The sequence below is a fragment of the Streptomyces hygroscopicus subsp. hygroscopicus genome (assembly GCF_030269125.1).
In the GTDB taxonomy this organism is placed as follows: domain Bacteria; phylum Actinomycetota; class Actinomycetes; order Streptomycetales; family Streptomycetaceae; genus Streptomyces; species Streptomyces hygroscopicus_C.
This window is the reverse complement of record NZ_BSSM01000001.1, coordinates 574,664-631,945: the sequence shown is the minus strand read 5'-3', so window position 1 is coordinate 631,945 and position 57,282 is coordinate 574,664. Positions and strand designations below refer to the sequence as shown.

Below are 57,282 nucleotides of genomic sequence, written 5' to 3'. Positions count from 1 at the left end.
CCCGATGCCGTTCGCGGGCCGCTGGTCGGCGCGGCGGACGTCGCCGAACCCGAGCCAGCGCAGGTACAGCGCGGCGGCGGTGACGGCGTCCCGGGCGGTACGGACGGCGTGCGGCTGGAAGGCACGGCGCCGCGGGGCGGGGACGGGAGGTTCCGGCTCGGCGGCGGAAGCCGCGACGGGGGCGCGGGCCGGGTCCGCCACCGGGATGGCCGGGTCCGCCACCGGGATGCGCAGCACCGTCCCGCAGGGACAGCCCAGTTCGGGGCGCGGCCAGGTGCCGAGGCGCCCGCAGACGGCGCACGTGGTGGTGATCCACTCGTCGTCCCAGGACCGCTGCCCGGCCGCGACCGGCGCCGCGAGGGGATCGAGCCGCGGGGCGACCGGGGTGCCGCAGGCGCAGGGGTACGCCGGGGCGGTGTAGACGTGCTCGCGCCGACAGGCCGGACAGCGCACCGGCACGCTCTCGGGCATGGCCCACTCACTCTCGCACGACGCCTCGGACAGCGCTCCCATGGTGCGCCCGCCGGAGCGCGTTTGTCCGGCGTTTCCGCGCCCCTTGCCGGTGTCTTTGCGCCCCTTTCCCGGAGGGCCCCCGGCACCCCGAAGGCGTCGGTCACGCCCTCTCGCGTGAGGATCCCGACCGCGCGGGCGCGACGGGAGTACGCATCCGACCGAGGCAGGAGTAGTCGGCCCTCGCCCGCCATGCCGAGGGCGCCCCGCACACGGCCGAGGGCTACGCCCGCGCCCGGCCGGGCAGCACACGTCGGGGCCGGCCCGCACCGGCATGCTCACCGGTCTGTCCTCGGCCTCCGGCGACTCGATCACGATCCTGTGCGTCACCGGGCAGGCGCCCACACACGTGCTGGTCGACAACGCCTGCCTCGGCCTGATCCGCCAGGCACAGCCCGGCCCGGACATCGATTTCGAGGCCGATCCGCGATTCGGGAACATCAACGCGCCCGAGACCGGCGGTTACGGCGTGGACCACGTCAGGGCCGCCGACATCACCGGGGCACCTGAAGCTCTGCCCCCGGCACCGGCAAGGGGCGGCCCCTCCCGTGAGCGGGCCGCCCCTTCGTCGTCCGTCCCTACACCTCGTGCTCCGAGAGCCCCGGCCAGTCCTCGGGTCCGCCCCCCTGCCACTCGATGAGGTCGTCCTCCTCCACCTCGACCCGATCCAGATCGGCCAACCTCAATATCTCCACCACGTCGTCCAGATGCGACGCCAACCCCAGCGTCACGTCCCCTTCGGTGACGCGCCGCGAACCGTCCAGGGCGGGCGGGTGGACGACGATGTGCCGATGCTGCGTCGGATGTCCCATGGGTTCAGGGTGCGGCGGCCCCGGCATGAACGCACATCGGAACGGCCGCCTTCCCGCGGATCCCGGAGGACCGGCCGGGGTGCTGTGCGGCCGCGCACGGCGGACATCCCGCCGATACGCGCCGCCGGCGCCCCGCGCGTCGTCGGGCCGGAGCGGCCCGCGGGGCTCAAGGGGCCCGCGGCCGGGCGGCACGGGGACGCGTGGCCGCCGGCCGACGGGGTCCACGCGGCGCCGGTCGAGCTGTCGAAGGGAACTCCTCGTCGACGCCGAACGCTCCCTGGCCGCGGGCGTCGGCTCTGCGCGGGGAGCGGGGCTGGTGCCGTCCGGCGGTCCGCCGGCGCCGCGCCTCGGCACCGGGGACCACCCGCTACGCGGAGGCGGCGACCCCGCCCGCGTCCAGCGTGAGCAGCAGCAGCGCCGCCTGCTTGGCCTGGCGGGCCGGTGCGGGTGTGCCGGAGATGGCGGCGGTGGTCATGGCTCCCTCGGCCAGCAGGGCGATCTGGGTGCCGGTGTCCGCCGATGCTCCCGCGGCGGTCGCCAGTTCTCGCAGGTAGGCGTGGAACGCGTCCTTGTGCCGGCGGGCGGCGGCGGTGACCTGCGGTGAGGTGCCGCCCAGTTCGCCGAAGGAGTTGATGAAGGCGCACCCGTGGAAGTCGGGCCGGGCGAACCAGTCCTCCAGCCAGTCGAAGACGGCGAGCAGCCCGGCCCGAGGGCTGTGCGCGGCCGAGTCCACGTGGGCGGCCAGGCCCCGGAGCCAGCGGGCGTCCCTGCGGGCCAGGTATGCCTCGACGAGGTCGCCCTTGGAGGGGAACAGCTGGTACAGGCGCCGCAGCGTCACGCCCGCGGCGTCACGGACCGCGTCCATGCCGACGCGTTGGATGCCTCGCGCGTAGAACAGCTCTTCCGCGGAGTCGAGGATGCGCTCGCGTGTCGGATCGGTGCTCAAGGGCCGGGCCTCCTTGCATGAGAACCATCGTTCTCATAATATCAGCGGCACGGGTGAGAACGCTCGTTCTCGCCGTCTTGGGCTTCCCCCGGAGGAGTACGCCATGTCCGAGCAGCGACCGCCGTTCCCGCCGTTCACCCGGGAAACGGCGATCAGCAAGGTCCGCCAGGCCGAAGACGGCTGGAACACCCGCGACCCCGAGAAGGTCGCCCTCGCCTACACGCCCGACTCGCGCTGGCGCAACCGCGCGGAGTTCGTCACCGGCCGGGAGGAGATCAGGAAGTTCCTGACCCGCAAGTGGGACCGGGAACTGGACTACCGCCTCGTCAAGGAGCTGTGGGCGTTCGACGGGAACCGCATCGCGGTCCGGTTCGCCTACGAGTACCACGACGACTCCGGCCAGTGGTTCCGGGCCTACGGCAACGAGAACTGGGAGTTCGACGACGACGGCCTCATGCGTGTGCGCCACGCGAGCATCAACGACCTGCCCATCGCGGAGGAGGAGCGCATGTACCACTGGCCGCTGGGCCGTCGGCCCGACGACCACCCCGGACTGTCCGACCTCGGGCTGTGACGGCCGGCCGGTGACGTCCGGGCCGGAGGCCGCCGGGGCGCGAGGACGGGCACGCCGCGGTGCGGGCCGCGCGGTGACCGCGGCCCGACGCGGTCGTGACGGACGTCCGGAAGCGCCTGCCCGGCGGCATCGCGGCGACTCGGCCGTCGGCCACGGGCTCGCCCCGCCGCGCGACGGGGGCGATCCGATCACCGGCTCCGGCTTCCTCACCCGCGACCTCGCCGCCCCGCGCCACACCGGCGGCGGCGACCCCGGCCGGTCCGCCGAGTCCGACGGGTGGGGACAGCGTGCCCGCCGGGACCGCGACGGGGACGCCCTCCCCGACGTCCCGGGCAAGGCCCCGGCCGGTCGCTGCGCCCACCCGCGCACCGAGCGCCGCGCCCCGCTCTTCGTTCACCATGGGCGCGGCGGAGCCCGCGGGCGAGCCGGACGTGCGGAAGCCGGTGACCGACGGATTTCCGGAACCCGCCGACCGGCCGGCCCGACGCCGTGGCACCGCCGGAGGTGCCGGTCGTCGCCACGTCCACGACGCGTTCACCCCGGGCCGGAGCGAGCGTCTTCCCGGGCTTCCTCATCGAGGACTCGCCCCGGCCGCGACGCCGGCGGACACCTTCCGGCGGGCCGTTCTCCTCGCCCCGCCGGTTCGGCCCGGTGTCCGCCGCGTCCCGAGCCGTCGCGGCCTCAGGAGACCGTCACGACGATCTTCTTCCCGGCGTGCAGCCCCTTTTCGAGGTGCCGGTGTGCCTCGACGACGTCGTCGAGGGAGAACGCCTTGTCGTCGACGGCGGGCCGCAGTGCGCCGAGGCGCAGGCCCGCGTTCAGGAAGGCCGCCATGCGCTTCACCGCGACGGCGTCGAGGGTGTGCTCGAAGCTTCGGTAGCCGAAGACCGTGAGCGGCGGGCCTCCCGGGAACGGCGCGGGCCGAGGATCCAGGAAGCCCGCGGCGACCAGGGTCCCGCCGGGACGGGCCGCCTTCAGGAGATCCTGCTGACCGGGGCCCATGACGAGGTCGAGGACGATGTCCGCGCCGGCCCCGCCGGTGTGGCGGCCCACGGCTTCGGCGATGTCCGCGTGATCGGTGGCGACGACCGCGGCGGCACCGGCGGCGAGCAGTTCGTCCCTCCTCGCGGTGTGCCGAGTGACGGCGATGGGCACGGCGCCGATCTGACGGGCGATCTGCATCGCCGCCCGGCCGACGCCGCCGGACGCGGCGGTGATGAGGACGTGGTCGCCGGGCCGCATCCCCGCCTTCTCGACGAGCGCGCCGTAGGCGGTGGAGTAGGCGACCCAGACAGCCGCCGCCTCCGTGATCCCGAGACCGGCCGGCCGGGCGACGACCCGGCTCGCGGGGACCGTGGTGTATTCGGCGTAGCTGCCCCGGGCGCTCGGGTCCGGAACGGCCGTGAGGACGACCGGGTCGCCGATCTTCAGCCCGGTGGTCCCGGGGCCCAGCGCGTCGAGGACGCCGGTCCCCTCGACACCGAGGCGAGCGTGCGGCAGGGGCACGGGTGCGGGCGAGGTGCCGGAACGCATCATCCGGTCGATCGGGTTGACGGCGAACGCCTCCATCCTGACCCGGACCTCGCCGGCCGCTGGTTCGACGACGGGTTCCTCCACGACGCGCATGACCTCCGGCCCGCCGAACTCGTCGAACACGACGACTCGTGGCATGGTGACTCCTTCGCATCCGGTGCTGGTGAGTGGTTCGGGAAAAGACGCTACGGAGCCGTGCGTTACCTCCTGGTACCTTCGACCTTCATGCAGAACGTGAACGGAGCGACCTCCCTCGCCGACTGCCCCACGCGTCTGGCGGTCGAGATCATCTCCGACAAATGGGCCGTGCTCGCGCTCTTCGGACTCAGCCGGGAGCCTCGCAGGCACGGCGAGCTGGTCGACCTCATCGGCGGTGTCTCGCGCAAGGTCCTCACCCAGACGCTGCGCAGGCTCCAGCGGTACGGGCTGGTCGACCGTCATGCCGAGGGGCCGAGGCGGGTCGAGTACCGCCTCACCGACCTCGGCCGGACCCTCGTCGAGCCCATCGAGGTCCTGACGGACTGGGCGAGGGAGTACGGCGGAGACATCGCCGACTTCCAGGAGGCGGCGGAAGGCGCTCCTTCCGCTCGGGTCCGCCCGGCGGACTGATCCCGGCGAGGTCGTCCGCGTGGGGCTGGCCCAGGGATGCGCACGGCGTCCCGTCCTCCTGGTCGGTTAGGGTCGCCTCGTGGCGGACGAACCGGCTCCGCCGCGTGGAATCGGCCGGCCTGCGGTACGCCGCGACTGTGGCGCAGCCGGTCGCCGTGGCCTCGGTGCGCCCTGATGTGCCCTCTCGTGAGTGCTCGGGACGGAGCGCGGGCCGGAAGGATGTCTGGGGGCGCAGTGCGACTGAGGGTGGAGTTCACGACCGAACCCTTCGACCTGGAGGAGGCCCCCGCGCACGCCCTGGCGGCGCGGGAGGTCATAGAGACGGCGAGCCTGGACGCCGTGGACGTCGGCCCGTTCGGCAACACCGCGGAGGGTGGCGCCGAGCGCGTGCTCACCACGGTGGACGCGCTGCTGCGCAGGAGCCTCGCGGCCGGGGCCACCCGGATCTCGCTCCAGGTCAACGTGCTGGGCGACGAGGCCGGGGAGGACGGCAGATGAGCGGGGAGGAGCGCTTCATCGCGGCCGTGAAACCACTGGTCGACGCGATGGGTGGCGCGATGCTGCCGCCCGACGAGGCGGGCCCCGAGGACGTCGTGCTCGCCTGGGAGGGCGTCGACGCCGTCGCCGTACGCCTGCCCCAGCTCGCCGATTCCCTCGATCACATCCTCGCCGCGATGGAGCGCAGGGAGGGGCGGCCGCTGTCCGAGCTGGACCGCAGGGCCAAGCAGGAGGTCGTGCGGATACTGGAGGCGCGGGGCGCCTTCGCGGTGCGGCACGGCGTGGAGACCGTGGCGGGCGCGCTGGGCGTCAGCCGCTTCACCGTCTACAACTACCTCAACCGGGAAAAGGGCGCCTGAGGCCCCTGCGGAGGGTGTCCGCGCTTGTAACGCGGAATTTTCAACAAAGTGTTGACGCGGTCTTTCCGGGGGGCGTTAGCTAGCGGCAGCCCGTTCAGCACGAAGGCCGGACACGGCCACGGAGGCTCCCGTGACGTCGACTTCCACGCCCCCGGGCCTGGCCCGGTTCAACGATCTGGAGGAGCGGGCGGCCTTCGCCGTCCTCCACGAGGCGTGCGCCTCCACGACGTGGGTGCGACGGCTGATCGCCGCCCGCCCCTACGCCACCGCCGAGCAGCTCTACGACACGGGCGACGCCGCCCTGGCCGAGCTGACCGCCGCCGATCTGGCGGAGGCGATGGCCGGGCACCCGCCGATAGGGCGGCCCCGGCCGGGCGATCCGGCCTCGGCCCGCGAACAGCGCGGCATGGCCGGCGCCTCGGACGAACTCAAGGCCGAGATGCTCGAACTCAACCTGGCCTATCAGGAGCGGTTCGGCCACGTCTTCCTCATCTGCGCCACCGGCCTGACCGGCGAGCGGATGCGCGACGCGGTCAAGGAGCGGATCGGGAACGCGCCGGAGCGCGAGCGGGAGATCGTCCGCGCCGAACTGGGGAAGATCAACCGCATCCGACTGGCCCGACTCGTCGAAGAGGACGCCTGACCCATGAGCACCGGCACCACCGCCTCCGTGTCCACGCACATCCTGGACACCTCCGTCGGCCGCCCCGCCGAGGGCGTCGCCGTCCGCCTCTCCGCCCGTCCGGACCGGGACGCGGACTGGCGCGCGCTCGGCGGCTCCGCGACCGACGCCGACGGCCGGTGCGGGGACCTGCCGGCGCTCCCGGTGGGTACCACTCAGGTACGGCTCGACTTCGCCGTGGAGCCGTATTTCCGAGAGCGATCAGCGAACCAGCAAGCCGATGCGCAGCAGGACGCCCCCGCGAATCGGGACAGCGGACCGGCGGTGTTCTTCCCGGAGGTGGCGGTCACCTTCGCCGTCGTACCGGGCGAGCACTACCACGTACCGCTGCTGCTCAGCCCGTTCGGCTACTCCGTTTACCGAGGGAGCTAGCTACATGACCGTCAATTCCCGCCCTGTGATCCTGGGCCAGAACCAGTACGGCAAGGCCGAGAACCGAGTCGTCAGGATCACGCGGGACGGCGCCACCCACCACATCAAGGATCTCGATGTCTCGGTGTCGCTCAGCGGCGACATGGACGAGGTCCACTACTCGGGCTCCAACGCCCATGTGCTGCCGACCGACACCACGAAGAACACGGTGTTCGCGTTCGCCAAGGAGTACGGCATCGAGTCGGCCGAGCAGTTCGGCATCCATCTCGCCCGGCACTTCGTCACCTCGCAGGAGCCCATCCGGCGCGCCCGGATCCGGATCGAGGAGTACGAGTGGGAGCGGATCGCGACCTCCGGCGCCGACGAGGCCAAGCACTCCTTCGTCCGCAAGGGCCAGGAGACCCGGCTGACCCAGATCACCTACGACGGCTCGTCCTGGGAGGTCGTCTCCGGCCTCAAGGACCTGACGGTCATGAACTCGACCGACTCCGAGTTCTGGGGCTACGCCAAGGACAAGTACACGACCCTCCAGGAGTCCCACGACCGCATCCTGGCGACCTCGGTCTCCGGCCGCTGGCGGTTCAACTGGACCGACGACGAGCAGAAGATGCCGCACTGGGAGACGTCGTACGAGCAGGTCAGGAAGCACATGCTCCAGGCCTTCGCGGAGACCTACTCCCTCTCCTTGCAGCAGACGATGTACCAGATGGGCGCGCGCGTCATCGACAACCGCAGCGAGATCGACGAGGTCCGCTTCTCGCTGCCCAACAAGCACCACTTCCTGGTCGACCTGGAGCCGTTCGGACTGGAGAACGACAACGAGGTCTACTTCGCCGCCGACCGGCCCTACGGCCTGATCGAGGCGACCATCCTCCGGGACGGCTGCGAACCGCGGATCCCGGTGGACCTCACCAACCTCTGATCCGCCCCCTTCTCGGCACCCGCGGCCGGGGCGACCCCCACCCCGCCCCCGGCCGCGGCACTCGAATCCCCCCGGGGTCCTGCCGTGCCCTCCCCACAGAAGTCCGCTGAGCGAAAAGGACGAAACATGGCAGCAGCCCAGCGCATCGTCATCGAGAACTGTTCGATCGCGACCGTCGACGCCGACGACACCGAGTACGCCTCCGGGTACCTGGTCCTCGCCGGCAACCGCATCGAGGCGCTCGGCGCGGGGCCGGCACCCGAGGGCCTGGCGAACGTGGTCCGCCGTATCGACGCCACCGGACACCTCGCGACCCCCGGCCTGGTCAACACCCACCACCACTTCTACCAGTGGATCACCCGGGGCCTGGCCACCGACCACAACCTGTTCGACTGGCTGGTCGCCCTGTACCCGATCTGGGCGCGCATCGACGAGCCCATGGCCTACACGGCGGCCCGCGGCTCGCTCGCGATGATGGCCCGCGGCGGTGTCACCACCGCGATGGACCACCACTACGTCTACCCGCGCGGCACCGGCGACCTGTCCGGCGCGATCATCCGCGCCGCCCGCGAGACGGGCGTCCGCTTCACGCTCGCCCGCGGCTCCATGGACCGCGGCGAGAAGGACGGCGGACTGCCCCCGGACTTCGCCGTCGAGAGCCTGGAGGGCGCGCTCGCCGCGACGGAGGCGACCGTCAAGGAGCACCACGACCCCTCCTTCGACGCCATGACCCAGGTCGCCGTGGCCCCGTGCTCCCCCTTCTCCGTCTCCACCGAACTCCTGCGGGACGCCGCCGGGCTCGCCCGCCGCCTCGGCGTGCGGCTGCACACGCACGGCTCGGAGACCGTGGAGGAGGAGCGGTTCTGCCACGAGCTGTTCGGCATGGGCCCGACCGACTACTTCGAGTCCACGGGCTGGCTCGGCGAGGACGTGTGGATGGCGCACTGCGTCCACATGAACGACTCCGACATCGCCGCCTTCGCCCGCACCGGCACCGGGGTCGCCCACTGCCCCTCGTCCAACGCCCGTCTCGCCGCGGGCATCGCACGGGTCCCGGACATGCTCGCCGCGGGCGTCCCGGTCGGCCTCGGCGTCGACGGCACCGCCTCCAACGAGTCCGGCGAACTCCACACCGAGCTGCGCAACGCCCTGCTCATCAACCGGCTCGGCGCCCACAAGGAGGCCGCGCTGAACGCCCGGCAGGTTCTGCGGCTCGGCACCCATGGCGGCGCCCGGGTGCTCGGCCGCGCCGCCGAGACCGGCTCGCTGGAGGCCGGGAAGCTCGCCGACGTGGTGCTCTGGAAGATGGACACGCTGGCCCACGCCTCCATCGCCGACCCGGTGACCGCCCTGGTCTTCGGCGCGGCCGCCCCGGTCACGGCGTCCTTCGTGAACGGCCGTCAGATCGTCGCGGACGGCCGCCTGCTGACCGTCGACGAGGACGCCGTCGCCCGTGCCACCCGCGACGAGGCCCGCCGCCTGGCGCGGATCGCCGCCCAGGGCTGAGCCCACCCGACTCCGGCCGGGAGGGACGGCTCCCGGCCGGTAGCCGTGGACCCGAGCGGGGTCCGCGGCGGCCGGCTCCGGGACGCGCGTGCGAGCGTGCGCCCCGGAACGGTCCCGTCCTCGGCCCCTCACGCGGCCACCGGTCCCTCCCCGCTCCCGACTCCGCCCGAGCGGGAGGTCCCCCCATGACCGCCGCGCACCACCTCCCTGAAACCCGCGTCCGCAGCCGACGTGTCCAACCGACCGGAGGAGCCCGCCGTGTCCGCCCAACCCGTCGACGTAGCGCCAGTCCACCCGGTGGACGGGAAACTCCCCGTCCTGAAGACGGCGACCAGCGGTCTGCAGCACGTGGCCGCCATGTACGCGGGGGTCGTCGCCCCGCCCCTGATCGTCGGCGCGGCCGCCGGCCTGTCCGGTACCGACCTCACCTTCCTCACCGGCGCCTGTCTGTTCACCGCCGGCCTCGCCACCTTCCTCCAGACCCTGGGCTTCTGGAAGGTCGGCGCCCGGCTGCCCTTCGTCAATGGCGTCACCTTCGCCGGGGTCGCCCCCATGACGGCGATCATCGCCTCCGCCAAGGACAAGTCCGAGGCGCTGCCGGTGATCTTCGGCGCGGTGATGGTCGCCGGACTCCTCGGCTTCCTCGCCGCGCCGGTGTTCTGCAAGGCCGTCCGCTTCTTCCCGCCGGTCGTCACCGGCACGGTCATCACCCTGATCGGTGTCTCCCTGCTCCCGGTCGCCTTCGGCTGGGCCCAGGGTCCCGACCCTTCGGCCCACGACCACGGCTCCACGACCAACCTCGCCCTGGCGGGCACCACCCTCCTGATCGTCCTGCTCCTGCGCCGCTTCACCCGTGGTTTCGTCAAGCAGATCGCGGTGCTGCTGGGCCTGGTCGCCGGCACGCTGATCGCGATCCCGTCCGGCGCCACCGACTTCTCCCCGGTCGCGGCGGCGGACCTGGTCGGCTTCCCGACCCCCTTCCACTTCGGCGCGCCGCGGTTCCACATCGCCGCGATCCTGTCGATGTGCGTGGTGATGGTGGTCTCGATGACCGAGTCCACCGCCGACATGCTGGCCCTCGGCGAGATCGTCGAACGCCCCTGCGACGAGCGGACCATCGCGGCGGGCCTGCGCGCGGACACCCTGGGCTCCGCCCTCAGCCCCCTGTTCAACGGCTTCATGTGCAGCGCCTTCGCCCAGAACATCGGCCTGGTCGCCATGACCCGCGTCCGCAGCCGCTTCGTCGTCGCCTTCGGTGGCGGCTTCCTCGTCCTGATGGGCCTGTGCCCGGCGGCCGCCTCCCTGATCGCCGCCGTCCCGAGGCCGGTGCTCGGCGGCGCGGGCGTCGTCCTGTTCGGCTCGGTCGCCGCGAGCGGCATCCAGACCCTGGTCCGCGCGGGCCTGGACAAGGACGACAACGTCCTCATCGTCGCCGTGTCCCTGGCCGTCGGCATCGTGCCGATCACCGCGCCGGACTTCTACCACGCCTTCCCCGGTACCGCGAGGATCGTACTGGACTCGGGCATCTCCACGGGGTGCGTCACGGCGGTCCTGCTCAACCTGGTCTTCAACCACCTGGGCCGGGGCGGGGACGCGCGGGACGCGACGCATCCGAGGGAGGCGGGGGAGGAGTTGGCGTCGGCGCGCTGAAGCAGGCGGGGCCGGGGCCGGAGTTCGGCCCGGCCCCGCCTGCCGGCACGGGACCACTCCCCGGCCGGGCACTCCCGCCTCGGACAACGCAGCCCGATCGCCTACTGCCGGTCCACCACCTGGCGCTGCGACCGTCACCGGCGGTCAGGGCTTCTCGCGGACCGGGCGGGGTGGGGAGGGGACGTGGGGGAGATGACCGAGGGGACCGGATGGCCGAGGGGTCCGAGGACCGAGGCGCCCGGAGGCGTCGTACGACACGCCCGCGCCTCAACGCGCCCCCCCACGGCTCATGCCGGGGCGGAGCCGATATTCTCATTACCGAGGCAAAAGGTTAGCCTTCCCTAAGTTGATTAGGTGATCCTTGTGCGAGGGTGTCGATGGTCTCAGTGCAGTGGGGTGCGCGCCGCAAGAGCGGTTCGTCCGTGCCGGTGGACTCCGGAGCGGACGTACGGCTTTCGGACCTGCGCCCCGGAATGAGCGGCGAGGTCTCCGGCATCGACGAGTCCGTCGAGCCGAGCACCGCGCGACGCCTGTTCGATCTGGGGTTCGCCCCCGGCACCGAGGTCACCGTGCTGCGCCGGGCGCCGCTCGGCGACCCCGTCGTCTTCCAGGTCGTGGAGTACGAGATCGCCCTGCGCGGGGAACAGGCCGCGGGCATCCGGGTACGGCGCACCGCATGAGCGCGCACTGCGGCCCGACCGGCGCGACGACCGGGACGGTCACCGGCGGTACCCGGCTGGCCCTGGTCGGCAGCCCGAACTCGGGCAAGAGCACCTTGTTCAACGCCCTGACCGGCCTGCGCACCAAGACCGGCAACTACCCCGGCGTCACCGTCGCGCGCTACGAGGGAACGGCGCGCGTCGGCAAGCAGGAAGTGGTCATCGAGGACCTGCCCGGCACCTACAGCCTCGACCCGATCAGCCCGGACGAGCAGGTCGTCGCCGACGTCCTCGACCCGGACAACGCGGACCTCGGCACACCCGACGGCATCCTCGTCACCCTGGACGCGACCACGCTGCGCCGTTCCCTCGGGCTGCTCGCCCAGGTCATGCGGACCGGCCTGCCGATCTGCGTGGTGCTCACCTTCCGCGACGAGCTGGCCCGCCGCGGCGGCACCCTCGACGTCGCCGCCCTCCGCCGCGCCCTCGGCGTGCCGGTCGTCGCGGTGACGAGCGGTTCGCGCAACGACCTCGCCGAGCTGCAGGCCACCCTGCCCGACCCGGCTTCCTGGCAACGACCGGTCCTCCCGCCGCCCACCGAGCCGGCGCAGCGCCGGGCCTGGGTGGAGTCGCTGCTGCGGAGCGCCGGCTACGAGGTGCCGGAGGTCGACCAGCGCACCCGGCGCATCGACGCCGTACTGCTGCACCCGCTGTGGGGCACGCTGATCTTCTTCGCGACCATGTTCGCGTTCTTCCAGATCATCTTCACCGTGGCGACACCGCTCCAGGACGCGGTGCAGAGCGTCTTCGACCGGCTCGGCACCCTGGTCACCGAATACGTCTCGAACCCCCTGCTCGCCGGCTTCCTCGGCAACGCCCTGATCGGCGGCCTGGGCAGCGTAGTGGTCTTCCTGCCGCAGATCGCCCTGCTGTTCCTCATGATCTCGCTGCTCGAAGGCAGCGGCTATCTCTCCCGCGCGGCCTTCCTGATGGACCGGCTCATGGCGAGGGCCGGACTGGAGGGCCGGGCGTTCGTCGCCCTGCTCTCCTCCCTCGCCTGCGCCATCCCGGGCATCATGGCCACCCGCTCCCTCCCGTCCGCCAAGGACCGGTTCGCGACCATGATGGGCGCGCCGCTGATGACCTGCTCGGCGCGGCTGACGGTCTACGTCCTGCTCACCGGCCTGCTGGTGAGCCCCGGCACCAGGGTCGGTCCGTTCGGCGCCCAGGGCGTCGTCATGTTCGCCCTGTACCTGGTCGGCGCGCTCTCGGCCATGGCGACGGCCTGGGTCTTCAAACGGTTCAGCAGCCGGGGCGGCCCGGTGCTGCCGTTCTACATGGAGATGCCGTCCTACCGCCTGCCGCGGCCGCGCTCGGTGGCCGACGCCATCTGGAGCGCGTGCAAGGGCTTCCTCGCCAAGGTCGGCCGCATCATCCTCGTCGTCACCGTCGGCCTGTGGCTCCTCCTCAGCCTGCCCATGCACAGCGACGCGCAACTGCGCTCCGCCGGCGTCGACCCGGCCGACCGGACCGCGGTCTCGGCCTACGAGGTCGACCACAGCTACGCCGCGGACATCGGCCACGCCATCGAACCCGTCTTCGAACCCCTCGGCTTCGACTGGCGCATCAACGTCGGCGTCCTGGGTTCGCTGTCCGCCCGTGAGGTCTTCGTCGCCACCCTCGGCCAGGTCGCCGCGGCCCAGAACCCCGACCAGCCGGCCGAGGCCCTGACCCAGATGACCTACACGGACGGCCCCCACCAGGGACAGAGACTGTTCACCCCGGCCACGACGGCCGCGCTGCTGGTCTTCTTCCTCTACGCGCTGCAGTGCATGTCGACCATCGGCGTCATGCGCCGTGAGACCGGCTCCTGGAAATGGCCGGCGGTCGCCTTCGGCTACATGTTCGTCCTGGCCTGGACGATGGCCTTCGTGACCCACACCGTCGTGGGGGCCCTGACATGACCGCCGTCCCCATGCACCCCGAGCCCACGACCGATCCCCAGACGGTCCGCTGGGTCATCCCCGCCGGCACCCTCCCCCTCGTCGGCCCGATCACCGGCGCCCCGTCCGCTCTCGGCACCATGCTCCACTCCGGCCCCATCGCCGCCATCGAGGTGGAGCCCCAGGCCGTCCTGATCCGCCTCGCCCCCGACCACACCTGGGCCACCACCGGCCCCCGCGTCCGCGACGCGCTCGGCACGGCACTGGGCCACCCCCACCAGTGGCGGCCGGCCACCGCCCCGACCGAGGACGACCTCCTCCGCGCCGCCCTCCAGGACGTCCTGAACGGCCCGGCCGGCGACTACATCCGCTCCCACGGAGGCGAGGCCACGATCGTCTCCGCCCACGACCGCAGGGCCGAGGTACGCCTGTCGGGCGCCTGCACCCACTGCCCGGCCGCGGACTTCACCCTGCACTCCCGCCTGGACTCGGAACTGCGAAAGCGCTTCCCCGCCCTCCTCGAACTCCGTGCCACCAAAGAGCCGGGACGACGGAGGTCGGGGCCTGCTTGGCTGCCGCTGCGGCGGCGGGGGACGTGAGCGGGGGGCGTGCACCCCGGTCCCGGGCCTGAGCTGATGGGACGGCGGCCTCGTATGGACGCCAACCGCCTGGCCGCGCCGGTGTCCGGGCGATCGGGTGCGCGGCCTGCCGGGCCTCGGCCGCCCGCGCGGTCTCAGGGCAGGCGGGGAGGTGCGGGGCGGGCGTCGTCCGGGGTGTCGTAGTCGCTGGAGACCAGGAGGAGGACGGTGGCGCGCCGGGTTCCCAGTGAGCGGAGCTTGTGGGGTGTGGTGGCCTTGAAGTAGGCGCAGTCGCCCGGGTCGAGCGTGATCGTGCGCGAGGGGAGGATCAGTTCGGCCCGCCCCTGGTGGACGAAGACGAACTCCTCGCCGGGGTGGTCGCGGAACGGGACCGGGTTCGCGTCGAGCGGCGGGTAGAGCATGAACGGGGTCATGCCCTTGGTGCCGGCGTCGAGCGCCATGCCCTCGTAGCGGGTGCCGGGCTCGTCCGGGGAGGTCAGGGCCTGGCGTTCCGCGGCCCGGGTCACGGTGACCTCGCCGAGCTCGTCGGCCTCGGCGAAGAGGCTGTCCAGGGGCACTTCGAGGGCCTTGGCGAGCGAGGCGCACACGGCGATGGAGGGGACGCTCTGCCCGCGTTCGACCTTCGACAGGTAGCTCTTGGTGACGCCGGATCGCTCGGCCAGCACCTCCAGGGTCATCAGCCGTTCCTTGCGCAGCCGGCGTACCCGATTGATCACTGGCGTCTTCCTCTCTCGTGCCCCTCGACCGGCCGGGCCCCCGGTGCGGCGTGTGCCGGCCGCCGTCGATGACACCGCGTGTCCTATAGCGAACAATGCTACGCCGCTTCGCCGCGGGCGGGCCCCGGAAGGAGCACGCTCCGCCGAAGCCGCCCTTGGTTCAGGAAACTTTGTGTCCTATAGTGAACTCAGTTTCCTCGGGGCTGCGGCTCCGGGCGCACGCCTGGCCACCGGGGCCGGGCCGGAACTGGAGCAGACACATGGCGAAAACGCTGCAGGACCCGAAGGACGTCCTCGTCGACCGCGCCGCGCGGCAGATGGACCGGCACTTCGGGGACCTCGAACTGACCACGCGCCAGAAGCTGGCGCTCACCTGCCGGATCGCCTTCGACGGCGGCCACGACTCGGGGCTCGCCGGGCAGATCAGCTCCCGCGGGCGGGAGCCGGGCACCTACTACACCCAGCGTCTGGGGCTGGGATTCGACGAGATCACCGAGGACAACCTCCTGCTGGTGAACGAGGATCTGGACGTCCTGGAGGGGGAGGGAATGCCCAACCCCGCCAACCGCTTCCACTCCTGGATCTACCGGGCGCGCGAGGACGTCAACTGCATCATCCACACGCACTCGCTGCACACGGCCGCGCTCGCCATGCTGGAAGTGCCGCTGGTGGTCTCCCAGATGGACACGACCCCGCTGTACGACGACTGCGCGTTCCTGAAGGACTGGCCGGGTGTGCCGGTGGGCAACGAGGAGGGCGAGATCATCTCGGCCGCGCTCGGTGACAAGCGGGCCATCCTGCTGGCCCACCACGGCCAGCTGGTGACGGGCCGCACGATCGAGGAGGCGTGCACCCTGGCGCTGCTGATCGAGCGAGCGGCCCGCCTCCAGCTGCTGGCGATGGCGGCGGGGACCATCCAGCCCCTGGACCCGGCCCTGGCCCGCGAGGCCCACGACTGGACCTCCACCGACCGGCGCAGCCGGGCGAACTTCGCCTACTACGCGCGCAAGGCCCTGCGCAACCACCCCGACTGTCTGACGGGACAGGTGGACCTGTGATGACGACACCGCCGCTCAAGGGGATCATCTCCTACCCGGTCACCCCGTTCGACGCCGTCACCGGCGAGGTCGACCTGTCCGCGCTGCGGACCCTGACCGGCGACCTCGTCGACGCCGGCAGTCACGCCGTCGCCCCCCTCGGCAGCACCGGAGAGAGTGCCTACCTGACCGAGAGGGAATGGGACGCGGTCTGCGAGACCACGCTGGACACGGTCGCCGGGCGGGTGCCGACCCTCGTCGGCGTCTCGCACTGGAGCACCGAGGGCACGGTCCGCCGCGCCCGTGTGGCCGCCCGCCACGGCGCCACCGCGATCATGGTGCTGCCCCTGGTGTACTGGAAGCTGACCGAGGCCGAACTCGTCGAGCACTACAGCGCGGTGGCCCGTGCCACAGACCTGCCGATGATGCTCTACAACAACCCCGGCACCAGCGGCGTGGACCTGCGCCCGGAGACCGTGGTCGCGCTCGCCCGGAAGATCCCCAACCTCACCATGGTCAAGGAGAGTTCGGGCGAGGTCTCGCGCTTCCGCGCCCTGCGGGAGCTGTCCGACGGGGAGCTTTCGGTCTACAACGGCAACAACCCGGTCGCCCTGGACGCCTTCCGTGCCGGGGCGGCGGGCTGGTGCACGGCCGCCCCCTGCCTCGTGCCGCAGTGGGTGCTGGAACTCCACCGCGCGGTCACCCGCGGACAGGACGACCACGCGGACCGGCTCCTGGACGAGCTGCTGCCGTTCCTGCGGTTCATCGTCCACCACGGCCTGCCCCGAGCCGTCAAGGCGGGTCTGGAGATCCAGAACCGCCCGGCCGGGCCGCCGCGGCCGCCGCTGCTGCCCCTGCCGCCGCACGAGACGCGGCAGCTGCGGGAGATGCTCACCCGCCTCCTCGCCGACCGGCTCCCGCCGTCCGCCGCGTAGAGGCCGCGGACCAGCCCCGCCCCCCCCCGCACCGCCGCCCTCCGTGACCGGAGCACGGTGCGGGCGGGGTGTCGACCGCGAAGCGGCGGCCGGCACCCGATGGGCCGGTGCCCCCGCGCGAGGACACCCGTCCCGCGCGGGGGCCCGTCCCCGACACCCCCGTCGAGCGAAGGAAGAAGCCCCATGCCCCCGACCGGCGCGCCGTCCCGACCGACCGGAGAACCGGGCCAGGCCGCCCTGCTGCGCCGCACCCTGCGCAGGCACGCCGCCGGAGTCACCGTCATCACGGTGCCGGGGCCGGCCGGCTTCACGGCCACCTCCTTCACCTCGGTCTCCCTCAGCCCCGCCCTCGTGTCCTTCTGCGTGGCGCGCGACTCCTCGGCCGCGGACGCCGTCCGACGGGCGGACCGGTTCGCCGTCCACCTGCTGGGCGTCGCCGACGCGGACCTGGCGGACCGGTTCGCCCGCAGCGGCGGAGACCGGTTCGCCGGAGCGCGCCTCGAACTGCACGACGGGCTGCCCGTCCTGTGCGACGCCCCGGCCTGGCTCGGCGCCCGCGTCGCCACACGGCACCGGGCCGGAGACCACCTCCTGGTCGTCGGCGAGGTCCTGGCGGGCGGCGTGCGCCGCCACAGTCCCGCGCTCGTCCGCCACGACGGCGCCTACGCCCGCCCCGTCCGCCTGCGCCCCCGGTTGCGCGCGACGAGTGAGCGGGTTCCGCGGCCCCGGAGGACGGCCCCGACCGGCCGGACAGGTCCTGGCGGACGGCGGCGCCCCGCCCGTTCCTCACAGACCGAACAGGGCCGGGTCGGTGGAGAGTTCCTCGAAGACCTTGGCCGGGTCGGCGACCAGCTTGCGTTCCTTGAGGTCCAACAGGCCGCCCACGCCCTTGAGTTGCGCGGCGAGGGTGCCGTCGGCCCTGCGGATCTCCTGGCGGACCGTGAAGGTCTTGCCGCCGGACCACTCGAAGGCGCAGGTCACGTCCACCTCGTCGCCCGCGAGCAGTTCGCGCAGGTAGCGGATCGTCGTCTCCAGGACCACCGGTCCCACGCCGGTGCGCACCAGGCCGGTCTGGCTCACACCGGCGGCCTGGAGGAGGGCCCAGCGGGCGTGCTCGGCGTAGTTGAGGTACACGGCCTGGTTCAGGTGGCCCTGCACATCGGTCTCGTAACCGCGGACGGTGACGCGGACGGAAAACGGTTCGCTCACGGCATTCCCCTCTTGCTCCGGTACGGCTGCGCCGCCTGCCGGTGATCCTTCCACGCGCGGTCGGCGGGGCGGCCACGGGTCAGGCGCGGCGGGGGGAGGCCAGCAGGTAGCGGACCTGGGTCCGTGGCTCGGTGTACTCGCCCGCCTGCCAGCCGGCCCGCTCCAGCGTGGCCGCGCAGGCGGACCGGGCCGCCGCGTCCGGTGCGTACACGGCGACGGCCTCCGGCTGCGGGGTCGCGCGGACCCGGTAACCGTCCGCGCCCGCCGTCCTCGGGTGGTGCCCGGCTGCCTCCAGGGCGAGGGCGGCGGCCCGGACCAGATGGCCGCGCTCCCAGGCGCACGGACGGTCCACCGCGCCGTCGGGGTTGGTCATCCGGCGCAGCTCCAGCAGGCCCTGCCAGGCGTCGCGCACCTCGCGCAGGCGTACGGCGGCCGAGGGCGGGACCTCCTCCCCGGCTCCGCCGACGCGCGCCGCGAACACCCCCGTGGAGGGCGTCGGCCGTTCCGGTGCCCCGGCCGGCGCCTCCCGCAGGCGCCGGCCCGCCGGGGTCAGGAAGTGGTCGTGCGGCGGGCGCGGGTGCCGGAACGCGAGGCCCCCGCGCACCAGCGCGGTGAGCTGCGCCTCCGTGCCGCGCAGCCGGCCGGTGACCGGATCGGCGGCGTCGATCACGCGCCGCTGGGCGGCGGTCGGTTCCCGGCTCACGGTGCGGCTCCCCTCCGGGGCGGTGCGGCGGCTGGTACGGGCGCCGGTCGGACGGCTTGAGGGAAGAGTACGGGTGGGGTCCGACAGCGGGGCCCGACGCGGGGAGAGGGGAAGCGCGGGTGGCCGGGCCGGCGCGCGTGTCGTACCGCCCGTCCGGCACGGCCGCACCCGCGGGCGCGGACCGTCGTGCGGCGGGGCACCGACCGTCGTACCGCCGGGTCGGGCCGGTCGTACCGCCGGGGCGCCCCGCCCCGTCCCCTCAGCTCGGCCGGATGTTCCAGCCCGCGATCACCGGCCGCGCATGCTCCGTGCCCAGGCGGCACAGCGTGCCCGTGGCCAGTTGGAAGAGGGCGCCGTGGCGGGCGGACAGGCCGAGGCGGCGGGCGGTGAGGACGCGGAGGAAGTGGCCGTGGGCGACGAGGACCACGACGCCCTCCGTGTTGGCGAGGGCCGCGTCGACCTTGGCCAGCATGCGGTCGGCACGCTCGCCGACCTGTTCCGGTGACTCGCCGGGGTGGCCGGGCGGCCCCGGGGCGACGCCGTCGGTGAACAGGAACCACCCCGGGCGGGTGCGCTGGATCTCCGGCGTGGTGATGCCCTCGTAGCCGCCGTAGTCCCATTCACGCAGGTCGGCGTCGACCCGGGCGTCAGGGATACCGATCAGCTCGGCGGTCTCCCGGGCCCGTTGCAGGGGGCTGACGAAGGCGGCGCCGATGCGGTGCGAGCGGATCAGCGGCACCAGCCGGCGCGCCTCCTCCCGGCCGTGTTCGGTCAGCGGCACGTCGGTCCAGCCGGTGTGCCGTCCGGACCGCGACCACTCGGTCTCACCGTGCCGGACGAGAAAGAGGTCACCCATTCCCGCGCCTTCCCGCTCGTGTGCCAGCACCGTGTCACGGGGTCCGGCCGGCGCGGGGCGGACCGCGCCGGATGACCCTCGTTCAGATGATCAGCTGCTCATCGTACAGTCCGCCACCAGGTCGTGCCCCGGCCCGTGCCCCGCCCCGCGGACCCCTCGGTCATGCCGCCGGCCTCCAGTCCCCGATCATGCCGCGGAACAGCCCGTCGATCCCGGGCTCCAGGTCCCCCCTGCGCCGGACCGACAGCGGCACCGGCGCGGGCTCCAGCGCGCCGACCGGCGTGGTGAGGTCAGCGGTCGCGGCCGCCAGCAGGCCGAAGAAGGCGCGGGCCAGCTCGATCGCCGTGTCCTGCCCGACGAGCCGCGGCCGGTTCTCCAGTTCCAGGGCCAGCTCGCCGTGCCTGCGGCCCAGGGAGAAGGTGACGTCGTAGCGCGCGGAGCCGGTCACCAGCTTGTTCGTGGCGAGGGTCCCGGACCCGAAACTCCGGGTGGGGGACGGGGTGTTCTGGAGGATGAACATGGTCTGGAAGTACGGCGTGCGCTCCGGCTCGACCGGCGGCGCCAGTTCGTCGAGCAGGACGCCGTAGGGGAGGTCCTGGTTCTCGTGGGCCGCCATGACCAGGCGGTGCGTGTCCTCCACCAGCCGGCCCACGGGCACGTCGGGCCGGAAGACGTACGGCATCACCAGCGTGTTCACGAAGAAGCCGACCACGTCCGCCCAGCGCGGGTCGGTGCGGCCCGCGAAGGGAGTGCCGACGGCCAGGTGGTCGCACCCGGTCAGTCGCCGCAGCGCCAGCTGGTAGACGGCGAGCCCGAGCACGAAGAAGGACGTGCCGCAGGCGCGCGCCGCCTGCTGGGCGTCCTGGACCAGGCTCTGCGGCAGCCCGAGCCAGGCCATGTCACCGGCCCACCAGGGAGCCCCGGGATCCCGGCCGTCGGGGGGCCAGGGCAGCGGCGGGGGCGGGTCGGCCAGCACCTGGCGCCAGTGGTCGAGCTGGGCGTCGTGGCGGCCGCGGGCGATCCGGCGGCGCTGCCACACCGCGAAGTCGACGTACCGGTGGGCGGGGACCGGGCCGCCGGGCGCCCCGGCGAGCAGCGCGCCGTACCGGTCCGCCAGGTCCTCGAAGAAGACGGGCGAGGACCAGCCGTCGAAGGCGATGTGGTGGAAGTTCACGACCACCACGGTCTCCTCCGCCGCGAGGCTCACCAGGTGGGCCCGGGTGGTGGGTTCCGTCCGCAGGTCGAAGGGGCGCGCGGCCTCCTGCGAGCCGATCTCCCGCAGCGACCTGATCCGTTCGGCCTCGGCCAGGGGGCGCAGGTCGTGGCGGAGGACGGGGATGTCCCCGGGGTCGTGCAGCCGGGCGGTGAGCCGTCCCGCCGACTCCCCGAAGGAGGCCCGCAGGGACTCGTGCCGGCTCACCACCGCCCGCAGCGCCCGCTCCAGCGTGTCGAGGTCCACCGGGCCGCGCAGCAGCACCGCGATCGGCACGTTGAACGCGGCCGACTCCGGGAACCGCGCCTGGTACGCCCAGTGCCGCTCCTGCCCGAGCGAGGCCCGCCACGCCGATCCGGCGCCCACGGCCCGCGCGTGCTCGCCGTACGGCGTCGCCGCGGTCCCGCTCGCCACCGTGCCCGTGCTCCCGCTTCCCGCCGCGCTCATGCTCCGGCCTCCCGCTGTCGGGCCACGACGACCTCGGCGAGCGCCGCCGGGGTGGGGGCGTCGAAGAGGTCGGCGACGCTCACGGACACCCGGAACCGGTCCTGGAGCCGGGACGCCAGCTGGACCGCGGTGAGCGAGTCGCCGCCCAGGGCGAAGAAGTCGTCGTCGGGCTTGATCTCGCCCGCGCCGAGGGTCTCGCCGAGGAGGCGTACGACGGCGGAGACGGGGTCGTCGGAGCCGGGGTCGTCGGGTGCGGGGCCGGGGTCGTCGGGCTCGGGGGCCGGCCGCGGCTCGCCGGGCGCCCGCACCTCCTCACGGACGGCCGGCTGTTCGGGACGCACGGGCGCGGCAGCGACGGTCTCCCGGACCGGGGGAGCCGGTGCCCACTCCTCCGCCGGCACCACCGCCACCTGCGCCGGGACGTGCTCGGTCAGCAGCCGCATCAGCGCGTCGATGCCCTCGTCCGGCGTGATCCCCGAGGTCAGCCCGATCGGCGGCTCCTGCGGGGCCGCACGCTCCGCACGGGCGACCGCCGACTCGCCGCCGAGCGCGATCTTGGTGTACCCGCTCACCGTGACGACCGCCCGGCCCAGGTCGTCGTACAGCTCGGCGTCCACGGTGGAGCGGCCGGTCCGCTCCGGGCGGCGCACCATACGGGCCGTCACCTGCCCGGGAACCTCGCCGTGGACGACCGCCCGGCGGCAGGTGAACGGCACGAAGTCGCCGGCCGGCAGGTTCAGCGCCAGCGCCCGGTCGAGCAGGACCGGGTGGACGGGGTGGGTGTCGAGGTCGGCGAGGTGTTCGGGGGCCAGTTCCAGGCGGCCCACCGTCACGTCGGTCTCCCGGAACGCCGCGCGGACGCAGCCGAACCGCTCCCCGAAGACGAACTCCGTGGCCGCGCCCTCGGGCGCCCCGGGCGTGACGGCCGGCCAGCCCCGGCCGAGCGCGGCCGCGTCGACGGTCGGCCGGTCGGCGGTCAGGGAGCGGTCCACGCGGACCCGGGCCCGTGCGTGCACGGTCGCCGGTGCCCCGCCGGCCGCGGCCCGGACCGTCGCCTGCCAGTCGCCCTCGGCCGTCTCCGCCAGGGTGACGGTGACCTCCGTCGGCTCCGGGACGAACAGCGGCTCGGACAGCATGAGGTCCTCGATGACGACGGGGTCGAGATCGTCCGCGCCGCCCACCTCCCGCACGGCCCGCACCAGGAGGTCGAAGTAGGCGGCCCCGGGCAGCAACGCCCGGCCCTGGAGGCGGTGTTCGGCCACGAGCCAGTCGCCGGGGGCGAGGACGGTGCTCCAGTGCGCCGCGTCGTCCTCCGCCGGGTGGTCCGGGGCGGTGCCGGCCATTCCGACGCCGTGCCAGGCGGGCCAGTTGACGCTCACGGTCACCGGGGCGCCGGGCGGCGCACCGAGCGCGACCGCGTCCATGAAGGCGTTGCCCGCCGCGTAATCCGCGCTGCCCAGAAGGCCGTTGAGGGCGGCCCGGCTGGAGAACAGCGTGAGGAACCGGACGCCGGGCGTGTCGGCGACGATCTCCCGCAGCACCAGGGTGCCGGTCACCTTGGCGGCGAGGACCGCCTCCATGTCCGCCCGGGACCGGGTGCGCAGCAGCCCGCCGCCCGCGACGCCCGCGGTGTGCAGGACGCCGTGCACGGCGCCGTGGCGCGCGCGCAGCCGGTCGAAGACGCCGCGCACGGCCTCCGCGTCGCAGACGTCGGCCGCGTGCAGGGTGACCTCGGCGCCGGCCGCCTCCATGGCGGCGAGCGCCGGGGCGATCCGCTCGTACTCCTCGGGCCGGTCGGCCCTGCGGCCCAGCAGGGCGAGGCGCGGGCGCAGCCCGGTGTGGGCGAGCGCCTGGGCCACCGCGAGACCGATGGCGCCGAGTCCGCCGGTGACGACGTAGACGCCGCGCTCCTCCAGCAGGGTGCCGACCGGTCCGTCGGCCGTGTACTCGGTGCGGTCCGGCAGCCAGCGGCGGGCGCCGCGCAGGGCCACGGCCGCGTCGGGGGAGGCGGGCGCGGCGAGTTCGGCGGCGAGCACCGCGGTCGGTACGTTGCCGACGTCGATCAGCCGCACCTGCCCCGCGCCCGCCTCCAGCGCCGCGGACCGCGCCAGGGCGCACGCGGCGGCGTGGGCCGGGCTCAGCCCCTCGGCGCCGGTCACGTCCACCGCGGAGCGGATGACGACCGCGAGGGGCAGCGGGCGGTTGTCCGCGTCCCGGCGTCCGGCGCCCGCCTGGAACAGCTCCACGAGGGACCACAGGGCCTCGTGCAGCGCCTCGGGAACGTCCGGGAGCGGCTCGGCGAAGGCGCGGCCGTGCACCAACAGGCGTACGTCCACGCCGCGTCGGGCCAGATGGTCCAGGTAGGCGGTGACGTCGTCGGGGTGTCCGCGCCGTACCGTGCCCCGGTAGTCGGCGGCCTCGTACGCGCCGCCCTCGGCGACCGGGAGGGTCCGGTAGCCCGCGAGCTGGACGGCGGTCAGCAGTTCCCGGGCGGCGTCCGGGTCGGCGGGAGTGAGCACCACGGCGTGCCCGCGGCTGCCCGGGGTGCGGCGCGCCGCGGCCGGTACATGGCGGTCGGGGCGCCAGCCGGGCAGGGCGAGGACGGGACGCGCGGGAGCCGTCGAGTCCCGGGGGCCGGGCGCCGTCGAGTCCTGGCGGGGCGGTTCCGGTACGGCCCTTCGCGCGTCCTCGGCCGTCGGCGTGGCGGGTCCCCCGACCGCCGGCGCCGGGCGTCCCCCCGCTGCGTACGGCAGCCAGAACTCCCTTCGCCGGTACGGATACGCGGGCAGCGCCACCCGTCGCGTGTCCCGCGGGCGCGGCAGCGCCTCCCACTCCACGTCCGCCCCGTCGCACCAGGCGTGGGCCAGCGCCTCCAGGAACGCGGGCCAGTCGCCGTCGGCCGCGTCACGGGGCCGGGGCAGGCAGCCCACGGCCCGGTGACCCGCGTCGCGCAGCCCGGGGTGGCGGCGGATCAGGCTGGACAGGGCCTGTCCCGGGCCCACTTCCAGGACGCGGGCCGGGTCCTGTCCCGCCAGCGTGTCCAGGGCGTGCCCGAACAGCACCGGTTCCACCAGCTGTTCGGCCCAGAAGCGCGGCGAGGTGGCCTGCGCGTCATCGAGGGGCCGACCGGTGGCGGCGGAGATCACCGGTATCTCCGGGGCGCGCAGCGCGCAGCCCGCCAGCAGGTCGGTCAGCTCCGCCACCGCCGGGGCCATCATCGGGGTGTGGAAGGCGTGCGAGGTGGACAGCAGCCTGCCCTGTACCCCGCGCCCGGCGAGGATCTCCCGGAATGCCTCGACGGCCTCGGCCGGGCCCCCGACCACCACCTGTCCGGGGCCGTTGACCGCGGACACCGCGACCTCGGGGACCAGCAGGTCGCGCACCAGGTCCTCGGCGGCGGCCACGGCGAGCATCCGGCCGGGCGGCATGCCCTGCATCAGCTCCGCCCGGCGGGCGACGAACCGCACCGCGTCGGCGAGCGGCACGACCCCGGCCAGCGTGGCGGCCACGACCTCGCCCACGCTGTGCCCGACGAGCGCGGCGGGTTCCACGCCGAGCAGACCGAGGGACCGGGCGAGGGCGAACTCCACACTGAACAGCAGCGGTTGGGCGTGCACGGTCCGGGCCACGGCCGCGGGATCGGTCTCCTCCTGCCACATCTTCGTCAGGTCGGTGCCGAGGGCGTCGGAGAACAGCGCGAGGCACTCGCGCACCCGGGCGTCGAAGTCGGGCAGGTGGGCGGCGAGGCCCGCCGCGGCCCGCGGATGCTGCGAGCCCTGCCCCGGGAGGGCGAACACCAGGCGGCGGCGCGTGCCGTCCGACATGGCCGTGGGCGCCGTGTCCGGGTCGGCGAGGAGCCGGGCCGCCTCGGCCGGGCGGGTGAAGGCCAGCGCGGCGCGCGCGGGCAGCGCCCGGCGTCCCGTCTGCGCGGTGAGGGCGACGTCGGCCGCGGCCGTGTCCGGCAGCGCGGCCAGGGACGTGGCGAGCCGGGCGCGCACCGCGCCCTCGGCCTCCCGGTCCGTGCCGCTCCACACCAGCAGCTCGGTACGTTCGGGACGCTCGGGCACCGGGGCCGGGTTCGGGGCCTCCTCCAGGACCACATGGGCGTTGGTGCCGCCGAAGCCGAAGGAGCTGACGCCCGCGCGGCGCGGGGCGCCCGCCGTGCGCGGCCAGGGCAGCACGGCGTCCGCGATCTTGAACGGGGTCTGCTCCAGGCGAAGTTGTGGATTGGGTACCCGCACGTTGATGGTGGGCGGGATGCTCTCGCGGTGCAGCGCCAGCACCGTCTTGATCAGGCCGACGATGCCGGAGGCCGGGCCGAGGTGGCCCAGGTTCGACTTCACCGAGCCGATCGCGCAGCTGCCCGGCCGCAGATCGCCGGTGGCGACCGCGAGCATGGCCTGGTGCAGCCCGTGCACCTCGACGGGGTCGCCCATCTGGGTTCCGGTGCCGTGCAGTTCGACGTACGACACGGTGTCCGGGTCCACGTCGGCGACGGCCAGGGCCTCCGCGATGACGCGGCTCTGCCCCTCGGAGCTCGGCGCGGTGAAACCGGGGCGCGCGGCACCGTCGTTGTTGACCGCGGAGCCCCTGATCACGGCGTAGACCGGGTCCCCGTCGGCGAGCGCGTCGGCGAGCCGCTTGAGGACCACCACACCGCCGCCGCTGCCGAAGACCGTGCCGCTCGCCTCGGAGTCGAGCGGCCGGCAGTACCCGTCGGCGGAGTCGATGCCGCCGGCCACATGGCGGTAGCCGCGGCCGTACGGCGTCTCGATCTCCACGCCGCCCGCCAGCGCCATGTCGCAGTCGCCGAGCCGTAGCGCCTGGCAGGCCAGGTGGGTGGCGACCAGGGAGGTGGAGCAGGCGGTGCGCACGTTCAGACTGGGGCCGTCGAGGCCGAGCCGGTAGGACGTGTACGTGGCCAGGTAGTCGATGTTGTTGGAGACCAGCGCGACCATGTCGCCGACCTGGGCGATGAGTTCGGGGTCGGCGCGGATGTGGTCGTCCACGTAGGTGTCGCTGGCGCAGCCGCCGTAGACACCGATCTCGCCGTCGTAGCGGGAGGGTTCGTACCCGGCGTGCTGGAGTGCGGTCGAGCACAGTTCGAGGAAGAGGCGGTGCTGCGGGTTGCGCAGCTCGCTCTCGCGCGGGGAGATCCCGAAGAAGGTGTTGTCGAACCCGCCCACGTCGTCCAGGAGGGGGCGGGCGGGGATGTAGTGCGGGTCCTTGATCAGCTCCGGGTCCTCGCCCGCGGCCAGCAGTTGATCGTCGCTGAGCCGGTGGATGCTGTTGCGTCCCGCCAGGAGGTTGCGCCAGAACTCGTCGGCGTCGGCCGCGTCGGGGGCCCGCACGGACAGTCCGATGACCGCGATGGCGTCAGTGCTCACTGCTCCGGTGCCTTTCTCGCTGGGGTAGGGGGGCCGTGGGGTCAGCGCCTGCTCTGGCGCCCTCGGCGCAGAGCGGTGCGGACCGCGCGGCGGGCGTCGCGCTCGTCGGCCGCCGAGTGCGGCGTCGCTTCGCGGCGTGGCGTGGGGACGGCCGGGGCGGCGGGAGCGCCCGTGCCGAGGTGTGCGGCGAGGGCGCGGGGCGTGGGGAAGCGGAAGACGTCCGCCAGGGTGAGCCCGAGCCCGTCCGCCGAGACCAGCCGGTGGTACAGCTGGAGCAGGTTCATCGACACCATGCCCGCGTCGAAGTAGACGGTGTCGGGGGTGAGACGGGCACCGGGCGGGCACAGCTCCCGGGCGCGTTCGGTGATCAGCCGGGCGAGGTCGCCGACGGCCGGGCGGTCGGCCGCACCGGTGGGGCGTTCGCCGCGTCGGTCGCCCAACTGCCGCAGCAGCGCCGGGACGTCGGCCTTGCCGTTGCGGTTCAGCGGCAGGTCCGGCAGCCGTATCCAGTGTGCGGGCTGCTGCCAGCGGGGCAGGGTCCGGGCCAGTTCGGCGGCCAGTTCGTCGGTGCTGCCGAGACCGGTGCCGGCGACCCAGGCGAGCAGGCTGCCGGGGTGGTCCGGGTCGGTGGCCACGGCACAGTTCTCGACGCCGGGCAGCCGGGACACGGCGCTTTCCACCGCGTCCAGTTCGACCCGGTAGCCGCCGAGGGAGACCTGCCGGTCGGCGCGGCCCACCAGGGTGACGGCACCGTGCCGGTCGCGGCGGGCCAGGTCGCCGGTCGGATAGCGGCGCACACCTTCGGTGAGGGCCGTACTCGCGCGCCGGCCGGGCGCGTTCAGGTAGCCGGTGGACAACCCGCGTCCCACCACGGTGAGTTCGCCCGTCTCCCCGGTGAGCGCCGGGCGCCCCGCCGCCGTGACGATCTCCAGGCGGCGGTACGGGGTGCCCCGTCCGATCGGCACGGTGGCACGCGGTTCGTCCGGCCGGGCCCAGTGGTGCAGGCTGCTCGCCTGGGGGGTCTCGGTGGTGCCGTAGAGGTTGTACAGCGCGGCACCGGGGGCGAGCCGGGCGGCCTCCTCGGCGCGGGTGTCGTGCAGGGGCTCGCCGTGGAAGACCACGGCCCGCACCGAGGGCAGGACGCGGTCGGCGCGGACGGCGGCGAGGATGCCCGCCTGCGAGGGCGTGAGGTGCAGCACGGTCGCCCCGGACTCCGCCAGCAACTCCAGGTGCAGGTCGGGCCGTTCCGCCTGACCGGGGCCGGGCAGGCGGACCCGGGCGCCGAGGGTCAGCGGCAGCAGCAGGGTGCGCAGTACGGGGTCGTGGGCGGGCGGTGTCGTCAGGCAGAAGACGTCGTCGGCCCCCAGGCCCAGCTCGGCCGCGTACCAGTCCAGCGGCTCGGGCAGCGCGTCGGCGGGCAGCACCACGAGCGCCGGGCTCCCCGAGGTCCCGGAGGTGACGATGAGGTGACCGGGCGCGTCGGGGCCGAACTCCCGCTGCCCGGCGTCCGGTTCCCCCGGCGCCGGGAGACCGTGCCGCTCCCCGGGCGCCGACCGGTCGACGCTCTCGTACGGCACCCCGGGCACCGTCTGCGGACCGGTCCCCAGCACCAGGGCGACGTCGGCCGCGCCGAGCACCTCCCGGCGCCACGGCGCCGGGGCCTCGGCGTCCACGAGCAGCACCGGCCGCCCGGCGTACCAGGCGCCGAGCAGCGCCGCGGCGAGCCCCGCGGTACGGCGGGCCAGCACCGCGACGGTCCGGCCCGGCTCGGTCCGCTCATCCACCAGGGAGCCGATCCGGCGCACCCAGGCGGCCAGTTCGGCGTACGTGACCGTGTCGTCCGCGCCGACCAGCGCGGGCCGCTCCGGTCCCCGCTCGGCCTGCTCCAGCACGGCGCGGACCACGTCGGCGCACGTGCGGCGCGGTTCGGGTGACGGCGGGACCGCCGGCTCCGCCGGATCGCCGAGCACCGACACGAGGGCCTCCCGGCAGGCCCGCAGGAAGTCCGCCGCGGTACCCGCGTCCCAGAGGTCCGCCGCGTGGACCAGCCGCAGCCGGTAGCCCCCGTCGGGCCGCCGGGACAGATAGAGCCCGAGGTCGAACAGGGACCAGCGGGTCTCGGGGTCCTCGGGAACGGCCTGGTGGCCGCCGAAGGCGCTGGGCGCGGCGGCCTGTGTCAGATCGTTGAACCACGCCTGGAACAACGGGTTCTCGTGCGGGGAGCGCTCGGCGCCGACCGCCGCCACGATCTCGTCGAAGGTCACCGCCATGTGCTCCGCCGCCGTGAGCACCGCCTCCGCCACCGGCCCCAGCACCTCGCGCGTGCCGGCGCCCTCGGGCACGTCCACGCGCACGGGCACGGTGCGCATGAAGAAGCCGACCGCCTCGTGCTGCTCCTCCGTCTCGCGCCCCGACATGGGCACGCCCACGAGCACGCTGCGCCGCCCCGTCCAGGCGGTGAGGGCCCGCGCGTAGGCGCCGAGGACGAGGGTGGCCACGGTGACCCGCTCGGCCCGGCAGACCTCGTCCAGCCGGCGGCTGGTCCCCACGTCGAGGTCGGCCAGCGCCTGCGCGCCACGGTGGTCCGGCAGCCCGGCGCGCGGCCGGGCGTGCGGCAGCCCCAGCCGCTGGGGCACGCCGTCCAGCCAGGTACGCCAGAACTCCAGGTCGCCGTCGCGTCGTCCGGCCTCCGACTCCTCGGGCGCCGACGCCAGCGCCTCGCCGAACCCCACGGGGGCCGGCAGCCGCGCGGCACTTCCCGCCGACCGTGCCGCGTACAGCTCGGCCAGGTCGTGCTGGAGCAGGTCCAGGGAGCGCTGGTCGCAGACCAGGTGGTCGACGCTGAGCACCACCCGCGACGCGGTGCCCGCGCCGTCCCGCAGCAGGCCCACGGCGAGGCGGGGGAGCCGGTCGGGCGGGAAGGGCACGTCGGCGATCTCGGCGACGAAGTCCCGTACCGCCTCGTCGGTGACCACCGCGAGCGTGCGCTCGGTGAACAGCTCGGGCCCGCTCGGGGGCAGGACGCGTCGCCGCGGCCCTCCGGAGTCCTCCAGGACCGTGCGCAAGGACTCGTGACGGGCGATCAGGTCGCCGCACGCGGCACGCAGGGTGTCCGGGTCCAGCGCGCCGCGCACCCGCAGCACGCCCACCACGTTGTACGCGGGGCAGTCGGGAAACACCTGCTGCCACAGCCACAGCCGCCGCTGCTCGGGGGAGGCCGGGCCGTCGCCGTCCGGCCGGCGGGGACGGGCGCGCACGCGCACGGTCGCGGGCAGCAGGTCGCGCAGTCCGGCGAGCGAGACGTTGTCCCGCAGGAACACCGACAGCGGCAGCCGGACCCCCCACCGGCCGAGGATCCGCCCGGCGAGCCGGGCCGCGGCCAGGCTGTGCCCGCCCGCGTCGAGGAAGCCGCGGTGCTCGTCCCCGGGGACGTGACCGACGGCCTCCGCCCAGCAGCCGGTCAGCTCGTCGGCGGCCCGACGGGCCGGGACGGAGGCGGCCAGCCGCTCCTCGGCCAGCGCCCGCAGCGCCTTGGCGTCCTGCTTCCCGCTGGCGGTCAGCGGAACCGACTCGACGGCGGTGAACAGCGCCGGCACGAACGCCTCGGGCAGCGCGGCGGCCACCCGGTCCCGCAGCCCGCGCCACAGCGCGTCGTCGGCCTCGGCCCCCGGCACCGGCACGACGAAGGCGCAGACGGTCGGCGCGCCGTCCGGACCCGGCGCGGCCACCACCGCGGCGTCCCGCACCGGGTCAAGCTCGCGGAGCACGTCCTCGGTCTCCCGCAGCTCCACCCGCTGGCCGCGGATCTTCACCTGGTGGTCCATGCGGCCCAGGTACTCGAGGGCGTCCCCGCGCCGGCGCACCAGATCACCGGTCAGGTAGAGCCGGGGCACCGGGCACCAGTCGGGCGCCGCCACGAACACCGCCTCGGTGAGGTCGGGCCGGTTCAGATACCCGAGTGCCAACGGCAGCCCGCCGATGGCGAGTTGACCGGACTCACCTTCCGGCACCGGGCGCAGCTGGTCGTCCAGGACCACCAGCGTGCAGTTGTCGATCGGGCCGCCGATCAGCACGGTGTCCGGGTCCCGCGGGCACTCCCACGCCGTGACGTCGATGGCCGCCTCGGTCGGGCCGTACAGGTTGTGCAGCTCGGCGCCGAGGACGGACCGGAACCGCCGTACGAGCCCCGGCGTCAGCGCCTCCCCGCTGCACACGACCGCGCGCAGCGAGACGCAGCGGTCCGCGCCCGGCCAGCGCAGGAACTCCGCGAGCATCGACGGCACGAAGTGGCAGACGGTCACGGCGTGCCGGGTCACCCAGTCCACGACCTCGCCCGGATCGCGGTGCGCGCCCGGCGGCATGAGCACCTCGGTCGCGCCGGACACCAGCGGGGCGAGCAGCTCCCAGCCGGAGACGTCGAAGGTGGCGGGCGTCTTCTGCAGGACGCGGTCCCCGGGGCCGAAGCCGTACCTCTCGCACATCCACAGCAGCCGGTTGCACAGGGCCCGCGAGGGCACGACGACGCCCTTGGGCTCCCCGGTGGAGCCGGAGGTGAACAGGACGTAGGCCGGGTGGTCGTCGGCGACGTCCCCGAGGGGTTCCCACCCCGCGGTGGTCGCCTCGCCCCCCGGGTCGAGGCGCAGCACCCGTGTGGCAGCCTCGTGCCCGTCCAGGCTGTCCGCCGTCTCCCCAGTGACCAGCGCGAGGACCGCCCCCGAGCGGCGCAGGATGCCGAGCCGCCGCTCCGGCGGATCCTCAGGGGCCAGCGGCAGATAGGGCAGGCCGGCCTTCAACGCGCCGAGCAGCGCGAACACCAGGGCGCGCCCGCGCGGCACGCAGACGGCCACGACGTCCCCCGGGCGGCCGCCGGCCCCGACGAGGAGGCGGGCGACGGCGTCGGATGCGGCCTCCAGTCCGGCGTACGTGACCGTCCCCGCGTCGTCGACGAGCGCCACGGCGTCCGGCGCGGCGGCGGAGACGGCCCGGACGAGTCCGGGGACGCCGGACGGCGCCGGGTGGTCCCGGTCCGGGCCTCGCAGGATTGCCCCGCTGGCATCGGCCGTCGAGCCGTCCATGCGCGTTCCCTTCCGGTGCGATGAGGTGGGAGAGAGAGGGGGAGTCGAAGCAGCTCGCGGAGTCGGGGTTTCGGCTCGGGGGAGTCGGGTGGTCAGCCGGCGTCCGTGGCGAGGCGGCGCGCCCGGCGGTCGTTGCGGTGCAGCAGCGTCAGTCCGGCGACGAGCCAGGCGGCGCCGACGAGCGCCTCCAGGGCCGCCTGCGCCGCCCAGGGCCGCCCGTCGGCCAGGGCGCGCAGCGACTCGGCGCCATGGGTGAGGGGCAGCAGCTGTGACACCCAGCGCACGGGCGCGGCCAGCCGGTCGGTCGGCGCGATGATGCCGCACAGCACGAGCAGCGCGTACACCGCGAGGTTGGTCAGGACGGGGGAGGCCGGGTGCAGGGCGGCGAGCGCGGCGACGGCGAGGCCGAAGGCGGTGGCGCTGAGCGCGGTGAGCACGAACAGGCCGGAGCCCTGGAGCAGCGCGCCCATCAGCCGCCACTCCTGGAAGAAGGCGCACACGCCGACCACCGCCACCAGTGCCGAGGCCACCGCCTCCACGACGTGGACCCAGCACCGGGTCAGATGGACGAGGGGCAGCCCGGGGCGGCTGATGCGGACCCGGTACAGGGTGCCCGCGGCGCCGTCCTCGGTCATGCTGTCGGCGGCCTTGACGACCGCGGCGAGCGACAGGACGTGCACACAGGCCCCGACGATCGCGAACCGCCGCCCCGGCAGGCCGCCCGCGAGATAGCCGAGGTAGGCGAGGAACAGGGGTTGCAGCACGGACCGGGGCACGGTGGAGCCGATGAGGGTCCTCACCCCGTAGACGGCCAGGTAGTCGCGGCGGGCCGCCCCGGCGACGACCGTCAGACCGCGCAGGCGTTCAGGCGAGCGCAAGGGTGCCTCGCTCCCTCGCCCGGTGCAGCACCGTGCGGAACGCCCAGCGGGCCAGCAGCGCGTAGCCGCCCGTGGTCGCGCACAGGCAGGCCCACGCGGTGGCGCTCTGCGCGCGGCCCTCCGCGGCGGCGGTGAGCAGTTCGGTGGCCCAGCGCAGCGAGACCACGTCGGGTACGTGCCGCAGCCAGACGGGCAGCAGCCGGATCGGTACGATCATGCCGCCGAGCAGCGACATGGGGTAGACCAGCGCCTCCGCGATGCGCATCGCGGCCGGCGTCAGCAGGAACAGGCAGCTGAGCAGCGCGCCCAGCACCAGGGCCGAGCCGAAGGTGGCGAGGGCGGCCAGGACGAAGGCGCCCGGGTGGGCGATGCGCAGCGGCTCGCCGGTGAGCAGGCCGACGCAGCCGATGGTGACCGCGATCAGCAGGGCGCAGCGCAGGGCCGTGCCGAGCGTCTTGCCGAACAGCACGGTGCCGAGGCCGGTTCGCCGGGTGAGGATGCCCGGCAGGGTGCCCTGCGCCAGCTCCTCGCGCAGGATCAGACCGGTCTGCCAGATCGCGCAGCTCCACAACGCCAGGACACCGCAGCCCAGTTGGATCTGGCGCGCGGTCAGCATGGAGTGGGGGCCGCGGGCGAGCAGCGTGGCCAGGCACAGCGCCGCCGGCACCACACAGCCGGGGATCACGGCGCTGAGGATGTGCTGCTGGCGGAGCTGGAAGACCATGGTGTGCCGCAGCACGGACAGCCGGGCGCGCGGCCCGGGGCCCGGGGTCATCGGTCCTCCCCGGTGCGCGGGCCGGCCAGCCGGTTGAACACCTGCTCCAGGCCCACCGGTTGCACCCGGACGTCCCTGATGGTGCCGGTCGGCCACAGTCTCGACAGCTCGCGCAGGGAGTCCGCGGTCCACGCGGCGACCTCGAACTCGGTGCGCCACAGCGCCTCTTCGGGGGCGCGCTCGCTGGACAGGGTCCGGATGCCCCGGCCGCCGTCCGCCTCGGCGTCCACCGGGCAGGGCGCGTCGGACAGGACGACGACGGTCGTCGCGGCGCCGCTCTGCTCCAGCAGCTCGGTGAGCGGCAGGTCGTGGCTGACGGTGCCGCCGCGCAGGATCACCACACGGGACGCCAGCCGCTCGATGTCCTGGAGGTTGTGGCTGGTGAGCAGGACGCCGACGCCCTCCTCGGGCAGCTTGGCCACGACGGAGCGCAGACGTTCCGTCTCCAGCGGGTCCAGGCCCACGGTGGGCTCGTCCAGCATCATCAGCGCCGGGCGGGCCATCAGCCCGACCGCGAGGTGCAGCCGCTGCTTCATGCCCTTGCTGAACGCGCCGACCGAGCGGTCCGCCACGTCGAGCAGGCCCACCGAGGCGAGCGCGTCGCGCGCCGTGCGGGAGAGGGACCTGGTCGGCAGGCCCGACAGGGAGCCGAACAGCATGGCGTTGTCGAGGGCGGACAGCCGCGGGTAGAGCCCGCGGTCGCCGCCGAAGACCACCGACAGACGGGTGCGGGCGGATCTCGGGTCGGCCGCCACGTCGACGCCGTCGACCAGGACCCGGCCCCTGGTCGCGGTCAGCAGGGTGGCGATGATGCGCAACAGCGTGGTCTTCCCCGCGCCGTTGACGCCCAGCAGGCCGACGGTCTCGCCGCGGCCGACCGTGAAGGACACCTCCGACAGGGCGGTGACGACCTTCTTCCTGTCGACGTAGTCACGGCCTACGCCGTCCACGACCAGGGCGGGCGGCGTCACCGCGTCCCCTCCCGCGCGCCCGGCGCGCCGGCCTCGGACGCCCCCCACGGCGCGGCCCAGGGCTGCTGCCACTCGTCCTCCGGCAGCGCCCGCCGGCCGAACCGGTGCAGCCACTCGGAGGTGTCCGCCAGGGGTCTTCCGGGCAGGGGCGACGACGGCACCGGCAGCGCGACCGACCACAGCGGGCCGAGCCGGGCGCCGCGCGCCAGCTTCGCCTGGTACGTCTCCATTCCGAGGTGGAGCACGCGCAGACCCTGCCGGTGCATGTATTCGATGGGCAGGTAGTAACAGAGCGCGTAGTATTCGTAGGCTTTTCCGGTCTCCGCGTAGTCGAACCCGACCGCGCGCGCGTACAGCGTCTCACCGAATTCATACATCAGCGAGAAGCCGACCAGCCGTCCGGCGCGACGGGCGGTGAAGACTCTGGAATACTTTCCGAGCGCTTCGGCCTGTCCGGCGAGATAATCCCGCATTCCGTCGTCATGTGCCTCGTGGCCGTATTTCCGCTGGATCTGTCCCAGCAGCGGCGCGGCCTCCGCGTAGCAGTCCTCCAGTTTTTCGAGGCCCAGTTCGTACCCGGCCGCGTGAAACGTGGAGAACTCGTGGCGGATTGCAATCCTCCGTTTACTGCCGAGCTGCTGGAGGTATTCCTCGAAGGGCGCGCCGCCGGTGAACACCGCCGCGTCGGCGCCGTCCAGGGCGACCGCCGCGCCGCGCTCCCACAGCAGCCGGGCGGTGCGGCTGGTGGCGAAGGGGAACAGCAGGCCACGCTCGCCGCGTTCCTCGGCCCGCGCCAGCGCCGCCGCGAGCAGCGCGTCCAGCCCGGGGCCCGGGTCCGGGGCGGCGGGCAGCTCGTACCGGTACCCGCGCCGGGCGCCGGCGAGGGCCCAACTGCCGTCCAGGCCCAGCAGATCGAGGTGGCGCCGGTGCGCATAGTAGGGGTTGTGCTCGACCGTCACGTCGTACACCGGGAGGGCGCAGGCGAGCCGGTCGGGGGCGCGGGCGAGGAGGTACTCGACGCTCGCGCCGGGCTCGCGTTCGACCGAGCCCAGCCACGCGTGCGACGCGTACAGCCCCCCGGGTGCGGCGAGGGTGTCCCACTCGGCCGCCGCGATCCCCGTCAGGGACGGCACGGTACGCACCTCGACCGTGACCGGCAAGGCGCACCCCCTTCCGCTCGACATGGTTCATTGCGAGGAACCCATCAGAGATTTCACCTCGGTGGAGGGAAACCCAGCGCAGAGGAAAGGAGCACCGTCCCCCGACAGAACTTCATATTAACCAGGCGCCGACGACGCACCGCAGTGACCCAGGTCACACGACCCCGGTATGTACCAATGGCCCGAAACGTCATCGGGTCCATGGCGGCCAATGCGGAGTTCCCTGTGAATCGCCCTAGGATTAATTGCTTGCCTTGACCGAACGGGGATGCTTGACTCCGAAGGGATAACGACCGAAGCTCGTGCGTCTTGACAGGTCCATAGGCTTAGGGGGAATCATCGACGGCGACTGCACGTCTGCAAGCACCGTCGGGCCGGTGGTGCACACGGCTCTCACCGAGGAACTCCTACGGCTTTCCCTTCCACGTCTCCGATCGGCATTCGGCCCCTCGGTCGGACTCCGCCCCTGGCAGGAGGCCCCGGAGCGGGGCGGGATCCTGCTGATGGCCCCGCACGAACTGTCCGCCGCCCGGCGCGCATCGGTCCTCCGGTCCGCCCGGTGGTCCTGGGTCCATCTCACGTCCGCCGGCGCCGACTTCATCGACCTCGCCGACTGGCCCGCCGACACCCTGCTCACCCGCAGCTGGCGCTGCTATGCCGCGCCGCTCGCCGAGTACGCCCTGCACGCCGTCCTCACCCATGAATGGCGGCGCGGGGCCCCCTGGCAGGAGCGGGACACCCGCTCGGCGCCGGCCCAGGACGCCCCGCCGGTGCCGGCCGGCGCCAGCACCGGAGGCGGGGCCGGGCTGTGGGGCGCCGAGGTCACCGTCGCCGGATGGGGGGCCGTGGGGCAGCGCCTCGCCGCCGTCCTGGACTCGCTCGGCGCGTCCGTGACCGTACTGCGGCGCAGTCCCGAGCCGGGCGGCCGCTTCCGGCAGACCTCCGACCTCGGCCGGGCCCTGGACGCCGACCACCTCGTGGTGGCGCTGCCCCTGACCGCCGGCACCCGGCACCTGTTCGACCGGGTCGCGCTGGGCCGTGCCCGGCCGGGCCTGCACCTCGTCAACATCTCCCGCGCGGCCATCGTCGACCAGGACGCGCTCACCGAACTCTGCGCCCGGGGAAGGCTGTTCGCCACCCTGGACGTCACCGATCCGGAACCGCTGCCGGACGGTCATCCGCTGCGGCGGCTGCCCACCGTACGGCTCTCACCGCACGTGGCGTGGCGCAGCCGCGGCAGCGACGCGGCGTTCGCCGACGACTTCGCCGCCATCCGGGCGGCGCTGGCCGACCCGGACGCCCCCGTCCCCGGCGTCGTACCGCCGACGCGCGACGCACATGCCCGCGCCGCCGTGCGCGGCACCGGGCCGCTGATGACCGCCGCCCGCACTCCCACCACCCGCGACGGCGCCGACACGACAGGCCGATCATGACCAGTTCCCCCGCCCACCGTCCGACGGAAGCGGTCACCCCGCGCTCCCTGGCCGTGCTCCTGCACTCCCGACAGCCCCTCACCACCGACCCGGCGGCCACCTTCGACCCGGCGCGCTGGGAGATCGTCGTCCTCACCGACGCCGACGCCGAGGCCGACGCCGTGCTGCGCGAGGACGCGCCGGGCCGGACCCCGGTGGTCCACCGGGCGCCGCGCGACAGATGGGCCACGGAGATCCGGCGGCTCGCCGGGGACCGGCCGGTGCAGATCGTCACCAACGACGAGTACTGCCTCATCTCCTGTGCCGAGCTGCGCGCCGCGTTCGGTCTGCCCGCCCGGCACCCCGCCCACCCCGCGCACTACATCGACAAGGTGCTGATGAAGGAGCGCCTCGCCGCGGCCGGCGTGCGGGTGCCGCGCTTCCTCGCCCTCACCGACGGGGTGCCGGACCCGGGGACCGGCGTGCCGCTCGTCGCCGGGACCATCGGGCTGCCCGCCGTCGCCAAGCCCCGGCGGGAGGCCAACTCCCGCGGCGTCGCCGTCCTCTACACGGAACCGGAGCTGCGCAACTGGCTCGCCGGGCACCAGGGCGAGCGGGGGTGGCAGATCGAGGAGTTCCTCGACGGCACCTTCCACCACGTCAACAGCCTGGTCCGCGACGGCGTGACCACCCCGGTGCAGACCGGCACGTACCTCGGCCCGCTGCTCGACCTGCCCGACGGGCGCCGGCTCGGCGGCTGGACCATCCCGTCCGACAGCGAACTCGCGCGCCGTGCGCACGAGCTGAACCGCGCCGTGGTGGCCGCCCTCGGCGCCGAGGGGGCCTTCGTCGTCCACACCGAGTTCGCCGTCGACCGCGAGGACGAGCTGGTCGTCGTGGAGGTCGCCGGCCGCGCCCCCGGCGCCCTGGTCTCCGAACTGGCGCGGCTGCACGCGGGAACGAACCTGGAGGAGGCGAACCTCGCCCTTCAGGCCGACCTGCCCGTCCAGGAGCCGCACCCCACAAGCACGCAGGCCGCCTGGGTGTGGATCCCCGTCATGCCCGGCGAGCGCCACCGGCACACCCCCGAGACGACGAGCAAGCGCCTCGTGCACGTCCGCCGGGCCGCGCGGCACACCCACACCGGCACCTCGGGCGCGCTCGGCGTCTCGGTGCTGCTGTGGCACGACGACCCGGACGTCCTGGCCGCCGACGTGCGGACGGCGGCCACCGAGGCATGGTGCGGCGCGTGACCGTGCCCGGCCTACGGCTGCCCCGCGCCGGGTGACGTGGGGCGCCCGGTCCGCGCCGCGTGACGTACGGCGTCCGGCCCAAGGCGCCCCGCCGTACGGCGATTCACCCCGGGCGCCCCGCCCTTGGCGCCTGCCCTGGGGTGTTTCCCCGCGGCGCCCGCACGCCCCGCACCTCCCCGTCCACCCTCCCGGACCCTGGAGAAACGTATGGCCACCAGCACCGCACCGCCGAACGGAAGCCGGACAGGCAAGTCCTACATGGTCGGTCTCGCCGACGGCCGGCGGGTGTACCTCGCGGGCCGACCGGTCGCCGACCTGGCCCACGACCCGAGGACCGAGGGCATGGCCGCCTTCCTCGCGGACCTGCTCGACGAGCACCGCCCGGACGGCGGGCTGACCGGAGAGGACGGGCACCCCCTGGCCTACTCCCTGGCCCACTCGGCCGAGGAGGTGCGCGAGCGCGGCCGGGCCTTCGCACGGATCGCCCGGCTCAGCGGGGGACTGATGGGCCGCAGCCCCGACTTCGTCGCCACCGTCCTCACCGCCTGGGCCGGCGCCGCCGACCACTTCGGCCCCTACGCCGACAACGTCCGCGCCTACTGGCAGCACGCGCGCGCCGCCAACCTCCTGCTCACCCACGCCATCAGCGACCCGCCCGCCGACCGCCACCTCGGCCCACGAGCCGACGGCGAGGTGCAGGCGCTGCGCGCGATACGCACCACCGACGACGGCGTGGTCGTGCGCGGCGCCAAGATGCTCGCGACGCTGTCCCCGTTCGCCGACGACCTGGTGATCTACCCCTTCCGCCCGCTCGACGAGTCCGAGACCGACCAGGCGCTGTGCTTCGCCGTCCCGGTGGCCACGCCCGGACTCACCCTGTACTCCCGGCCCTCGTACGCCTCCGCCCCCGCCGGGGACGGGCCGCTCGCGGGCCGCTTCGACGAGCTGGACGCGATCTGCCACTTCGACGACGTGCTCGTCCCCTGGGACCGCGTCTTCATCCACGGCGACGTGGCCAGGGCCAACAACCTGCGCCCCGGCACCGGCATGACCTCCTACGCCTGGCACCAGTCCGCGGTCCGCGCCTGGGTGAAGGCGGAGACCGTGTACGACCTGGCCGCCCGCTGCGCGCGGGCCGCCGGCCGCGACCGGCAGCCGCTCGTGCGCCAGCAGCTGGGCGAACTCGCGGGCATCGTCGAGACGTTGCGCGGCCTCGTCGTCTCCGCCGAGACGGGCACCCGGCCCGACGAGTTCGGCCAGTACGTCTGCGAGTCCGTGCCCCTCGCCGCGTCCGGGATGCTCAACGCCCGGCTCTACCCCCGCGCCGTCGAGCTGCTCCAGGCGATCGCCAGCAGCGGCCTGGTGATGCACCCCGTCACCGCCGACGAGGACCCGGAGTCGGCCGGCCACACCTTCATGCAGACCTACTTCGCCGGAGCCGGCGTCGACGGCCTGGCGCACGGCCGGCTGCTGCGTGCCGCCGCCGACCTCACCATGAACCGCTTCGGCACCCGCCAGGTCCTCTACGAGCGGCTCTTCCTCGGCCCGCCCGAGGCGTTCCAGGCCAAGTTCCACGACCTGTTCGCAGCAGGACGCTCCGTCGACAGCCCCGTGCTGGACGGCCTCGACGGCTGACCCGCGGCGCCGGGCGGCCGGCGCCGTTCCGCGTACGCACCGACACCGATTGGATACCCCATGCCCATTCGCGAGTCCCACCTCGTACGTGCCCTTGAGCCGTTCAGGGGTTACGTCCTCAGCACCATGATCTTCACCCTCCAGCAGTCCGGCCTCCAGGACGAGTTCGAGGCAGGCACCACCGTCGACGCCCTGGTCACCGCCAGGAAGCTGGACCGGGCGCGGCTGACCGCGATGGCCGACTACTGGGTCGCCGCCGGTCTGCTCGACCGCTCCGCGGACGGCGTGCTCACCCTCACCGACCTCGCCCGCGCCTACGAGGAGGCGCGCCCCTGGTACGAGATGATGGTCGGCGGCTACGGCCAGACCTTCCTGGCGCTCGGCGACCACCTGGCCGAGGGCACCGGGCCGGCCCCGCGGCGCGGCGGCTACGTCGGCAGCGGCAGCTGCGGCATCAGCATGCACGACTCGCTGCCGCTGCTGCGCAAGCTCCTCGCCGAGGACGGCCGCGACTACCGGCGCCTGGTGGACCTCGGCTGCGGCAGCGGCGTCTACCTGACCGAACTGTGCGCGGACTACCCGGGGATGACGGCCGTCGGCATCGAACCCGACGCCGACGGTGCGGCCGCCGCCCGCACCTGGGTGGCGGGCCAGCCCACCGCGGACCGGGTGACCATCGAGCAGGTCGACGCGGTGCGGTGGATCGAGAACACCGAGGACAAACCCGACCTCGCCGTCTACGCCTTCGTGATCCACGAGGTGCTGGGCCAGGAGGGCGAGGAGGGCGTGCGCCGCATGCTCACCAAGCTCTTCGCCGAGTCGCCCGACCTGACCCTGGCCGTCATCGACATCGACCTGAAGTCCTCCGACCGCAGGGCGATGTCGCAGCCGCTGGCGCAGGCGTACTACAACGCCTATCTGCTGATGCACCCCTTCACCAGCCAGCGCCTGGAGACCAGGCAGTGGTGGGAGAAGCTGTTCACCGAGTGCGGGCTGCGGATCGACGCCTACGACACCACCGACCCCGCCATGGACTCCACCGGCTTCTGCGTGGGCTGGCTGCTGCGGAAGGCCGACGCGTGAGCGAGCACTACCGCCCGCGGGACAGCATGACCAAACCGCGCATCGCGTCCGGCCCGCGCACCTTCATGCGGCTGCCCTGGGTGGACGACCCCCTGACCGCCGAGGGCCGCGTCGACGTGGCGGTCGTCGGCGTGCCCACCGACTCGGCGGTCTCCTACCGCTCCGGGGCCCGCTTCGGCCCCGAGGCGATCCGCGCGGCCAGCATCCTGCTGCGCGACCACAACCCGGCGACGGGCGTGGACATCACCCGCGCCCTGTCGATGGTCGACGCGGGCGACGCGCCCGTCGTCCCCGGCTACCACGAGCTGACCCTGGAACGCCTCGAGGAGTTCCTCGCCCCGCTGTACGAACGGGGCATCGTGCCGCTGCTGCTCGGCGGCGACCACAGCCTGGTCATGGCGGAGATGCGCGCCATGGCCCGCCACCTCGGGCCGGTGAGCGTCATCCACTTCGACGCGCACGGGGACGTCCTCGACGACTACTACGGCGTCAAGCACTTCCACGGCACGATGTTCCGGCGCGGCGTGGAGGAGGGGGTGGTCGACCCCCACACCAGCATCCAGGTCGGCATGCGCGGCTCCGTGCACCCCGACGACGTCGACTCGGGCAAGGCGCTCGGCTACGAGGTCATCGGCTGGGACGAGCTGGTGGACCTCACGCCCGAGGAGTTCGGGCGCAGGGTCCGCGAGCGGGTCGGCGACCGCCCCGTCATGCTGTCCTTCGACATCGACTTCATCGACCCGGCGTACGCGCCGGGCACCGGTACGCCCGAGGTGGGCGGGCCGACCTCCTACCAGACCCTGCGCTACCTGAGGGCCTTGGGCCCGCTGAACTACCGGGGCCTGGACATCGTCGAGGTCGCGCCGCCGTACGACCACGCGGACATCACCAGCCACGCCGCGTCCGTGGTCGCATTCGAACTGCTGGGACAGGTCGCGCTGCGCTCCGGGCGGACGCGGGCGGCCGAGACGGGGGAGGAACACTGATGGCCACGACGACCGGGGGCACCGCAGGGCCCCGAACCGAGCCGGACCGGCGGAACCTGACCTCCATGGAGACCGACGCGCTGATCGGCGGCCTCAACGTGTCCGACGGGCACCCGAGGATGCCGCTGACGGCCTCGCAGCGCGCCATCGTGGACAGCCTGCCCGTCCTCTTCGACGAGGCCGACAAGCGCGTCTTCGAGGAGATCGAGGCCGAGGCGCAGCAGGCGTTCCTGCACGGCATCGGCCAGCGGCAGGCGCCCATCGGCACCGGCCGGCTGGTCAGCTGCTACTCCTCGTCCGTCGCGATGGACATCACGGCCCGCGCCCTCGCGCACCGCACCGCGACCATCGCCCTCGTGCACCCGACCTTCGACAACATCCCGGACCTCCTCAAGGGCCGCGGCCTCTCGCTGCTCCCCCTGACCGAGTCCGAGCTGGAGGGCGGCGAGCCCCAACTCCCCGACGAGGTCGGCGCGGTGTTCGTCACCACGCCCAACAACCCGACGGGCTGGGTGCTCGCCGAGGACGGCCTGCGCCGCCTCGCCGCCTTCTGCGCCCGCACCGGCCGCGTGCTGGCGATGGACACGTGCTTCCGCGCGCAGGACAAGAGGGCGCAGTACGACACCTACGCGATCCTGAACGAGTCGGGCGCGCAGTGGGTCGTCATCGAGGACACCGGCAAGCTGTGGCCCACCCTGGAGCTGAAGGCGGGCTTCCTGGCCTGGGGCGAGCACACCGACCTGCCGCTGCTGGAGTACTTCAGCGACGTCCTGCTGTCCGTGTCCCCGCTCGTGCTGCTGATGCTCACCCGGTTCGCCCAGGACGCCGAGCGCGGCGGCTACGCCGAACTCCACGACCTGATCGCCCGCAACCGGCGCGCCCTGGCCGAGGTCCTCGACGGCGGCCCGGTGACCCTCACCGACCCCGACGCCCGGATCAGCGTGGCCCGGGTGACGCTGCCCGAGGACGGCCCGGACGCCGTCGCCCTCTACGACGAGATGGTGCGGCGGGGCACCCACGTCCTGCCGTGCGGCCCCTTCCACTGGGACCGGCCCGAGGACGGCGTGCGCCAGGTCCGGCTGGCGCTGGCCCGCTCCGGCGAGGACGTGGTCCGCGCCGCGCGCGTCCTGGTGGACGCGGTGCGCGCGCACCGGTGACGCGCCCCCGCGATCCCTTGCTCGCCCCGATCGACCCCGTGCACAGCTGAGGCGGATGACACGATGCACCCCACCGGTCTGCGACTGGAAACCGCGGCCACCCTGGACAAGGTGGCCGCCGAGGAGTGGGACGCCCTCGCCGAACCCGAGGGCTTCTACCTGTCCCACGGCTGGCTGCGCGCGGTGGAACGCGAGAGCGGGGCGCCGGTGACGTACCTCCTCGCGTACGCGGGCGACCGGCTGGTCGGCGGGCTGCCGCTGTACGAGGTCGAGCGGGAGCACAACAAGTTCTACGCCCGCCGGCCCCGCCTGGAGCAGATGGGCGCGGGCGGGGAGTGGGGGGTCGCGGGCTCGCACCGTGGGTACAGCTGCGGGATACCGAGGGCGGCGGAGTACGACGACGCCGTCCTCGACCTGCTGCTGGAAGCCCGCGGCAGGCTCAGCCCCCCGTCCCGGACGGGCTCGTTGTTCCTGTTCGCCACGAACCGCACGGCGGCGGCCCTGCACCGGCGCGGGGCCGCCGTCGACTTCGACTGCGGCGACGCCACCCTGCACACCGGGGGGCTGGACTTCGCCGGCTACTGCGCCACTCTGGTCAGCCGCCGCAGGATCAGACTCAAGGGCGAGTACGCCCGCTTCCTCGCCGCCGGGTACGAGCTGGGCCGGCAGCGGCTCGGCGAGTGCCTGGACGAGGCCGTGCCGCTGCTGGCCAACCTGCAGGCGAAGTACGGCCACTCGACCACCGCCGAGGAGATCCACCGCGCCTTCGCCGACCAGGCGGCCTGTCTGGACGACCGGTCCGTGGTGTTCACCGCGCGCCGCGACGGCCGCCTGATCGGCGTCGCCGTGATGTACGAGTGGCGCGGCACCCTCTACGCCCGCGCGGCCGGCTTCGACTACGGGGCGCTGCGGGACGCCTACGAGTACTACGGCCTGTGCTACTACCTGCCCATCGACTACATGAGCGAACGCGGCCTCACCGCCCTGCACTTGGGCATCGGCGCCTACTCCGCGAAGGTCAAGCGCGGCGCGCGCCTGGTCCCGCTGTGGACCGTCGCCCTCGCCGACGACCCGGCCGACACGCCCCGCCCGGCCCCCGTCGACCTCACCTCGTGGCGCACGGAGCACGGCACCGCCGTGGACCCCGGTGACTGGCGGCACCCGTGGACGGCGTGAACCGGTCCCCGTGCCGGGCCCGTTGACCGGGGGCCCGGCACGACACCGCGGTCAGCGCGCCGACCCGGGCGCCGTCACCCTTCCGACCAGCCCGTGCGTGCGTCCCGCCAGAGCGGCGCCCACCAGTTCGGCGACGCGGCGCCGGCTGCTGGCCTCGGCCTCCTCGGACAGGAACGCCCGGTGGCTCGTGACGACCACCGAGGGGTGCGCGAGGACCGGGTGCCAGCGGGGGTCCTGGTGCGGGTTCTCGGGCGAGAAGACGTCGAGCCCGGCCCCGGCGATCCAGCCCTCCGACAGTGCCCGCGCAAGGGCCTCCGGGTCCACCAGCCGGCCCCGGGCGGCGTTGACCAGGAAGGCTCCGGGCTTCATCCCGCGCAGCGCCGCCTCGTCCATGAGCCCGTCGGTCTCCGGGGTCAGCGGGCAGTGCAGGGTGACCAGGTCGGACTGGGCCAGCAGCTCCTCCAGGGTGTCGACGGCGAGCGCGCCGTAGCCCTCGGCGAGGTCACGGCCCACGTAGGGGTCGTACACCAGGACCTGGCCGTAGAAGGCGCCCAGGCGGCGTGCGACGGCCCGGCCGATGCGGCCGAAGCCGACGATGCCGAGGGTGCGGCGGTTGGTGCGGTGCGGGGTGCCGCCGGCGTAGATGTCGAACGTCCCGCCCGCCAGGGTCCGGTGCTGCGGCACCAGTTGCCGTTCCAGGGCGAGGGCCAGCGCGGCCGTGTGGGTCGAGACCTCGTCCACGCAGTAGTCGGGCACGTTGTAGGCGGGCAGCCCGCGGTCCGCGAGCAGGGCGGCGTTGAGGTTGTCGACGCCGACGCCCTGCCGGACCACCACCCGCAGCCCCTTGCCCGCGGCGTCGAGCAGCTCCTCGGTGACCTGGGTGCGGTAGACCACGAGGACGTCTGTCCCGGCCGCCCGCTCCAGCATCTCGGGGCTGGTGGTCAGGTACTTGGTGCCGTCATGGGGGCCGAACACCAGCTCCACGCCGGAGCCGAGGACGTCGCGCTCCACCGTGGCCAGAGCGGGGTCGAGGCGTCCGTCCTCGACCAGCCACGGCGGGTCGGTGTAGAGCACGCGGGGTCGGGTCACAGCGGTTCCTCCTTGGCGGCGGAAACGGTCGGGTTCAGACGAGGAAACGAAGGATGTCGTCCTCGGTGAGGACGCAGGGGTTGTTCCATGCCCGGCCGGAGGCGAGCGCGGCGGTCAGCGGCTGCCGCCAGCCGTGCGCCGGGAGGGCCAGCTCGCGCAGCCCGACCGGCTGCCCCGCGGCGGACAGCAGCCGCCGCACCAGCGGCTCCACGCTCCCGCCGGTGGTCTCCTCGGCGAGGCGCTGCACGATCTCCACCCGCCGCCGCACCCCGGCGGCGCCCTCCGGATGCCGGCATTCCTCCCCGGTCAGGGCGGCGTGCCGGGCCATGAGCCAGTCCAGGTGCAGCGCGACGGCGGTGCCGTGGGCGAGGCCGAGGCGCGCGGTCAGCTCGTACGACAGCGCGTGCGCCGCGGTCGTACGGGTGGCGTCGATGGCGGCGCCGGCCAGCGAGGCGCCGTGGGCCAGCTGGGCCCGCACGCCCGGGTCGGCGAAGGAGCCCGTGCCCGCGGCGCGGGCGAGCGGTGGCAGCAGCCGTTCCAGGGCGGTGAGGGCCAGCGCCCGGGAGCCGCCGTCGGCCGAGACCGACCAGTACGACTCGACGGCCTGCGCCAGCGCGTCCAGGCCGCTGGCGACGAAGTCGCGCGGGGGGAGCGAGGAGGTGAGCCGGGGGTCGACGAGGACGAGGTCCGCGCGGGCCTGGGCGAGGTCGAGGGAGTGCTTGCGGCCCTCGACGTACACGGTGGCGAACCGGGTCATCTCGCTGCCGGAACCGGCGGTGGTGGGCAGCAGCACGAGGGCGGCCGAGCGCGGCCGGGTCACCAGGCGCGGGTCGCGCAGACAGTCCAGCGGGTCGCCGGACTGGGCGGCGAGCACCGCGACCGCCTTGGCCACGTCCAGGCTGCTGCCCCCGCCGACGCCCACCACCACGTCCGGACGGAAACCGCGGGCCAGCGCCACGCCGTCCCGCACCTGCGCGATCCTCGGGTTCGGCCTGACACCGTCGAAGTGCGCGACCCGGTAGCGGCCCGCCCACCCCTCGACCGACTCCCCGACACCGGAGCGCCGGTAGGACGTGCGGCCGTGCACGAACAGCACCCGGCGGGCGCCGAACGCCTCGATCACCGCGCCCAGCCTGCCGGCCGCTCCCTCGCCCAGATAGGCGGCGGGATGGCCGGGCAGCGGTTCGAGTCCCGCGTAGACCTCGTCCGGGAGCGCGGGGCGCTCATGGAGGGCGAGCAGCGCCTCGCTCATCGGTACGTCCCCCGGCCCCCGGCGAGCCGGTGCCCGCACCGGACGGCGGTCAGCTGTACCACAGCCGGTCCTCGGCCACGTACCGGTCGACGCCGCCGGGCGCCATCGTGCCGACGGCGTACCGCACTTCGGGGGTGACCGAACCGGAGATCCGCAGCAGCAGGACGCGGGGCCGGCCGCCTTCCCCGGTCGCCGCGAACGTGATCGGCACCTGGGGGCGCACGTACGCCGAGTCGCCCGGCGCGAGCGTCTCCTCGGCCTGCCGGCCCGCGAACTCCCAGCACATGGTGACCGGTTGGTCGCCGAGGACGTAGAGGTACTGGTGCTGGTACGTGGTCAGCGGAGCCGACCGCCCGGCGGCGGACGCCAGGACGTCGACCTGGAGCGCCGAGGTGTGCGGGTGGAGCGGGTCGCCGGCGAGCCGGGTGATCCGGTAGGCCGGCGCGTCCTCGCCGGGCCACACCCAGCTGCGGGCGTCCCGGGCGTGCTGGAGGGAGATCCCGCCGGCCGTCTCGGTGCGCGGTGGCAGGAGGTCCCGTACCGAGACACCCAACGCGTGGGCCAGCAGGTCGAGTTCCTTCGTGTCGGGGTGCGTGGCGCCCTCGGCGAGCTCCCCGGCGCGCTCGGGCGACAGGCCCGTGCGGTCGGCGAGTTCGGCCACCGTGACCGCGCCCGCGTCCATGAAGGACCGGATCATCGCGCCCGGCCGTCGCGCGTGCTCGTCCAGCGGGATCGCCAGTGCCCGGGTCGTGGCGTTGCTTAGGACGGCCAGCTCGCGCTGCGCGTCGCCGAGCAGGGAGCCGCCGTAGGTCAGGGCGAGGATGCAGGCCGGCTCGGTGGCGGACCGCGAGGTGAAGGAGTGCGGGGCGAAGGGCAGGCCCCACACGGAGTCGCCGGTGTCCATGGGGACGCAGGCCGAGACGCCGTTCCAGCGGTAGTAGTAGTTGACCGGGCCGATGAAGTACGTGAACTGGTACAGAAGATGGCCGCGATTCCACTGGACAAGCGGGTTGTCCGGATCGTCGTCCTCGACCACCCGCAGCATCCGGATCCATTCGGGGCGGTAGGACGCGATCCGGGACATCGCGGTGTCCCGGTACTCGTAGTACGGCTCCCCGCCCCGGCTGAGCACCCGCCCGCCGGCCCGGGACTCCTCGTGCCGCATGACGCGCACCCCGGCCGGGCAGTCGTCGTGGCCGGGCAGCAGATCCCGCTCGTCGAGCGGCCAGACCTCGGCCGCGCGGCGCATCAACTCCCAGGTCACCGGCCGGGTTCCGGCGCAGTATTCCGCGAAGGTCCCCTTCTCCAGACCGAGTTCGCGCTCGGCGTTCTCGTCGTCGCGTTTGAGGTCGTTGGCGGCGGCACGCAGCAGCGCTCCGGCGCGCCGCGTGAAGTCGTCCTCTGCTCGCACGAGGTGTCCCCTGTCCCTCAGTGGTCGTCGAAGAGCGCCCTGGACGCCGTCCATCACGAGGAATCCATCGTTCAGACGTCAGTTGAAGCAGCACAGGGGCGGTCAAATGACGAGCATGTGATCACGCCAGAACATCATCTGTCAAGATCGAAAACGCCGCCCCGGGAAGCCGGGAATGCACCGAACTGTCAATCCAGGCTGAGGAGTCCGGCCGTTTCGAAGGAGTCCCGGGTGGCCGGATCGTCGAGCGCCCCGGCCTCGGCGAAATAGCGGACGAGGGAACGCGCGGCCCCGGCCATCTCCCGTACGACCCGCTCCTCGGGCCAGGATTCCGCGACGACCTGCTCGACGACCGGCTCCGGCAGTCCCAGCGTCCGCAGATCCCCGGCCGCCCGCGCGAGGTCGGGCGCGAGGAACGCGTGGATCGCCGCGGGGACGTGCGGTCCCACGGCCCCGCGCTCGGCCGGCGTCAGGGCGGCCCACAGGTGGCGGAGCACGGCACGGAAGTAGACGTGGTGGCGCCCCTCGTCCTCGGCGTGGTCCCGCACATGCTCCCGCAGGGAGCCGGGCAGCCGTTCGTCCCGGGGGATCTGGGCGAGGATCCCGGAGATCAGGGTCTCGCTCACGATCGCGAAGACCAGCGCCTCGACGCCCCTGAGCCCGGCGGGCAGGCGGTCCCGGACGGCGTCCAGCCGCCGCGTGAACGCGGGCGGGCCGCCGCCGTCCGGCCGCTCGGCGGGCACCCCGGTCGCGCGCGCCACCGCTTGCGCGAAGTCGTACGAGGTCTGCGCGTGCCACGCCTCGTCCGTCATGATCTTGAACGCGTCCGCCCGCATGCCCTCCGGCAGGTCCAGCCCCGAGCGGCCCCCGCTGATCGCGGTCACCACCGGGATCACCGCGAGCGCTTCGAGCTGGGTGGTGAAGTCCAGGTAGTCGTGGAGCCGGCGCAGCAGCAGCCACTCCACCCGCTCCGGACCACCGGCCGTCACCAGGGGGTGCGTCGCGACCGGGTACAGCTCGGGCGGGAAGCAGAGCGGTCCGGGTTCGGCGAACGACCGCTGGGGCCGGTTGCGCACCCCCGCGAGACGGTCCCAGCGGCCGAAGCCGCTGGTGTAGCCGTCGCCGCGCGCCCGCCCCGCGTCCCGTGCCGCGAGGAGCGGCTCGGTCGCCCGCTCCCGGTACATCAGCCGGCCCAGGCCAGGAATCCGAGGTCGAGCAGATTGCCCACGTCGGTGCGCGCCTCCTGCTCCCCTTCCTCCCCCACGGGCGCCAGCAGGTCGGCCAGCGGGCTCTTGCCGTCCACCGCCCGCAGCACCTCCAGGGTCGGCGAGCCCGTCCGGAGCACGAACTCGATCTCGCCGTCCTTGACCAGGTACCAGTCGGAACCCGCCGGATCGGTGAGCAGCAGCACGTTCTCCGCGAACGCGGGCACCCGCTCGCCGGGCAGCTCGGGAAGGTCGGTCACGGCACCGGACACCGGGGCCCCGCCGGTGATCTCCTGGAGCACCGGTCCCGCGGACCTGTCCTCCAGACGCGGCGCGTGCACGGCCAGCTCCGCGAGCAGACCCATGTTCAGGACGCGCATCAGCATCTCCACGGACGGCGAGTCGGTCCTGCCCTCGCCGATCCCGGCGAGGTGGGCGCGCACCCGGTCCCCGTCGATGAAGTCCGCCGCGCCTGGCGCGGCGAGCGCCCGCTCCACGAGGGCGCCCGAGTCCGCGCGCATCAGCCGGACCAGCATGCGGTAGGAGTGGTACGTCCCGTCGCCGTAGAAGAAGGGGACCTTGGGCCGCTCGGCGATCCGCTTCGGCAGCCGGCGCCCGACCGCCTGCCTCAGTATCCGTTTGTCCCACAGGAGTTCGGGCCGCAGCCGCTCCGGTACGCGCGCGCACAGCTCGACCAGGCGGTGGTCCAGGAAGGGCACCCGGGCCTCGATCCCGCTGCCGGCCGCCGTACGGTCCTCGTGCCACACGTTGTACTGCTGGATCTGCCGGTACTCGGAGTCGAGGTACGCGCGGTAGATCCGGTCGCCGTCCGGCTCCAGCCCGTCGACGGCCTTCTCGGAGACGAAGTACGGCTCCTGCGCCCACCAGTGCCGCGCGGCCGGGCGGCGCGCGAGGCGGGTGCCGCGGTCGAGGAGGGAGAGGACGCCCATGAAGGACGGCCAGTCCCGCGCGCCCATGTCCCGCGCGTAGCCCCCGTTGAACTCGTCGCTGGCCGCGCCGAGGAGCATGCCCCGCAGTCCGGGCCGGGCCTCGCGGGCGAAGCGGTGCAGTTCGTGCTTGTAGTACACCTCGGGACCGCACATCGGGGTCTCCGTGAGCCACAGCAGCCGCAGCCACTCGTCCGGGGTCGGCACATGGTCCGGCGGGAAGAGCACCTGGTGGTTCGGCACACCCAGCTCGCGCGCGATCCAGGCGGCGTGCTCCGCGTCCCCGTTGTCGAAGGTGCCGCCGGTGAGCGCCGTGAAGGTGTGCATGCCCGCGCGCTTGTCCCCGGCCAGCGCGAGCACGGCGGACGAGTCGATGCCGCCGGAGAGGAACAGCCCCAGCTCGGTGTCGGCCGTGACGCACTCCTGGACGGACTGCTCCAGGAGTTCGCCGTACCGCCCGATGAACTCCTCGGCGTCCGCGCCCTCGTCGGCGTCGTTCGGCAGCTCCCAGTAACGGTGCCGCGTGGTACGGCCGTCGGCCAGGTCGATGTGCTCGATGGTGGCCGCCGGGACCAGCTCGACGCCCTCGAACCAGGTGCACACGGGCGCGTCGTTGAAGGTGGCGGCGGAGGCCAGCAGGGGCGTGGCGAGGGCCCCTTCCCAGTCGAAGCGCCGGGGTGTGGCGGGATCGGCGAACAGGCCCTTGATCTCCGAGGAGAGGACGATGCGCGCGTCGTCGCGGTGGTAGTAGAGGGGCTTGATGCCGAAGCGGTCCCGGGCGAGCACCAGTTGGTTCCTGGCCCGGTCCCACAGGATGAGGGCGAACATGCCGCGCACGTCACGCAGGAAGTCCAGTCCGTGCTCGCGGTACAGGTGGAGCAGGACCTCGCAGTCCGAGCCGGTCTTCATCCGTACGCCACCGGGCAGCGAGGCGGCCAGTTCCCGGTGGTTGTAGACCTCGCCGTTGGCCACGAGCACCAGTGAGCCGTCGTCGCTGACCAGCGGCTGGCTGCCGTCCTCCGGGTTGACCAGGGCCAGCCGGGTGAAGACCAGTCCCACCGCGTCGTCGCGGAGGATCTCCCGCTCGTCGGGTCCCCGGTGATCGAGGATGTCGGCCAGTCGATCGAGCACGGCGTCCGTCCCGGCGCCGAGCGTCCGGCTGCCCAGACGGGCAATTCCCGCTATTCCACACATGTCTTGTTCCTCGGGCCACCGCCCGGCGCCGTGAGCGGTCCGGGCGAGGGTGGGGGCCCCGACGCGCGAAGCCCCCACCCGCTCGTCTTGTGTCAGGCGAGAATCATCAGAGAGGTGCCCTGGCTGACGGTCTTCGTCGTCGGCTTGGTGTACTTCTGCATTCCGGCCCACCTCCCTCCAGCAACTCGTCGTGTCCACCGGAGAAATCAGCGGGAAGCGGCGGCCCGTTTTCAGGCCACTTCAGCCCGGCTGGCGATCACAGTAACCGAGTACGGTCGGGCGGCCCACGGATTCGGTTCTCGCCGAACACCGCACCGTGCCAGGGGGCCCTCGGCGGTCTATGATCACCGCACTCCCATGTCCGGGGTCTGGCAACGGCGTTGCGAACGAGGGGTGTTCGGGTGCAGGAGAACGATTCTGGCCAGTGGCTGCGGGTCCTTCGGGAGCGACAGCTGATTCCGGAGGACACCCTCGCGGTCTCCCTCGTCGGCTCGGTGGCGCACGGCTGGCACAACGAGCGCAGCGACTACGACTTCTACGTCGTCACCTCGCGGGAGCCCGACCTTCCCGGTCAGTCGAGCATCACGCTCCCGCTCAACCCTCCCCGGGTGCGCAGCCAGTCGTTCTATCTGGAGGAGCGGCGCTGGGAGGTGACGTACTGGCTGGACAGCCACTACGACCAGATGCTCGCCAAGGTCTCCGAGGACGAGTACAACCGGGGCGTCGCGCCGGCCCGGGTGCTGGCCGCCCGGGAGGAGCTGGCGCTCGGCCGCCTGGACAGCCGCGTGATCCTTGAGGGGGCCGAGTGGTTCGAGGCCCGGTCGAAGCAGCTCGCCGAGTCCGCCTTCCGTTCCTTCATGATCGCCCGCTCGCTGGGTGCCTCCGACAACTGCGTCGAGGACGCGCTCGGGCAGATGAAGTCCGGCAACCTGGAGAGCGCCACCCTCTCCGCGCGCGCCGCCCTCGGCTCCAGCGTCGACGCGCTCCTCGAAGGACACGGCCAGTTCGGCAGCCAGTCCCCCAAGTGGCGCCCCCAGCGCTTCCGGGCCGCCCGGCCCGACGCCCTGTCCTTCGAGGACTACTGGGCGCTGGAGACCATGCGGGACTACGACCCCGAGGACCCCCGCCCCTGGATCAACCGCGTCCTCACCATCTGCCAGGACATAGCGATGCGGGTGGAGGTCTCATGAGCGGCCGGCCCGGCCCGCTGGACGTCCCCCGCAGGACCCTCGGCATCCGCATCCGCCGGGTCGCGGACGGACTGCTGCTCGGCTACCGCGACCAGGCGGTCCTGCTGTCCGGCGCCGCCGAGCTGATCTACCGGCTGGCCGACGGCGATCGCACGGTCACGGACATCGCCGAGGGGCTCGCCGAGGAGTACGGCATCGACCCCGCGGAGGCCCTGCCCGACGTCGTGGAGTTCCTCATGGACCAGGACGACAGCGGGATCTTCCAGTGGTGAGACGCCCCGCGGCCCCGCGCCCGTCATGATCCGCCTGGACGTCGACGACGAGAGCCTGCGCTCGATCCGGCTGGCCCTCAGCCCGCTGTGGGAGACCCTCGGCAGCCTGGCGCTCCTCGCGCGCTACCGGGGTGCCGTGCCCACGCCGTACACGGCCTGGGTACGGCAGACCCGGCGCGCGGTGCCGCCGAAGCTGATGGACACCGTCGTAGCCCTCGTCCACCGGCGGGGGTCCCCGTTCCTGCGGGACGCGCGCGCCTACGTCCCCGACCCTGCCCGCGCCTCGCTCCAGGAGGAACTCGACTTCCTGCGACGGCGATGCGGCGCGGGCGAGGACGCCGAGGCCCAGCGGGTCGCCGGACTCGTCGAGGAGTACTGGGACCGGGCGCTGAACCCCTACTGGGCCGCCATCCGCACCTGCCTGGAGGAGGAGGTCCTGTTCCGGGGCCGGACCCTGGCCGTCAACGGGCCGGAGGCGATGCTGGCCGAGCTGGAGGGCCGGGTGCTGTGGCAGCGGCCCCGGCTGACCGCGCCGTACCACCTGGACCTCAGCCGGGACGTGCAGCGGTCCAAGCTGGTGCTCGTGCCCAGCGTGTTCTCCGCCGTGACGCGCATCTTCACCTCGGACGAGCACGTCACCGCCATGTCCTACCAGGCCAGGGCGACCGGCTTCCTGCACTCCGTCACCCACGACAAGCCCCCCGAGCCGGACACCGACCGGCTGGCCCTGCTGATCGGCGGCGGCCGCGCGAAGATCATCAGGGCCCTCCAGGTGCCGAAGACCACGACCGTGGTCGCCCAGTCCCTCGGCCTCGCGAAGAGCACCGTCTCCCAGCATCTGGGGGTGCTGACGGAGGCGGGGGTGGTGTGGCGGCAGCGGCTCGGGGGGCAGGTGTTCTACCAGTTGGACCGCAGCGGATTCGCACTGCTGGAGCAGTTGGGGGACTGAGCGGTGCTCATCCCCGCAGAGCCGCCCCGATCCTCCCGAGCACCGTCGCCGTCATGCTCCGGCGCGCCACCGTGGTCGCGCTCGCGATGTGCGGGGTGAGCACCGCGCGCGGATCGCGCCGCAGCTCGGCGGGGACGTGTGGCTCGTCCTCGTAGACATCGAGCGCGACGCCGCCCAGGTGCCCGGCCGCGAGCAGTTCGAGGAGCGCCGACTGGTCCAGCACCCGGCCGCGCGAGGTGTTCACCACGATCGCGCCGGGCGGGAGCTCGGCGAGCATCGACTTGTCGACGAGCCGGTCGGTGCGGGGGGTGAGCGGGACGTGGACCGTCAGGAAGTCGCTCACCCGCATCAGCCCGGCCAGGTCCCGGTGCGGTGTCACGCCGGGCGGGAGCGGCGCGTCCGGGCGGTGCGGCAGGCCGTGCACCTCCATGCCGAACGCCTGGGCCCGGCGGGCGACTTCGGAGCCGATGGCGCCCAGGCCGAGGACGCCGAGGCGGCGGCCGTGCAACTGGGTGCCGAGGAAGGCGTCGGCCTCCCAGCGCCAGTCCGCGCCGGACCTGACGAACCGGTCCGCCTCCACGATCCGCCGGGCACAGGCCAGCAGCAGTCCGAGCGTGTGCTCCGCGACGGCCGGGGCGAGGGCGCCCGCCGCCGTGACGACCCGGACCCCCGCGCGCCGGCACGCCTCCACCGCGATGTGGTCCACCCCCGTGGAGTACGTGCCCACCACCCGCAGGCCGGGGCCCGCCGCCCGGAGCAGCGCCTCGTCCACCGGCTCGTTGGCCGTCACCAGCACCGCGGTGCTCCCGGCCGCCGCCCGCAGCAGACTCCCGCGGTCCCCGCCCGGCCACTGCGCCAGGGCCAGGCCCGCGGGCAACGCGGCGGGCAGCCCGGGGAGCGGGGCGGTGACCAGCAGCCGGCGCTCAACCGCGCTCATCGGGCTTCTTCCGCATCCCGTAGCGGTGGCGGCACAGCGTCGTCGGGAACCGCCGTCCCCCGTCGAGATTGACCCACTGCCGCAGCAGCAGCCTGCCCCCGCCCCCGGCGGCGTCGCTGAACGAACGGCGCGCGTGCACCACGACGTTGTTGTTCACCAGCTGGAGGTCACCGGCCCGCAGGGCGTACTCGGTGGCGGCTCCGGGCCGCTGGGCGAGCGCCTCGAACAGGTCGAGGGCGTAGCGCTCCAGGTCGCTCACGGGCACGGACGTCACGGACGGGGAGGAGTCCACGTAGTCCCGCAGGAAGTAGCGGCACGTCAACTGTCCGTGGTAGTAGCCGAAGACGGCGTTGCGGTAGGCCGGCGGGTCCTCCTCGTCGCGGTTCTCGTAGACGAACCCGTTGTAGTAGAGCCCCAGGAGGTGCGGGGCCCGGCGCAGCAGTTCGTTGTAGATCGTCATGGCGCTGGCGATCAGCGAGGTGCCGCCGTTCTCGGCGGGCCGTACGCACAGCAGCAGGGCGAGGTCCCCGTCGTCCGAGTGGAAGCGCAGCGCGGAGGTGGTCTGGTGACCGCGCACCGTGCTGTCGTCCAGGCCGCCGTTGCCGTAGTCGCGCACGTCGGCGATGTACTCCCCCCGGGTGTTCTGCGAGACGGCGGTGCCCATCACCGCGCCGAGCGCGCGGTACAGGCCGCGGATCTCGTCCGGCGCGAGATCCGCCACCGGCAGGCCGCGCAGGACGGCCGTGCCGATGTGGGTCTCGGTGCGGTGGGCCGTGCTGTGCGCCAGGTCGGACAGGGTGGGCATGGTCTGCCGGGCGAGGGCGCGCCAGGGTCCGCGGTCCGCGAGGAGCGGGAGCGGCGCGTCCCGCAACGCCTTGACGAGGGCGGCTGTTTCGTCCAGGTGCGCCGGTGTGAGTTCGTGCACCACGCCCTCCGGGGCGGGCAGATCCGCGGTCGTCCACGCCGTGGGGCCGGTGACCGGCTCGGTGAGGATCTCCTGCGGCGCGTCAGGCGGTGTCATGGTGCTCCCCTTCCCTGAGGGCGGCCTTCCCGAGGACGACGAGAGCGGTGCCGTTCGTGGCCTCGACGACGTCCGTGCGGCGCAGGCCGCCCAGGTCGGCCACCATGGCCAGCAGCTCGTCCCGGTGGAACCGGGCCTCGCGGCCCCTGCCGCGGAGGTGGTCGCGCATGACCCGGCCGGAGATCCCGCCCCAGGTGGGCAGGGGGATGTCCCGGTCGGGCAGCGTCGCGTAGTCGATCTCGCCCACGTCGGGCCGCCAGAACAGCTTCTGTTCGGCCGGGGTGAGGGCGTCGTGGATCTGCCGGTCGCGGTCGTACCAGCCGAAGCGGACGGTGAGGGCGAGCGTGCCGCCCGGAGCCACCAGATCGCGCAGTCCGCGCAGGCCGGCGGGCAGGTCGGCGGCGCTGAACCGGTTCACGAGCCGGTCGGCGAGGACGAGGTCGTACCCGCCGCGCAGCAGCTCGGGCAGCGGGCCGGTCACGTCCACGAGGTGCCGGCGGTCCCCGGGCAGCCCGAGCCATTCGCCGGCCTCCCGCAGGATGCCCGGGGCGAAGTCGAGCACATGGAGGTCGGCGCCGGCCTCCTGGGCGGCCTTGGAGAGCGAGACGGTGCTGGCTCCGACCACGGCCGTCGGGGCCCCGGCGCGCATCAACCCCCGCAGGATCTCCTCGTGTTCGGGTGCGGGACCGCCGTAGTAGCCGGAGTTCCAGTAGCTGCCGCTGACCAGGTCCCAGGCACGGGCCTTGTCCGGGAGTTGCGTCATGTCTCCTCCTTCAGGGTGGCCGTGATGGCGTCGCGCAGCCGGACGGCGATCTCACCGACGTCGCCCGCACTGGTGATCAAGGGGGGACACAGGGCCAGGACGTCCCCCAGGTCGCGGACGATCAGCCCGAGTTCACGGGCCTTGCGCGCCACCCGCCGGCCGATGCGGCGCTCCGGGTCGAAGGGCCGCCGCCCGGCGCCGTCGGCCATCAGCTCCACCGCGGCGAGCCCGCCGAGGCACCGCACCTCCCCGACCGCGGGCAGGTCCAGCAGGCCCTCCAGGGAGGTGCGCAGCGCCGCCTCCAGCTCGATGACGCGCCCCTCGATGCCGCGCTCGCCGAGGGCGCGCAGGTTGGCGCGGGCGACGGCGGCGGCGACCGGGTGGCCGCCGAAGGTCGAGCCGTGCCCGAGCACACCGTACGACTCGGCCGCCGCGGCGACGGATCCGGTGAGGTCCGCGCCGAGCAGGACCGCGCCGAGCGGGGCGTACCCCGCGGTGATGCCCTTGGCCACCGTCACCGCCGCCGGCCGCAGCCCGAAGCGCTGGTGCCCGAAGAGCGGCCCGAGCCGCCCGAACCCGCAGACGACCTCGTCGGCCACCAGCGGGATCCCCAGGCCGGAGAGGAGCCGGTCCATCGCGGGCCAGTACCCGTCCGGCGGCACCAGGACGCCGCCCGCCGCCATGACCGGCTCGGCGACCATGGCGGCCACGTTCTCGGGGCCCGCCTCCTCGATGCGGGCGCGGGTGGCCCGCACGATCCGGTCGACGTACTCCTCCGGCGACTCGCCGTCGAGGTGGTCGCGGTAGTAGTGCG

Annotated in this window: 48 protein-coding genes and 3 pseudogenes (2 of these 51 only partly in view); 27 read left to right on the top strand and 24 right to left on the bottom strand. The window is 73.9% G+C overall.

Features of this window, described 5'->3' with window-relative positions; all coding sequences use genetic code 11:
• On the bottom strand, window positions 1–471 hold the 5' portion of the coding sequence (locus QSK45_RS02660; RefSeq protein ID WP_285552788.1) for a hypothetical protein. It extends 288 nt beyond the left edge of the window; only the first 471 of its 759 coding nucleotides appear in the window; it begins with the start codon at window positions 469–471; its stop codon lies off the left edge, out of view.
• A gap of 221 nt (window positions 472–692) precedes the next feature.
• On the opposite strand from QSK45_RS02660, the pseudogene QSK45_RS02655 reads away from it, so the two are divergent.
• Window positions 693–865, top strand: a pseudogene (locus tag QSK45_RS02655) (thiamine pyrophosphate-binding protein); the annotation flags it as partial.
• Between the two features lie 223 nt (window positions 866–1,088).
• Here the strand turns inward: QSK45_RS02655 and QSK45_RS02650 are convergent.
• Window positions 1,089–1,322, bottom strand: a complete 234-nt coding sequence (locus tag QSK45_RS02650; RefSeq protein WP_285552786.1) for a hypothetical protein — start codon at window positions 1,320–1,322, stop codon at window positions 1,089–1,091.
• 367 nt (window positions 1,323–1,689) lie between these two features.
• Window positions 1,690–2,268: a TetR/AcrR family transcriptional regulator gene (locus tag QSK45_RS02645; RefSeq protein ID WP_285552784.1), complete on the bottom strand. Its 579-nt coding sequence runs from the start codon at window positions 2,266–2,268 to the stop codon at window positions 1,690–1,692.
• Window positions 2,269–2,371: 103 nt separating this feature from the next.
• Between QSK45_RS02645 and QSK45_RS02640 the strand changes: the two genes are divergently transcribed.
• Window positions 2,372–2,842, top strand: a complete 471-nt coding sequence (locus tag QSK45_RS02640; protein ID WP_285552783.1) for a nuclear transport factor 2 family protein — start codon at window positions 2,372–2,374, stop codon at window positions 2,840–2,842.
• A 145-nt stretch (window positions 2,843–2,987) separates the two neighbouring features.
• A pseudogene (locus QSK45_RS02635) lies at window positions 2,988–3,300 on the top strand (class III extradiol ring-cleavage dioxygenase family protein); the annotation flags it as partial.
• A gap of 223 nt (window positions 3,301–3,523) precedes the next feature.
• On the opposite strand, the gene QSK45_RS02630 reads toward QSK45_RS02635, so the two are convergent.
• Window positions 3,524–4,513, bottom strand: coding sequence for a zinc-dependent alcohol dehydrogenase family protein (locus tag QSK45_RS02630; protein WP_285552781.1), 990 nt, complete (start codon window positions 4,511–4,513; stop codon window positions 3,524–3,526).
• An 87-nt stretch (window positions 4,514–4,600) separates the two neighbouring features.
• Between QSK45_RS02630 and QSK45_RS02625 the strand changes: the two genes are divergently transcribed.
• The 11 genes from QSK45_RS02625 to QSK45_RS02575 all read left to right on the top strand — a co-directional run bounded on the left by QSK45_RS02625 (window position 4,601) and on the right by QSK45_RS02575 (window position 14,174).
• Complete coding sequence (locus tag QSK45_RS02625) at window positions 4,601–4,984, top strand: winged helix-turn-helix transcriptional regulator (RefSeq protein ID WP_285552780.1); 384 nt, start codon at window positions 4,601–4,603, stop codon at window positions 4,982–4,984.
• Between the two features lie 234 nt (window positions 4,985–5,218).
• Window positions 5,219–5,482, top strand: a complete 264-nt coding sequence (locus QSK45_RS02620; RefSeq protein WP_285552778.1) for a hypothetical protein — start codon at window positions 5,219–5,221, stop codon at window positions 5,480–5,482.
• Window positions 5,479–5,841 carry a helix-turn-helix domain-containing protein gene (locus tag QSK45_RS02615; protein WP_285552776.1) on the top strand — a complete coding sequence of 121 codons (363 nt, stop codon included), beginning with the start codon at window positions 5,479–5,481 and terminating at the stop codon, window positions 5,839–5,841. Before QSK45_RS02620 ends, QSK45_RS02615 begins: the two co-directional genes overlap by 4 nt.
• A gap of 130 nt (window positions 5,842–5,971) precedes the next feature.
• Window positions 5,972–6,484, top strand: coding sequence for a 2-oxo-4-hydroxy-4-carboxy-5-ureidoimidazoline decarboxylase (uraD, locus tag QSK45_RS02610; RefSeq protein WP_285552774.1), 513 nt, complete (start codon window positions 5,972–5,974; stop codon window positions 6,482–6,484).
• 3 nt (window positions 6,485–6,487) lie between these two features.
• Complete coding sequence (gene uraH, locus QSK45_RS02605; RefSeq protein WP_285552772.1) at window positions 6,488–6,895, top strand: hydroxyisourate hydrolase; 408 nt, start codon at window positions 6,488–6,490, stop codon at window positions 6,893–6,895.
• Window positions 6,896–6,899: 4 nt separating this feature from the next.
• Entirely contained in the window at window positions 6,900–7,817 is a 918-nt protein-coding gene (pucL, locus tag QSK45_RS02600) for a factor-independent urate hydroxylase (protein WP_285552770.1), read from the top strand.
• Window positions 7,818–7,943: 126 nt separating this feature from the next.
• Window positions 7,944–9,323: an 8-oxoguanine deaminase gene (locus QSK45_RS02595; protein ID WP_285552768.1), complete on the top strand. Its 1,380-nt coding sequence runs from the start codon at window positions 7,944–7,946 to the stop codon at window positions 9,321–9,323.
• 258 nt (window positions 9,324–9,581) lie between these two features.
• Window positions 9,582–10,973: a nucleobase:cation symporter-2 family protein gene (locus tag QSK45_RS02590; RefSeq protein ID WP_285552767.1), complete on the top strand. Its 1,392-nt coding sequence runs from the start codon at window positions 9,582–9,584 to the stop codon at window positions 10,971–10,973.
• Between the two features lie 377 nt (window positions 10,974–11,350).
• Window positions 11,351–11,653, top strand: coding sequence for a FeoA family protein (locus tag QSK45_RS02585; protein WP_285552766.1), 303 nt, complete (start codon window positions 11,351–11,353; stop codon window positions 11,651–11,653).
• Window positions 11,650–13,596 (top strand): ferrous iron transporter B, encoded by a 1,947-nt coding sequence (gene feoB / locus QSK45_RS02580; RefSeq protein ID WP_285552764.1) that lies wholly within the window; start codon window positions 11,650–11,652, stop codon window positions 13,594–13,596. Before QSK45_RS02585 ends, feoB begins: the two co-directional genes overlap by 4 nt.
• Window positions 13,593–14,174, top strand: coding sequence for a NifU family protein (locus tag QSK45_RS02575; RefSeq protein WP_285552762.1), 582 nt, complete (start codon window positions 13,593–13,595; stop codon window positions 14,172–14,174). Before feoB ends, QSK45_RS02575 begins: the two co-directional genes overlap by 4 nt.
• A 134-nt stretch (window positions 14,175–14,308) precedes the next feature.
• Here the strand turns inward: QSK45_RS02575 and QSK45_RS02570 are convergent, their stop codons facing one another.
• Entirely contained in the window at window positions 14,309–14,890 is a 582-nt protein-coding gene (locus QSK45_RS02570; protein WP_285552761.1) for a helix-turn-helix domain-containing protein, read from the bottom strand.
• A 260-nt stretch (window positions 14,891–15,150) separates the two neighbouring features.
• Here QSK45_RS02570 and QSK45_RS02565 point away from each other — a divergent pair, with 260 nt between their 5' ends.
• The 3 genes and pseudogenes from QSK45_RS02565 to QSK45_RS02555 form a co-directional block, all read left to right on the top strand.
• Complete coding sequence (locus QSK45_RS02565) at window positions 15,151–15,948, top strand: aldolase (protein ID WP_285552760.1); 798 nt, start codon at window positions 15,151–15,153, stop codon at window positions 15,946–15,948.
• Window positions 15,948–16,862: a dihydrodipicolinate synthase family protein gene (locus QSK45_RS02560; RefSeq protein ID WP_285552758.1), complete on the top strand. Its 915-nt coding sequence runs from the start codon at window positions 15,948–15,950 to the stop codon at window positions 16,860–16,862. Before QSK45_RS02565 ends, QSK45_RS02560 begins: the two co-directional genes overlap by 1 nt.
• 99 nt (window positions 16,863–16,961) lie before the next feature.
• A pseudogene (locus QSK45_RS02555) lies at window positions 16,962–17,519 on the top strand (flavin reductase family protein); the annotation flags it as partial.
• A 129-nt stretch (window positions 17,520–17,648) separates the two neighbouring features.
• Here the strand turns inward: QSK45_RS02555 and QSK45_RS02550 are convergent.
• The 10 genes from QSK45_RS02550 to QSK45_RS02505 form a co-directional block, all read right to left on the bottom strand.
• Window positions 17,649–18,071, bottom strand: a complete 423-nt coding sequence (locus QSK45_RS02550; RefSeq protein ID WP_285552756.1) for an acyl-CoA thioesterase — start codon at window positions 18,069–18,071, stop codon at window positions 17,649–17,651.
• Window positions 18,072–18,150: 79 nt separating this feature from the next.
• Window positions 18,151–18,774 (bottom strand): hypothetical protein, encoded by a 624-nt coding sequence (locus QSK45_RS02545; RefSeq protein WP_285552754.1) that lies wholly within the window; start codon window positions 18,772–18,774, stop codon window positions 18,151–18,153.
• A 259-nt stretch (window positions 18,775–19,033) separates the two neighbouring features.
• Entirely contained in the window at window positions 19,034–19,630 is a 597-nt protein-coding gene (locus QSK45_RS02540; RefSeq protein WP_285552752.1) for a histidine phosphatase family protein, read from the bottom strand.
• A gap of 160 nt (window positions 19,631–19,790) precedes the next feature.
• Entirely contained in the window at window positions 19,791–21,290 is a 1,500-nt protein-coding gene (locus QSK45_RS02535) for a condensation domain-containing protein (RefSeq protein WP_285552750.1), read from the bottom strand.
• On the bottom strand, window positions 21,287–26,677 hold the full coding sequence (locus QSK45_RS02530) for a type I polyketide synthase (protein ID WP_285552749.1): 5,391 nt from the start codon (window positions 26,675–26,677) through the stop codon (window positions 21,287–21,289). The genes QSK45_RS02535 and QSK45_RS02530 overlap by 4 nt, the downstream gene beginning before the upstream one ends.
• A 41-nt stretch (window positions 26,678–26,718) precedes the next feature.
• On the bottom strand, window positions 26,719–31,752 hold the full coding sequence (locus QSK45_RS02525; protein WP_285552747.1) for a non-ribosomal peptide synthetase: 5,034 nt from the start codon (window positions 31,750–31,752) through the stop codon (window positions 26,719–26,721).
• A 92-nt stretch (window positions 31,753–31,844) separates the two neighbouring features.
• The gene (locus tag QSK45_RS02520; protein ID WP_285552746.1) at window positions 31,845–32,630 is read right to left on the bottom strand and encodes an ABC transporter permease; all 786 of its coding nucleotides are present in this window, start codon (window positions 32,628–32,630) and stop codon (window positions 31,845–31,847) included.
• On the bottom strand, window positions 32,617–33,405 hold the full coding sequence (locus QSK45_RS02515) for an ABC transporter permease (RefSeq protein WP_285552745.1): 789 nt from the start codon (window positions 33,403–33,405) through the stop codon (window positions 32,617–32,619). The genes QSK45_RS02520 and QSK45_RS02515 overlap by 14 nt, the downstream gene beginning before the upstream one ends.
• The gene (locus QSK45_RS02510; RefSeq protein WP_285552743.1) at window positions 33,402–34,376 is read right to left on the bottom strand and encodes an ABC transporter ATP-binding protein; all 975 of its coding nucleotides are present in this window, start codon (window positions 34,374–34,376) and stop codon (window positions 33,402–33,404) included. The genes QSK45_RS02515 and QSK45_RS02510 overlap by 4 nt, the downstream gene beginning before the upstream one ends.
• Window positions 34,373–35,509 (bottom strand): GNAT family N-acetyltransferase, encoded by a 1,137-nt coding sequence (locus tag QSK45_RS02505; protein ID WP_285552741.1) that lies wholly within the window; start codon window positions 35,507–35,509, stop codon window positions 34,373–34,375. The genes QSK45_RS02510 and QSK45_RS02505 overlap by 4 nt, the downstream gene beginning before the upstream one ends.
• Window positions 35,510–35,913: 404 nt before the next feature.
• On the opposite strand from QSK45_RS02505, the gene QSK45_RS02500 reads away from it, so the two are divergent.
• From QSK45_RS02500 to QSK45_RS02470, 7 genes are all read left to right on the top strand, one after another.
• A complete protein-coding gene (locus QSK45_RS02500; protein WP_285552740.1) occupies window positions 35,914–36,969 on the top strand; it encodes an NAD(P)-dependent oxidoreductase in 1,056 nt (351 codons plus the stop codon).
• Window positions 36,966–38,201 carry an ATP-grasp domain-containing protein gene (locus QSK45_RS02495; protein ID WP_285552738.1) on the top strand — a complete coding sequence of 412 codons (1,236 nt, stop codon included), beginning with the start codon at window positions 36,966–36,968 and terminating at the stop codon, window positions 38,199–38,201. Before QSK45_RS02500 ends, QSK45_RS02495 begins: the two co-directional genes overlap by 4 nt.
• A 207-nt stretch (window positions 38,202–38,408) precedes the next feature.
• Complete coding sequence (locus QSK45_RS02490) at window positions 38,409–39,836, top strand: 4-hydroxyphenylacetate 3-hydroxylase N-terminal domain-containing protein (RefSeq protein ID WP_285552736.1); 1,428 nt, start codon at window positions 38,409–38,411, stop codon at window positions 39,834–39,836.
• A 60-nt stretch (window positions 39,837–39,896) separates the two neighbouring features.
• Window positions 39,897–40,919: a methyltransferase domain-containing protein gene (locus QSK45_RS02485; protein WP_285552734.1), complete on the top strand. Its 1,023-nt coding sequence runs from the start codon at window positions 39,897–39,899 to the stop codon at window positions 40,917–40,919.
• Window positions 40,916–41,905: an agmatinase gene (gene speB, locus QSK45_RS02480; RefSeq protein ID WP_285552732.1), complete on the top strand. Its 990-nt coding sequence runs from the start codon at window positions 40,916–40,918 to the stop codon at window positions 41,903–41,905. Before QSK45_RS02485 ends, speB begins: the two co-directional genes overlap by 4 nt.
• Complete coding sequence (locus tag QSK45_RS02475) at window positions 41,905–43,062, top strand: aminotransferase class I/II-fold pyridoxal phosphate-dependent enzyme (protein ID WP_285552729.1); 1,158 nt, start codon at window positions 41,905–41,907, stop codon at window positions 43,060–43,062. Before speB ends, QSK45_RS02475 begins: the two co-directional genes overlap by 1 nt.
• A gap of 63 nt (window positions 43,063–43,125) precedes the next feature.
• The gene (locus QSK45_RS02470; protein WP_285552726.1) at window positions 43,126–44,238 is read left to right on the top strand and encodes a GNAT family N-acetyltransferase; all 1,113 of its coding nucleotides are present in this window, start codon (window positions 43,126–43,128) and stop codon (window positions 44,236–44,238) included.
• Between the two features lie 51 nt (window positions 44,239–44,289).
• On the opposite strand, the gene QSK45_RS02465 is transcribed toward QSK45_RS02470, so the two are convergent.
• From QSK45_RS02465 to asnB, 5 genes are all read right to left on the bottom strand, one after another.
• Window positions 44,290–45,327 carry a C-terminal binding protein gene (locus QSK45_RS02465; protein ID WP_285552724.1) on the bottom strand — a complete coding sequence of 346 codons (1,038 nt, stop codon included), beginning with the start codon at window positions 45,325–45,327 and terminating at the stop codon, window positions 44,290–44,292.
• Window positions 45,328–45,361: 34 nt separating this feature from the next.
• Window positions 45,362–46,579, bottom strand: a complete 1,218-nt coding sequence (locus QSK45_RS02460) for an iron-containing alcohol dehydrogenase (protein ID WP_285552722.1) — start codon at window positions 46,577–46,579, stop codon at window positions 45,362–45,364.
• Between the two features lie 49 nt (window positions 46,580–46,628).
• Window positions 46,629–47,990 carry a helix-turn-helix domain-containing protein gene (locus tag QSK45_RS02455; protein WP_285552720.1) on the bottom strand — a complete coding sequence of 454 codons (1,362 nt, stop codon included), beginning with the start codon at window positions 47,988–47,990 and terminating at the stop codon, window positions 46,629–46,631.
• A 188-nt stretch (window positions 47,991–48,178) separates the two neighbouring features.
• A complete protein-coding gene (locus QSK45_RS02450; RefSeq protein WP_285552719.1) occupies window positions 48,179–49,174 on the bottom strand; it encodes a diiron oxygenase in 996 nt (331 codons plus the stop codon).
• Complete coding sequence (gene asnB, locus QSK45_RS02445; RefSeq protein ID WP_285552717.1) at window positions 49,174–51,336, bottom strand: asparagine synthase (glutamine-hydrolyzing); 2,163 nt, start codon at window positions 51,334–51,336, stop codon at window positions 49,174–49,176. The genes QSK45_RS02450 and asnB overlap by 1 nt, the downstream gene beginning before the upstream one ends.
• Window positions 51,337–51,737: 401 nt before the next feature.
• On the opposite strand from asnB, the gene QSK45_RS02440 reads away from it, so the two are divergent.
• From QSK45_RS02440 to QSK45_RS02430, 3 genes are read left to right on the top strand one after another with little or no spacing between them, the layout of a single operon-like run.
• A complete protein-coding gene (locus QSK45_RS02440) occupies window positions 51,738–52,526 on the top strand; it encodes a hypothetical protein (RefSeq protein WP_285552712.1) in 789 nt (262 codons plus the stop codon).
• Window positions 52,523–52,798, top strand: a complete 276-nt coding sequence (locus QSK45_RS02435; RefSeq protein WP_285552709.1) for a PqqD family protein — start codon at window positions 52,523–52,525, stop codon at window positions 52,796–52,798. The genes QSK45_RS02440 and QSK45_RS02435 overlap by 4 nt, the downstream gene beginning before the upstream one ends.
• A 25-nt stretch (window positions 52,799–52,823) precedes the next feature.
• On the top strand, window positions 52,824–53,747 hold the full coding sequence (locus QSK45_RS02430) for a winged helix-turn-helix domain-containing protein (protein WP_285552707.1): 924 nt from the start codon (window positions 52,824–52,826) through the stop codon (window positions 53,745–53,747).
• Window positions 53,748–53,754: 7 nt separating this feature from the next.
• On the opposite strand, the gene QSK45_RS02425 is transcribed toward QSK45_RS02430, so the two are convergent.
• The 4 genes in view from QSK45_RS02425 to QSK45_RS02410 are tightly spaced (each overlapping or abutting the next) and all read right to left on the bottom strand, a layout consistent with a single transcriptional unit that may run on beyond the window.
• Window positions 53,755–54,684, bottom strand: a complete 930-nt coding sequence (locus QSK45_RS02425) for a 2-hydroxyacid dehydrogenase (RefSeq protein ID WP_285552705.1) — start codon at window positions 54,682–54,684, stop codon at window positions 53,755–53,757.
• Entirely contained in the window at window positions 54,671–55,705 is a 1,035-nt protein-coding gene (locus QSK45_RS02420) for a TauD/TfdA family dioxygenase (protein ID WP_285552703.1), read from the bottom strand. The genes QSK45_RS02425 and QSK45_RS02420 overlap by 14 nt, the downstream gene beginning before the upstream one ends.
• Window positions 55,692–56,468: a class I SAM-dependent methyltransferase gene (locus QSK45_RS02415; protein ID WP_285552702.1), complete on the bottom strand. Its 777-nt coding sequence runs from the start codon at window positions 56,466–56,468 to the stop codon at window positions 55,692–55,694. The genes QSK45_RS02420 and QSK45_RS02415 overlap by 14 nt, the downstream gene beginning before the upstream one ends.
• Window positions 56,465–57,282, bottom strand: the 3' portion of a protein-coding gene (locus QSK45_RS02410; protein WP_285552701.1) for an aminotransferase class III-fold pyridoxal phosphate-dependent enzyme. Its footprint extends 529 nt past the window's final position; only the last 818 of its 1,347 coding nucleotides appear in the window; its start codon lies off the right edge, out of view; the stop codon is at window positions 56,465–56,467. The genes QSK45_RS02415 and QSK45_RS02410 overlap by 4 nt, the downstream gene beginning before the upstream one ends.

Coding starts and splice junctions, on each gene's coding strand:
- QSK45_RS02625 (WP_285552780.1), top strand. CDS start 4,601: ATGCAGAACGTGAACGGAGCGACCTCCCTCGCCGACTGCCCCACGCGT.
- QSK45_RS02470 (WP_285552726.1), top strand. CDS start 43,126: ATGCACCCCACCGGTCTGCGACTGGAAACCGCGGCCACCCTGGACAAG.
- feoB (WP_285552764.1), top strand. CDS start 11,650: ATGAGCGCGCACTGCGGCCCGACCGGCGCGACGACCGGGACGGTCACC.
- QSK45_RS02560 (WP_285552758.1), top strand. CDS start 15,948: ATGACGACACCGCCGCTCAAGGGGATCATCTCCTACCCGGTCACCCCG.
- QSK45_RS02640 (WP_285552783.1), top strand. CDS start 2,372: ATGTCCGAGCAGCGACCGCCGTTCCCGCCGTTCACCCGGGAAACGGCG.
- QSK45_RS02490 (WP_285552736.1), top strand. CDS start 38,409: ATGGCCACCAGCACCGCACCGCCGAACGGAAGCCGGACAGGCAAGTCC.
- QSK45_RS02575 (WP_285552762.1), top strand. CDS start 13,593: ATGACCGCCGTCCCCATGCACCCCGAGCCCACGACCGATCCCCAGACG.
- QSK45_RS02430 (WP_285552707.1), top strand. CDS start 52,824: ATGATCCGCCTGGACGTCGACGACGAGAGCCTGCGCTCGATCCGGCTG.
- QSK45_RS02495 (WP_285552738.1), top strand. CDS start 36,966: ATGACCAGTTCCCCCGCCCACCGTCCGACGGAAGCGGTCACCCCGCGC.
- QSK45_RS02425 (WP_285552705.1), bottom strand. CDS start 54,684: ATGAGCGCGGTTGAGCGCCGGCTGCTGGTCACCGCCCCGCTCCCCGGG.
- QSK45_RS02415 (WP_285552702.1), bottom strand. CDS start 56,468: ATGACGCAACTCCCGGACAAGGCCCGTGCCTGGGACCTGGTCAGCGGC.
- QSK45_RS02450 (WP_285552719.1), bottom strand. CDS start 49,174: ATGTACCGGGAGCGGGCGACCGAGCCGCTCCTCGCGGCACGGGACGCG.
- QSK45_RS02435 (WP_285552709.1), top strand. CDS start 52,523: ATGAGCGGCCGGCCCGGCCCGCTGGACGTCCCCCGCAGGACCCTCGGC.
- asnB (WP_285552717.1), bottom strand. CDS start 51,336: ATGTGTGGAATAGCGGGAATTGCCCGTCTGGGCAGCCGGACGCTCGGC.
- QSK45_RS02615 (WP_285552776.1), top strand. CDS start 5,479: ATGAGCGGGGAGGAGCGCTTCATCGCGGCCGTGAAACCACTGGTCGAC.
- QSK45_RS02630 (WP_285552781.1), bottom strand. CDS start 4,513: ATGCCACGAGTCGTCGTGTTCGACGAGTTCGGCGGGCCGGAGGTCATG.
- QSK45_RS02420 (WP_285552703.1), bottom strand. CDS start 55,705: ATGACACCGCCTGACGCGCCGCAGGAGATCCTCACCGAGCCGGTCACC.
- QSK45_RS02585 (WP_285552766.1), top strand. CDS start 11,351: ATGGTCTCAGTGCAGTGGGGTGCGCGCCGCAAGAGCGGTTCGTCCGTG.
- uraH (WP_285552772.1), top strand. CDS start 6,488: ATGAGCACCGGCACCACCGCCTCCGTGTCCACGCACATCCTGGACACC.
- QSK45_RS02650 (WP_285552786.1), bottom strand. CDS start 1,322: ATGGGACATCCGACGCAGCATCGGCACATCGTCGTCCACCCGCCCGCC.
- QSK45_RS02595 (WP_285552768.1), top strand. CDS start 7,944: ATGGCAGCAGCCCAGCGCATCGTCATCGAGAACTGTTCGATCGCGACC.
- pucL (WP_285552770.1), top strand. CDS start 6,900: ATGACCGTCAATTCCCGCCCTGTGATCCTGGGCCAGAACCAGTACGGC.
- QSK45_RS02565 (WP_285552760.1), top strand. CDS start 15,151: ATGGCGAAAACGCTGCAGGACCCGAAGGACGTCCTCGTCGACCGCGCC.
- QSK45_RS02525 (WP_285552747.1), bottom strand. CDS start 31,752: ATGGACGGCTCGACGGCCGATGCCAGCGGGGCAATCCTGCGAGGCCCG.
- QSK45_RS02540 (WP_285552752.1), bottom strand. CDS start 19,630: ATGGGTGACCTCTTTCTCGTCCGGCACGGTGAGACCGAGTGGTCGCGG.
- QSK45_RS02535 (WP_285552750.1), bottom strand. CDS start 21,290: ATGAGCGCGGCGGGAAGCGGGAGCACGGGCACGGTGGCGAGCGGGACC.
- QSK45_RS02485 (WP_285552734.1), top strand. CDS start 39,897: ATGCCCATTCGCGAGTCCCACCTCGTACGTGCCCTTGAGCCGTTCAGG.
- QSK45_RS02515 (WP_285552745.1), bottom strand. CDS start 33,405: ATGACCCCGGGCCCCGGGCCGCGCGCCCGGCTGTCCGTGCTGCGGCAC.
- QSK45_RS02475 (WP_285552729.1), top strand. CDS start 41,905: ATGGCCACGACGACCGGGGGCACCGCAGGGCCCCGAACCGAGCCGGAC.
- QSK45_RS02460 (WP_285552722.1), bottom strand. CDS start 46,579: ATGAGCGAGGCGCTGCTCGCCCTCCATGAGCGCCCCGCGCTCCCGGAC.